Here is a 57,671-nt window from a genome sequence, read left to right as displayed (position 1 = left end):
CCGGGCCACGCTCGGCAGCCCGGTGTCGTTTCAATGGCCGGCATGCCCGCCGGGTTTGCGCACCTGCACTTCAACCGCTGTCTCAATCGGCTGCTTGAGCGACATCGACTGCCCTCCGCCATCATGCGAGCGAGGCGCGGCCGCAAGCGCTCCCTTCCATTCGTACGCCACGGTGCCTGACGGGTGCTTGAACCAGCCAGGATCGCGGTAATCACCCGCCGTCTGCTCTTTGCGCACCTTGAGCACGGTGAACATGCCGCCCATCTCCACCGAGCCGAAGGGCCCGTCACCGGTCATCATCGGCACGGTGTTGTCCGGCAAGGGCATCTGCATCTCGGCCATGTCAGCCATGCCGCGTTCGCCCATCACCATGTAGTCGGGGACCAGCTTGGCGATCTTGCGAGTCATGTCGCTGTGATCGACACCGACCAGTGTCGGCAAGTCGTGACCCATGGCATTCATGGTGTGGTGGCTCTTGTGGCAATGCAGCGCCCAGTCGCCCTCTTCATCGGCGATGAACTCCACCTGGCGCATTTGCCCTACCGCCACGTCGGTGGTCACTTCAGGCCAGCGCGCGCCAACCGGCGTCGGCCCACCATCGGTACCGGTCACCTCGAACTCGTGCCCGTGCAGGTGGATCGGATGGTTGGTCATGGTCAGGTTGCCGACACGCAGGCGCACCCGGTCGCCCTGACGCGCCACCAGCGGATCGATACCGGGGAACACGCGGCTGTTGAAGGTCCACAGATTGAAGTCGAGCATCTGCATGATCTTCGGCGTGTAGGCGCCGGGTTCGATGTCGTAGGCGTTGAGCAGGAAGCAATAGTCGCGATCCACCTCGCTGATCAGCGGGTGATGCGCTTTGGGATGGGTGACCCAGAAGCCCATCATGCCCATGGCCATTTGCACCATTTCATCGGCGTGCGGGTGGTACATGAAGGTGCCGGGACGGCGCGCGACAAATTCGTAAACGAAGGTTTTGCCCACCGGAATCGCCGGCTGGGTCAGCCCCGAAACGCCGTCCATGCCATTGGGCAGGCGCTGACCATGCCAATGAATGCTGGTGTGCTCAGGCAACTTGTTGGTGACGAAGATACGCACCCGGTCCCCCTCCACCACCTCGATGGTCGGCCCCGGCGACTGACCGTTGTAGCCCCACAGATGCGCCTTGTAACCGGGCGCCAGTTCGCGCACCACAGGTTCGGCAACAAGGTGGAACTCCTTGACGCCGTTGTTCATGCGCCAGGGCAGCGTCCAGCCATTGAGAGTCACCACCGGGTTGTACGGGCGCCCATTGCTCGGCTGCAGCGGCGGCTGGGTATCGGCACTGGCTTGCAGCACCGGCTCGGGCAAGGCAGCCAGCGACACCCGGCTGACCGCCGAACTGGCCACCGCGGCGCCGATGGCACTGGCACCGAGAAAGAAATCACGTCGTGAAACCATGTCAGCAGATCCTTGTTCAGTGGCCACCAGCGGCCGGCTCGGTACTGGCCGCTGACGCGGCGACGAGCGAGGGATTGGGGGCGCCCAGCAGGGCCATGTCGAGATCGGCGCGCGCCAGCCAGAAATCGCGTTGCGCCTGCATGGACGCATCCACCGCCTGCACCTGGCGGCGCGCATCGGCGAGCAGTTCGAAGGTGCTGATGAACATGCCGTTGTAGCGCAGCAGGTTTTCCTCAGCCATGCGCTGACGCAGCGGCAGCACCTCGACGCGATAATGACGCGCCAGTTCGAAGGCATTGCGATAGGTCTGGTAAGCCTCGCGCACTTGTGAGCGGGCGTTGATCGCCGTCTCGGCGGCGCGATTGAGCGCCTGACGATACTGCGCCTCGGCCCGTGCCACCTTGGCCCCGCTCCAATCGAACAACGGCAGCTCGACGCTGATCTCGTAACCGCGCTGGGTGGGTTCCTCGTTGGAGCGGTTGTTCAGCACGCCAAGCTCCAGCACGTTGATGAAGCGCGTGGTGCGGGTCAGGCCGAGGTTCTGTGCCAGACGCTGGGCATCCAGGCGCATGGACTGGATGTCCTGGCGCTGGCTCATGGCCAGACGCTCGACATCCGGCAGTTCGTCAGCCGCCTCCGGCAACTGCGGCAGGCGTTCAGGCAGGCGATAGGCGATCTGTTCGCCCCACAGACCGAACAGCCGGGTCAGACGCTCACGACTGGCCACCCGAGCCTGTTCGGCCCGCAACAACGCGATACCGGCCTCGGCATAGAACGTCTGCTGCTCGGCCTGCTGCAGCTTGCTGAAATTGCCCACCGCCGCCAGGCGCCGAGCCAGTTCGGCAGCGGCTTCGGCAGCCTCCAGCACTTGCCGCGCATAAACCAGGCTCTCCTCGGCGGCCACCGCCTGATACCAGGCCTTTCGCGTCTCGCTGGCAAGCTCGTATACCGCCAGGCTGGTGCGGCGCTGCAACTGCTCGAAACGCCGGCCTTCGAGGCGCGAGGTCATCGGCAAGGTAATCATGCGCGCCAGGTTCAGGTGCAGACCGCGCTCGTACTCAACCTCGCTGCCCTTTTCCAGACGGCCGTATGAGAAACCGGGATTGGGCAGGCGCCCGGCCTGCACGCGCTCGGCTTCGCCGATGCCCAACTCGTCGAACGCAGCCTGCAGACCGCGATTGTTGAGCAGCGCCAGCTGGATAGCGGCGTCCAGGCTCAGAGGCTCGGCCAGCAACTCGGCGACGCGCGCATCGATCTGGCTGCGCCCGGCCTGATCACGCGCCCAGAGCAGTTGCTTGTCCAGCTGGCGCTCGGCGCCTTGCTGCACCGGAGCAAAAGCGCCGTCCTCGCTGAAGCTGGCACAGCCGGCCAGAGCCGCCAGGACGCAGAGCAACGTCAGGGGCCTAATGATGCTCATGACCACCTCCCATCGCAGGCTCGACACCCTGCTCGGCTGGCTGCTCCCAGCCCTCCATGCTGTAGGTACGCCAGCCGCCGATACGGCCAACCTCTTCATTGGCTGCACGCCAGTCCTGCAGGGTTTCGTCGCGTTGCCCGCGATAGTCGTTCAGTGGCGACTGGTAATCCTGCGCTGGCACGGCAGCCTCGGCATCCAGTGGGTCGGACTGGACGGCCGGCAGAGCGCTGGGCAGAGCCAGGGCAACGACGCCCAGCCACCACCCGGCATTCGGATGAAACTTCATGATGTGTTCTCGCATAGGGCGGCCAGGCGGCCGCATGAGCTACAGGCGCCGGTCTACAGCGCTACCTTGGGGGCTCAGGCGAGAAAGAAACGCGGGGGACGTTCGGGCGTGTCAGCAACGCCCAGGACAAGACGCTCGGGCCAGGCCAGTGCCGGCTCGATGGTTTGCACAATGGAATGATTCAGAAATGGCTCGCTGGGAGCAGCGACACCGACGCAGAACGCGCACAGGTTACAGAAACCACTATCACCGCCGGTATCACTGGCCGTGACGGTCATGCCGTGATGCTCAGAACCAGCGTTATCGGCTGCGGCCATGCCATGGCCCATGCCGTGCTCGGCGTGCTCGCCGGGGCTCATCTGCAACGCACTGCTGCTGTGGACCTGCTGGCAAAGTTGCATGCCAAGCGCCGCCATGGCCTGTGCCGGCAAAGCCAGCATCAGCATCCAGATAAGGGCGGTCCGCAGGGACTTGCGCATAGCGGTCATCAAGCCAAGGTTACGAAGCAATGGTCGGAAATTATCCTCAAGCTGAGTACGTTGTCCAGTGCTACAGGCTGAGATAGCCAGCGTACAAGCCATAACCCGCGAGCAGCGCGGTCAACGCCACGGCCGTGAATATCAGCCATTCGTAGCGCCTGAACAGGCGTTCGCCCCGTTCGTGCTTGGCCTGGTAGAAAAGCAGCACGCCAGGGGCATACAACAGGGCAGAAAGCAGCAGGTACTTCACGCCCCCGGCGTACAACAGCCAGATGGCATAGAGAGTGGCCAGCAAACCGACCAGTAGATCCTTGCGCCGCAAGCCGACTTGCCTGTCATAGGTCTCGCCACGCCAGACCAGCAGCAGCGCGTAAACCGACGACCACAGGTAAGGCACCAGAATCATCGACGAGGCCAGATAGATCAGCGACAGATAGGTGCCCTGCGCAAACAGGATGATCACCAGGAACAGCTGGATCATCGTGTTGGTCAGCCATAGCGCATTGACCGGTACCCGATTGGCATTCTCCCGGCTCAGAAATGCGGGCATGGTGCCATCCCTGGCCGAGACGAAGAGAATCTCCGCGCACAGCAGCGCCCAGGACAGCAATGCGCCAAGCAGCGAAATCGCAAGGCCGACACTGATGAACAGCGCTCCCCAGCGCCCCACCACATGTTCCAGCACGCCGGCCATCGACGGGTTCTGCAAGGCGGCCAGTTCGGGCTGGCTCATCACGCCCAGCGACAACAAATTGACCAGCATCAGCAACGCCAGCACACCGAGAAAGCCGATCACCGTAGCCTTGCCGACATCGCTGCGCTTCTCGGCACGCGATGAATAGACACTGGCCCCCTCGATGCCGATGAACACGAACACGGTGACCAGCATCATGTTGCGCACCTGCTCCAGGACGCCGCCGAACTGCGGGTTGCTGCGCCCCCAGATGTCGCGCGTGAAAATGTCGCGGTCAAACGCCACAGCGACGATGACGATGAACAGCACGATTGGCACCAACTTGGCCACGGTGGTGATCAGGTTGATCAGCGCGGCCTCCCTGATACCGCGCAGCACCAGGGCATGCACGCACCACAGCAACACGGAAGCGCAAGCGATTGCCAAGGGCGTATTGCCCTCGCCGAAGGCCGGGAAGAAATAACCCAGCGTCGAGAACAGCAAAACGAAGTAACCGACATTGCCCAACCAGGCGCTGATCCAGTAACCCCAGGCGGAAGAGAAGCCCATGTAATCGCCAAGGCCCGCCTTGGCGTAGACGTACACGCCGCCGTCCAGCTCCGGCTTGCGGTTAGCCAGATTCTGGAATACGAAGGCCAGCGCCAGCATGCCTACAGCGGTGATCACCCAGCCGATCAGCACCGCACCGACATCGGCCCGCGCGGCAATATTCTGGGGTAGGGAAAAGATGCCACCCCCGACCATCGAACCCACGACCACTGCGGTCAGCGACCCCAGGCCCAGCTTGTGGCCATCCCTTGCCATGCACACCTCCTCAGACATACCGCCATCACTCTAGCAGCCTGACGCCATCGCACGGCCGTGAGAAGTCCGCTCGCTCCGCCTGGCCTGTATTCGACACATCACCACCGCCAACGGCTCAAGAATGGCTGCAGGTTTCACAGCCCTATACCAGAACCGCAGTTCCATCCAATTCTGCGCGTAGCTGCTCTGCAATAGTGCTCCGGCCTACCCGACGGCAACGACCGAAGGGATACGTATAACGACTACCGCCCACCGACAGGTAACCGCTATGAGCAATCCAAAAACCGAAGTTCTGACCCCGCACAACAGCCAGCTGATCTTCATCGACCAGCAACCGCAGATGGCCTTCGGCGTACAGAGCATCGACCGGCAGACCCTGAAGAACAACACCGTGGGTCTGGCCAAGGCGGCGAAGATCTTCAACGTCCCGACCATCATCACCACGGTCGAGACCGAGAGCTTCTCCGGCCACACCTACCCCGAGCTGCTTGCCGTATTCCCTGACGCGCCGCTGCTCGAGCGCACCTCGATGAACTCCTGGGATGACCAGAAGGTACGCGACGCGCTGAAGAAGAACGGCCGCAACAAGATCATCGTCTCCGGCCTGTGGACCGAGGTGTGCAACACCACCTTCGCCCTGTCCGCCATGCACGATGCAGGCTACGAGATCTACATGGTCGCCGACGCGTCCGGCGGTACTTCGCAGGCCGCACATGACTACTCCATGCAGCGCATGATCCAGGCCGGCGTGGTGCCAGTGACCTGGCAGCAGGTGCTGCTGGAATGGCAGCGCGACTGGAAGAACCGCGACACCTACGACGCCGTCATGGCCCTGGTCAAGGAACACTCCGGTGCCTACGGCATGGGCGTCGACTATTGCTACACCATGGTCCACAAGGCGCCAGAGCGTGTAGAACACGGCCCGACCCTGGCGCCAGTCGCCGCGCCCATCTGAGCAGATGACGGACGAGCGACGCTCAACCCGACCAGCGTCGCGCATCAGTGCGCGCCGCTGGGTCGACCAAACCAAGGCCTCGAACAGAGTCTCCAGCATGAGCGAGACGCAGTCGGATACCGTCACTCTGGTCGTGCGTCATCAGGTTCGACCAGGCCATGTACCACGCTACGAAGCCTGGCTACGACGCATGATCGCAACGGGTAGCCATTGCCCAGGCCATCTGGGCGTGGATGTGGTGCGCAACCGCCACCCCTGCACAGTGCAATTCACCTGTGTGTTGCGCTTCGCCAGCCTGGGCCTGCTGCAGGATTGGCTCGAATCAGAGCAGAGACGCCTGTTGATCGCTGAAGTCGAGCCGCTGTTGCGTGCTGGCGATCAGCTGGAAATTGCAGAGGGCAGCGCCTTCTGGTTCGTACCCCAGGGAACGCAGGAGCCACCGCCACTCTGGAAACAAGCCTGCGTGAGCTTTCTGGTGATCCTGCCGCTCAGCCTGCTCGTACCACTGCTTTGGCAGCCCGCGTTTCAGCTCATTCCCTGGCTCGGTGGCTATCTGCCTAGCAACGTGCTGATCACCCTGAGCATCGTCCTGCTCGTGGTGTACCTGTTCATGCCCATGGCCACGCGGCTGTTCGCTGCCTGGCTGAGCCCAACCACAAACGAGGACCGACCATGAGCCAGGATCCCTCCGACCCCAAACGTCGCCACTTTCTCGCTACCAGCAGCGTCCTCGGCGCTGCTGGCGCGTTGTGGTCCGCCTTACCCTTCGCCGCCATGGCCAACAGTTCTTCCGCCAGCTCATCCGGAGGCAACATGAGTGCCGATCTCATTCTGTATAACGGCCGTCTGCACACGGTCGACCCCGAAAAGCCAAACGCCAGTGCCGTCGCCATCAAGGACGGTCGCTTCATCGCCGTTGGCAGCGACGCCGAAGCCATGGCCCAACGCGGCGATGCCACCCAAGTCATCGACCTGCAAAAACGTACAGTCATTCCCGGGCTCAACGACTCGCACCTGCACCTGATCCGGGGCGGCCTCAACTACAACCTGGAACTGCGCTGGGAAGGCGTGCCATCGCTGGCCGAAGCCCTGCGCATGCTCAAGGCCCAGGCCGACCGCACACCAACCCCGCAGTGGGTCCGTGTGGTCGGCGGCTGGACCGAATTCCAGTTCGCCGAAAAGCGCATGCCGACCCTCGACGAGTTGAACAAGGCCGCACCGGATACGCCGGTGTTCGTACTCCACCTGTACGACCGCGCCCTGCTCAACCGCGCGGCCCTGCACGCTGTCGGTTACGACAAGAACACCCCCAACCCGCCTGGCGGCGAGATTGTCCGAGATGCCAACGGCAACCCCACGGGCATGCTGATCGCCCGCCCCAACGCGATGATCCTTTACGCCACCCTGGCCAAGGGACCGAAGCTGCCGCTGGAATATCAGGTCAACTCCACCCGCCAGTTCATGCGCGAACTCAATCGCCTCGGCGTCACCAGCGCCATCGATGCCGGCGGCGGCTACCAGAACTATCCCGAGGACTATCAGGTGATCCAGGAGCTGGCCGACAAGGATCAGCTCACCGTGCGTATCGCCTACAACCTCTTCACCCAGAAACCCAAAGAAGAGCTGGCCGACTTCAGGAACTGGACGAGTAGCGTCAAACTGCATCAAGGCGATGACTTTCTGCGTCACAACGGCGCCGGCGAGATGCTGGTGTTCTCGGCCGCCGATTTCGAAGACTTCGTCCAACCGCGCCCGGACCTGGCGCCAAGCATGGAAGACGAGCTGGAGCCGGTGGTGCGCCACCTGGTCGAACAACGCTGGCCATTCCGCCTGCACGCCACCTACGACGAATCCATCTCGCGCATGCTCGACGTGTTCGAGAAGGTCGACCGCGACATCCCCTTCAACGGCCTGCCTTGGCTGTTCGACCATGCCGAAACCATCAGCCCGCGCAATATCGAACGGGTGCGGGCACTCGGCGGCGGCATCGCCATCCAGCATCGCATGGCGTTCCAGGGCGAGTACTTCATCGATCGCTACGGCGCCGAGGCTGCCGAACAGACCCCGCCGATCCAGCGCATGCTCGCCGAGGGGGTGCCGGTCGGTGGTGGCACCGACGCAACTCGCGTGGCCAGCTACAACCCCTGGACCGCGTTGTACTGGCTGGTCAGCGGCAAGACGGTCGGCGGTACCTCGCTCCACCCACAGGGTCTGTCGCGCGATACCGCGCTGCAGCTGTTCACGCACGGCAGTGCCTGGTTCTCTTCGGAACAGGGCAAGAAGGGTCAGATCAGAGTCGGCCAGCTGGCCGACCTGGTGGCGCTCACTGCGGACTTTTTCAGCATCGACGAAGAGCAGATCAAGTGGCTGGAATCGGTTCTCACCGTGGTCGGCGGCAAGGTCGTGCACGCCAGTAGCGAATTCGACAAGCTGGCTCCGCCGACCCTGCCGGTGATGCCGGACTGGTCGCCAGTGGCCATGGTGCCTGGTCACTGGAGCCCCACAGCCGCACCGCTGGCAGCCAGCATCCACCAATGCGTCGGTCCCTGCGCCGTGCACCAGCATCAGCACGACCGGGCGCGCCGCAGCAATATGCCGGTCAGTGATCACCAGGGCTTCTGGGGTGCCTTCGGGTGTTCCTGTTTCGCGTTTTGACCCGGCCCTGCAGACGGCCAGCCCGCCTGGGCTGGCTGTTGGGCATGGTGGTTACCGGCACGAGTCAGCAAACCCTGGCCAGCACGCTTGAAGAAAGCGGACGCTGGAGCCTGCTGCTACGCAACTTCGCCCTGCACAATGACCTGCGCGACGCACCAGGGAATGCCTCCAGCTACCAACGGGAATGGGCGCAGGGCTTCATCGGCAATCTGCAGTCGGGCTTTACCGAAGGCGATATTGGTTTGGGTGTCGACGCTCATGGCTTCGTTGGAATAAAGCTCGACGGGGGTCGCGGCCATGCTGGAACGGGGCTGTTGCCCGTCGATGCTGACGGGCGCGGACAGCATTACGCCTCGGCTGGTGCCGCCATCAAGTTACGCGCAGGCAAGACGCTACTGCGCTATGGCGAGATGACCGTCGAGACGCCGGTATTCGACACCGGAGACAAACGTCTGCAGCCGGAATATGCGACCGGCGTGATGCTGGAAAGCACCCTGTCACCTGACCTGCAAGTGCAGGTTGGTCGCTTCAATCGTTTCAAGAACCAGAACGGCAGCTCGTCCCATGACGACTTCAGCGGCTACGGCGCTTCCACCCATGGCAGCGCCATTACCCTGGCAGGCGCTCGCCTGTTCGAGTCTCGCGAGGTCAGTGCAGCGTTCTATACCTCGCAACTGGAAGACACCTGGCGCCAGAGTTATCTGAACCTCAAGTTCCAGAAAGCCGGCCTGACCCTGGATGGCAATCTGTATCGTACGCGCGAACACGGCTCGTCTAATGCAGGCGACATCGACACGCTGGCCTACAGCCTACTGGCGAGCTACCGGCACGCGGGTCAGGCTTTCACCATTGCCTATCAGCGCGTCGATGGCGACACCCCCTTCGATTTCATCGGCGGGGACTCGATCTATCTGGCCAACTCGATCAAATACGCTGACTTCAATGGCGCCCAGGAACGATCCTGGCAGCTTCGTTACGACCTGGATTTCACCACGCTCGGACTACCCGGTCTGAGCCTGATGACGCGCTATGTACGCGGGCACGGAATCGACGGCACACGTGCTCCGGCCGATGGCGCCTACGCAGATAGCCGTATGCAGGGACGTGGCCGCCATTGGGAGCGTGATATCGACCTGCGCTATACCGTGCAGCAGGGGTGGGCCAAAGGCCTGCAAATGAGCCTGGCGCACGTCAGCCACCGAGGCAACGACGCCCAGCCGCAACGTGATATCGATCGCTTCTATCTCGTCGTCGAATACCCATTACAAGGCCTCCTCTGACCATGAACACCGCCAAGCAATCGCCTTGGGGCGCTCTCAATTACCCGACCTTCCGCTGGCTGTGGTTGGCCAGCATCGCGTCGAACATCGGCACCTGGATGCACGAGGTTGGTGCTGGCTGGCTGATGACCAGCCTGTCCAGCAACCCCATGCATGTCGCGCTGGTACAGGTCGCCGGCTCGGCGCCGATGTTCCTGCTGGCGCTACCAGCCGGAGCCATGGCCGATATCGTCGATAAACGTCGCTACCTGCTCGCCGTACAACTGTGGATGGCGGCCGTGGCCACTACGCTGGCAACGCTGACCCTTCTCGGGCTGACCAGCGTCTGGCTGCTGCTGGGCATGACCCTGGCCATGGGCGTCGGTACCGCCTTGATGATGCCGGCCTGGTCGGCGCTGACGCCGGAGTTGGTAGACAAGCGCGACCTTCCTTCGGCAATTGCCCTGTCCAGCCTCGGTATCAATGTCGCACGGGCACTCGGCCCGGCCATCGCCGGCGTTCTGGTCAGCTTGAGCGGTCCGTGGGCGACCTTCGCCCTCAATGCACTGTCGTTCTTCGCCGTGATGGCAGTGCTGATGACCTGGAAGCGTGAGCGCCAGCTCGCCAGCTTCCCGGCAGAACGCCTGCTGGGCGCCATCCGCGCAGGTTGGCGGTACAGCCGGGCGTCCAAGCCGCTGCAAGCGGTACTGGTGCGCGCCGCAGCATTCTTTCTCGGCGCCAGCGCCGGCATGTCGCTACTGCCCTTGATCGTACGCGGCGAGCTGCAGGGCAGCGCCAGCGACTTCGGCCTGATGCTCGGCAGCGTCGGCGTCGGGGCGGTACTCGGCGCCACTCTGTTGCCGCGCATCCGCGATCGCATCAGCAGTGATCGCCTGGTCCTGCTGGCCAGCCTGCTCTACGCCCTGGTATTGCTGGCCCTGGCCAGTCTGCGCCAGTTCGCTGCCTTGCTACCGGTGATGCTGCTCAGCGGCGCGGCGTGGATCGCCGTGCTGTCAAGCCTGCAAGTCGCCGCACAGACCTCGGTGCCGGACTGGGTACGGGCACGGGCGCTATCGGTATACATCCTGGTATTCTTCGGCAGCATGGCCGCTGGCGGTGCGCTCTGGGGCTTCGTTGCCAGTCATACCTCTATCCCGGTCGCATTGTTCGCTGCCTCGGGCTGTCTGGTACTGGGCCTGCTGCTGAATGCCAGATTCCCTTTGCCGGTCACCGAAAGTGAGGACCTGGCACCATCGCTGCACTGGCCAGCGCCAATACTGGCCGACGAAGCCGACCTCGAGCGCGGCCCGGTGATGGTCACCTTGCACTACGACATCGCCCCAGAACACGCGGCGGCTTTCCGTCAGGCGATGAGCGAGGTCGCGCGCATGCGCCGGCGTAACGGCGCATTCTCCTGGGGGCTGGTGCAGAACAGCGAGAATTCTCGTCACTGGCAGGAGTTCTTCTTCGATGAGTCCTGGCTCGAGCATCTGCGTCACCATGGGCGAGTGACTCGTGCCGAACAGCGTATCGAAGCCGCCGCCAGGCGCTACCAGACAGAGGGTGTAAGTATCCAGATAGAGCACTACCTGACGCCTGCCAAGACAGAGTCGCTGCCACAGGCCCGTGGAGACCGCGACAAAGATGAGGCCCACCGCTGACTCTGACGCGTGGCGGTTCTGCATACCCGGCTGCCTACCCGCCCTTTCACCGCATGCCCATACCAGAACAGCAGGCCTGTTCAAGACAGCCTCGACTGAACAAAAGAAGCTGCAGCCATAGCAAGGATCGCCTCCGCCAGCAGAGACCGCACCGTGAGCAAGAGCGTTGTTTTCATCCATGGAACCTGGCTGACACCCGCCATCTGGCAGCATTTTCAGGGGCGCTTCGCCGCCTGCGGCTACCACTGCTGCGCCCCTGCCTGGCCACAAGGTGAAAGCCGGGGTATCGCTGCACTGGTCACCCATTACCGCCGTTACCTGCTGGAGCAGGCAACGCCGCCGCTGCTGGTCGGCCATGATCTGGGGGCAACCTTGGTACAGCTGCTGCTCGACCAGGGGCTTGGTCAGGCAGGTATCGCTATCGCACCGCTACGCCGCGGTCTGGTGGGTCTACGCAGTACTTGGCCGTGGTTGCTGGGGGGGTTCAGTTCATGTGCGCAACGGCACATGACAGCGCGGCAATTCGCGCGCACCATGGCGCAGACACTGACGACAACCGATCAGGTCAGCGAGTATGCAAGGCATATCGTCCCGGCTCCCGCCCGACTGTTCATCGAGACGGCTCTGGGTATTGGTAATCACATCGACTTCACCAACCACCAGCGCGCACCGCTGCTGCTTATCGCCGGTGGCAAGGACCGACTGGTGCCCGCCAGGCAAATCGCTTCCCTGTATCGTCACCACCGGCGATCATCAGCCCCAACCAGTTTCAGGGCCTTCACCGGCTACAGCCACTGGCTGATCGCCGAACCTGGCTGGGAAGCGATTGCCGATTACTGCATTGAGTGGGCACAAGACCAGCTTGGACCTTTTTGATCATTCGATTTCCCGCTGCATCCGGCGACAGTTGCGGTACAGGCTTCGCCCCCTCTTGACGGCCTGGCTGCTGTACTGCGGTGCCGCTCTGGCAGATGCTGATATTTTCCAACAACTGGAGCATCGCCGCTGGGCCGAGAGCGACGATATTCCCGGACAGATCGGCGCTTTGGCCGAAACCCTTGACGGCTACCTGTGGCTGGGTACCGGCGACTCCCTTTTTCGTTTCGACGGCCTGCGCTTTCGCCGTTACCTCAGTCCTAACGGCCAGGCACTGGGAATCGTCTCCAGCCTGCTGGCAACCGACGCAGGCCTGTGGGTCGGCCTGCGCAACGGCAGCGTAACGCTGATACCTCAAGACGGAGCACTCGCTCAGTTCGACCTGCACCAAGGTGTGATCTACGCCCTGGCAAGCACACCGGATGGCTCGCTCTGGGCTGCCGCCAATGACGGGCTGATGCGATTCGATGGTTCGCGCTGGCAACGCGTCGCCAAAGAAGCCAATTTCGCTGGCGACAATGCCTACAACCTCTTCGTCGACCGTCAGGGCCTGCTCTGGGTGGCCAGCGAGCGAGGCCTGCACTACCTGCCGCCGGGTGAATCGCAGTTTATCGACACGGGTATCGAGACCGCTCAGATACGGCAAATCGCCCAGGCCGCCGATGGCAGTCTGTGGCTCGCCCAGCGTGACGTCGCAGAACTGTTGCAGGTTCGTCTGCAACAGGGTCAGACCACCGTGCGCCGAGTGCAGGTGGACGAGGAAATCAACGGCTTGCTGCCTGACCGCCTTGGCGGCCTCTGGCTGGCGAGCGCTGGCGCAGGGCTGATGTACGCCCCGCAAAGCACCCAACTGGAAAAGGCAGGCGCTCGATACGCTTTCCAGCGAATCGAGCGCTTCAGTTCCCGGGATGGGCTGAGCGCCGACTATACACTACCGCTGCTGGAAGACAGTGAAGGCAACCTCTGGGTCGGCACGCAGAATGGCCTTGATCGGTTCAGCAACAAGCGACTGACTCCCGCGCCGTTTCTGCCTGCAGCTAACAACATGGCACTGGTCGCAGGCGGCGACGGCAGTCTCTGGGTCGGCAGCAGTGACCAACCGGTGATGCGTCTGGCCGATGGCTTGCTGCACGAATTTCAGTTGCAAACACCGATCAACTCGGCAATGCGTGATTTGCGGGGCAATGTCTGGATGGCCGGCCCGGAGGGCGTCTGGCGTTCGCAAGGTACCGAACTAAGCAAAGTGGCCTCTCTGCCTGCAAACCATGAACTGGACTCAGCGGTGCGCGCAATGGCTGTAGACAGTCAGGGAGACCTGTGGCTGTCGCTGAATCGCCAGGGTCTGTTCGTCCTGCGTCAGGGCCAGTGGCAGGCACAGCCTCCGGTCAGCGACAAGCCCTCGCAACGCATGCCGGTCAGCGCGGCGCTGGCGCCTGACGGGCGCTTGTGGCTCGGTTACCGCGACAACCTGATCGTCACTCGCGATGCCAGCGGTGAACGCCGTTGGGGAGAAGCTGACGGCCTGCAGATTGGTCATGTCACCGCCATGGCTCATCTGCAAGGACATAGCTGGGTTGCCGGCCAGCACGGTATAGCCCGTTTCGATGGCCAGGGCTTTCAGATGCTGCCACTGCCGGACAACGGCTTCTTCGACAATATCTACGCGCTCATTGCCGTCCCAGCCGAACAGGGTGAAGACCTGTGGCTGCATGGCAAGGGCGGTATTTTCCAACTGCCGGCCAATGAAGTCCGTCGGGCCCTGCAAGCACCCAACCGGCACATTCGCTATCGCAGCTTCGGTAACGCCGGCGGTCTGGCCAATGATCCGTATCAGGTTCTGCCGCTCCCCACGGCCGTACGTGACGAGGCCGGACGACTGTGGTTCGTCACTCGCAACGGCGTCAATTTGCTGGATCCGCAGCGGCAGACTCAGGACAGCACACCGCCCAGAGTCAAGGTCGACCTGCTCATGGTCGACGGTGAAGCCATGCCCCTCTCTGCTCCGCCGCAGCTGGCGGCCGACAGTCATCGCCTGGTCATCGGCTACAGTGCGCTCAGCCTGTCAGCGCCGGAAGGCTTGCATTTTCTCTACCGGCTGGACGGCTTCGACGAAGCCTGGCACCCGGCCGGAACTCAGCGCGAAGCCATCTACACAGGGCTAGCGCCAGGCGACTACCGTTTTCGCGTACAGGCGGTCAACCAGAGCGGTGTTCCCAGCCAGCACGAGGCCCAATTGGCATTCAGCATCGCCCCGGAGTTCTATCGCCGTCCGCTGTTCATCGTACTCGTCAGCATCCTGTTACTGGTCCTCATGCAGCGGCTTTATCAAGGCAACATGCGCCGCGCCGCCGAACGCCTGCGCACTCGCCTGGAAGAGCGCCACGCCGAGCGTGAGCGCATCGCGCGGGAGCTACATGACACGCTGCTGCAGGGTGTGCAGGGGCTGATCCTGCAGGTTCAGGCCGTCGCAGATAACCTGCCCGCCCCTCAGCAGCCTAGTCGTGAACAACTGGAAAAGGCCCTGGATCGAGCCGAACAGATGATCGCCGAAGGCCGTGATCGGGTTCGCGACCTACGCGACGCCCAGCGCGCCGGACAGGACCTGCCTGTGGCTCTGCTTGCTCTGGACCGGCAACTGGAACACAGCGCCAGCACCTACCGCATTCAGGTGCTGGGCAACGCCACGCTCCTGCACCCGGTGGTGCAGGATGAGCTTTATCAGATCGCCCGCGAGGCGGTAGCCAACGCCTTTCGCCATGCCCAGGCACGCAACGTGCGAGTGGTGCTGAACTACTCCAGTCGCCAGTTCGAGCTACGGATCAGCGATGATGGTAGCGGCCTGGCGACCGAGAGCCTGGCCAGCATCACCGCCAGCGGTCATTGGGGCCTGCAAGGTATGCATGAGCGGGCGCACAAGATCGGCGCCCTGCTGCACATTCACAGCGAACCGGAACGGGGCTGCGACATCCGCGTGTCCTTGCCTGCCGAGCTGGCTTATCGCGATGGGCAAGGCTGGCGCCGCTGGTTGAGACGACTGAGGAAAGATAAACGATGACATCCGCCAAGCGCATACGCGTCCTGGTCATCGACGACCACCCAATACTGCGAGAAGGCATCGCCGCCGTCATTGCCAATCAGGCGGATATCGAACTGGTTGGTGAGGCCGGCGACGGCGCCGAAGCATTGGAGTGTTTTCGGCGCCTGCGCCCGGATGTGACGCTGATGGACCTGCAGATGCCCCGCGTGAATGGCATCGAGAGCATCCAGGCCATTCGCCACGAATATCCGGATGCACGTATCGCCATTCTGACGACCTATCGCGGCGATGTACGGGCCCTGCATGCCATCCAGGCGGGCGCTCAGGCGTACCTGCTGAAGAGCAGCTTGCGCAAGGAGCTTGTCGAAACCATTCGCGCGCTGGCGGCAGGCAAACGACATATTCCCCCGGAAATCGCCGTCGAACTGGCCGAGCACCTCGGCCAGGAGACTCTCACCCCGCGTGAACTGGAAGTCCTGCAAGCTGCCGCACTTGGTTACTCCAATCGCGATATCGCCCAACAACTGGGGGTCGGCGAAGACACCGTCAAAGGCCATATGCGCGTGATCATGGGCAAACTCGGCGCCAATAACCGTACTCATGCTGTCGCCATCGGCGTGCAACGCGGGATTCTCGAAGTCGGCCCCCCACTTTAGTGGGGCTACCCTCTCCCACCTTGTGAGCTGTGCGCCTTCGCTGGCGCCGAGCATCCTTTACATCCGCTCGGACAAGGAGGCTTGCAGATGGGTTCGCTCGGAGGACTTCGCGCAATTACGCTCTGCGAACATCAGAAGGGGCAGGATTCGCACACGCTCGCACAGATCGCCCGCTTGCTCGGTGAGGCAGAGACTGTTTTGCAGGAAGACGCGCAAAGCGCCTACTTCTACCTGGACCAGGCCATGGAACTGCTACGCAGGACCCATGCCTGCCAGGACTGTACGGCCCAACATAGCGGATGCGGCCTGACCCACTGGCAACGAAGACGACTGGACCAGTACATCGGCCAGAACCTGGCTGCTTCCATTCGTACCTGTGACCTGGCCAAACAGCTCAGCCTGAGCAGCAGCCATTTTTCCCACGTATTCAAACAGACCTTCGGCATCACACCATTGGCTTACGTCGCACGTAAACGCATCGCAGCCGCCAGGGAGATGATGCTGACCACCGATCAGCCTCTCACGCAGATTGCCCATGCCCACGGGTTCTGCGATCAATCGCATTTCACCCGTACCTTTCGCCGCGAGACCGGTTTGAGCCCAATGTCGTGGCGGCAACGCTGCACTCAGGGCAAGCCGCCAGCCAGAGGGCAATGATCAGCCCAGCATGGTGACATGTCGCGGATGGCTGGCCACACGTTCGATCCAGGCACGGATCGCCGGGAACTCGTCGAGGCTGAAGCCGCCTTCGTCCGCCACGTGGGTGTAGGCATACAGGGCGATATCGGCGATCGAATACTGCTCACCAACCAAGTACGGCGTGCGCTCCAGCTGCTTCTCCATCACCTTGAGCGCCTTGTAGCCGAGCTTCAGGCAACGCGCGTGTTCCTCGCGGCGCTCCTCGGGCATGCCCTGATAGAGCTGGATAAAACGCGCCACGGCCACATAAGGCTCATGGCTGTACTGCTCGAAGAACTGCCACTGCAGCACCTGGGTGCGCAGACGCGGCTCGCTGGGTAGGAACTCGCTGCCGTCGGCGAGGAAGTTGAGGATGGCGTTGGACTCCCACAGGCAGGTGCCGTCTTCCAGCTCCAGCACCGGAATCTTGCCGTTGGGGTTCTTGGCGAGGAAGGCGTCGCTCTGGGTTTCACCCTGGAGAATGTCGATCGGAATCCATTCGTAGGGTTTGCCCAGCAGATTGAGCATCAGCTTGACCTTGTAGCAGTTGCCCGAGCGGTAGTCGCCGTAGACCTTGAACATCGTATTGCCCTCCCCTTGTTTCCTTCTTTTCCCCGTAGGAGCCGGCTTGCCGGCGATCCACCTTAGCAAGAGCATCGCCAGCAAGCTGGCTCCTACGCTACAAGCCTCTACTTCGCTTGTGCCTCTTGAATCACCGCCGCCAACCGGCGCAGCCCTTCACCGAGACGCTCCGGCGCCACGTGGCTGAAGTTCAGCCGCAGGTGGCCGGGGTTGGCGTCCGGGTCGATGAAGAACGGCTCGCCCGGCATGAACGCAACGTTCTGCGCCAGCGCCGCGTCGAGCAGCGTGCGGGTGTCCAGCGGCTGCTTGAGGGTCAGCCAGAAGAACAGCCCGCCCTGCGGAATCTGCCAGTCGGCCAGGTCGCCGAAGTGCTCGACCAGTGCGCTCTGCATCGAATCGCGACGGACGCGGTAGAAGTCGCGCAGCTCGGCCAGGTGCCCACGGTACTGCTCGCTGTCCAGCCACTGCAGGGCCTGCCACTGGCCGATGCGGTTGGTGTGCAGGTCGGCCGACTGCTTGAGGCGCAGCAGGTGCGGGAACAGGTCCGGGGTGGCGATCAGGTAGCCGACGCGCAGGCCCGGCAGCAGGGTCTTGGACACGGTGCCGGTGTAGATCCAGCTGGCCTTCTTCAGGCGGGTGACGATGGGCGTGGCGCTGCCGGCATCGAACACCAGCTCGCGGTAGGGTTCGTCTTCGATCAGGGTCACGCCGAACTCGTCGAGCAACGCCGCCACGGCATCGCGCTTGGCCTCGCTGTAGCGAGTGCCGGACGGGTTCTGGAAGGTCGGGATCAGGTAGGCGAAGGCCGGCTTGTGGTTCTCCAGGCGCTGACGCAGCGCAGCCAGCTCGGGGCCGTCAGCCTCCTGCGGGACGCTGATGCAGTCGGCGCCGAACAGCTGGAAGGCCTGCAGCGCGGCCAGGTAGGTCGGTGCTTCGAGCAGCACTTCGGTGCCGCGGTCGATGAACAGCTTGGAGGCCAGATCGAGGGTCTGCTGCGAACCGCTGACGACCAGCACCTGGCTGGCTTCACAGGGCACGCCCAGCGCGCGCGCTTCGGCGGCGATGGCTTCACGCAGGGCCGGCTCGCCCTCGCTCATGCCGTACTGGCCCATGCTCGCCGGCATCTCGGCCCAGTCCACCTTGGGCAGCATCGGCTCGGCCGGCAGACCACCGGCGAACGACATCACCTCCGGCCGCTGCGCCGCAGCGAGAATTTCACGGATCAGGGAGCTTTTCAGGCGGGAGATGCGTTCGGAGAACATGGGGTGTCCTGGTCGGATTATTTAAGTCAAACTGCTTGACCGAAACTACGCCGACGCCCAGGGATACGTCAATATGCCTGACCTAAAAAATCCAGCCATTCAGCAGGCCGCCATGCAAGCCTTCTTCTTTGGCTATCAGGCCTTTACTGCCAAACCCGACGAAATGCTCGCCAAGCGCGGCCTGTCGCGGGTGCATCACCGCATCCTGTTCTTTATCGCCAAGTACCCGGGGCTGAGCATGAAGGAGCTGCTGGGCTATCTGGGCGTGAGCAAGCAGGCACTTAACACGCCGCTGCGCCAGCTGATGGAAATGCACCTGGTGCAGAGCGAAACCGCCGCCGACGACAAGCGCAAACGCCTGCTCGGCTTCACCACCGAAGGCGCCAAACTGGAACAGGCCCTGCGCCGCGAACAGGTGCGCCTGCTCCAGCGGGTGTTCGCCGAGGTTGGTGAAGAGGCCGTACAGGGTTGGCTACAGGTCAACCATGCACTGGCCAGCGGACGCAATTAAGCCTGCACTCGGCCAGGGGCTCGTGTGCAACGCACTGGCCCTTTGCAACCATCCATCGCCCATCCGGCGCAGCGATTGCACCACAGGTGTCATCTTTGTCATCATATGCGAATCATTATCACCTTAACTTAGATCTCGCGAGGTGCGCGTGTCGGTTCAGGATTCCAGCAATCAGCAATTGGTCGGCCTGCTCTACCGTGAGCATCGCGACTGGCTGTTCGGCTGGCTGCGGAAAAACCTGAATTGCACCCAGCGCGCCGAAGATCTGAGTCAGGACACCTTCGTCCGACTGCTCGGCCGCAGCGACCTGAACGCGCCGCGTGAACCCAGAGCCCTGCTCACCACCATCGCCAAAGGCCTGCTGGTCGACCAGTTTCGTCGTAGCGCTCTGGAGCGCGCCTATCTGGAAGAACTGGCACGGGCGCCTGAGACCGTGCAGCCCAGCCCGGAAGAGCAGACCCTGGCCTTGGAGCAACTGGCCGAGATCGACCGCTTGCTCGGGCAGCTGTCGAGCAAGGCTCGAGCGGCTTTCCTCTATAACCGCCTGGATGGTCTCGGCCACGCCGAGATTGCCGAACGTCTCGGCGTGTCAGCCTCACGTGTACGCCAGTACCTCGCCCAGGGCCTGCGCCAGTGCTATGTCGCGCTTTATGGGGCACCGCAGTGAGCCAGGTTTCTGCTCGCGCTCTGGACGAAGCCATTGCCTGGCAGTTGTGCCTGGATTCAGGTAACGCCAGCGAACAGCAGCGCCGCGAATTCGCCACGTGGCTGACCGCCCATCCCGAACACGACCTGGTGTGGCGCCGGTTGGGCGGTATCGATCAGCAACTTTCTGCCGCCAATGCGCCCATGGCAAGACGTGCTCTGCTGCAGAGCAGCGTCAATCGGCGGCGCAGCTTGCGTCGTATCGGCGGCACCAGCCTCAGCCTGCTGCTGGCCGCCGGGGTTGCGCTTGGCCTGCTGGCTCAACAACGTCCGCTTGGCGACTACCTGGCCGACTACCACACAGCCAGTGGCGAACAGCGCAATCTGCTGCTGGCTGATCGCAGCCAGATTCGCCTCAACAGCCGCAGCGCGCTGGACGTGGAATTCGACACAGAAGAACGCCGCCTGCGTCTGCGCAGTGGTGAAGTCCTGATTCAGACAGCCAAGGGCGATACACGCCCGTTCATCGTCGAGACTGATCAGGGCCGCATGCGCGCACTCGGCACCCGTTTCCTGGTACGCCGCGAAGGCGCGACTACCGAGCTGATCGTCCTGCAATCAGCGGTAGCCGCCAAACCGCAGGCGGCGGCTGAGGAGCGCATCGTCCACAGTGGTGAGCGAGTCCGCATGGACAGTCAACATCTGAGCGACAGCGCCCCTGCACCTATCGGGGCCGATGCCTGGAGTCGAGGCATGCTGGTAGCGGACAACCTGCCCCTGCAGCGTCTGATCGACCAGCTCGGCGAATACCGCAGTGGTTATCTGAGCCTGGACCCGAGCCTTGCGCAGCAGCGCATCAGCGGCAGCTTCCCGCTGCACGACAGCGACAAGGCGCTGGCAGCCCTGGCCCTGAGCCTGCCCGTACGCACCGAGCAAATCGGGCCCTGGTGGACCCGCGTGGTGCCAGCGGAAAAATAATTTGCGGCGCCCCTGTCACTTTTTCTTTCTGCTTCGGCAAAAGGGCATTGAGATACATTAACTCTTAGGAGAGGTTCGCAATGTCCTTCCGCCCTGCCCCGTTTCGTCACACGCTGCTGGCCCTGACAGTGGCTTTCGCCGGTCATATTGGCCTGACCCATGCCGAAGCCTACCAGTTGCCTGCCGGCCCATTGGCCCCCACGCTCAACCAGATCGCCAGCCAGGCTGGCGTGACCCTGAGCATCGACCCGGCCCTGACCGAGGGCAAGCTCTCGGCACCGGTCAACGGTGACTACGAAGCCATCGAAGCGCTCAATCAGGCACTGCGTGGTACCGGCCTGCAGTTGCAGGGAAACGGCGGAGCCTACAGCTTGGCGCCCGCAGCAGAAGCGGCGATGGCATTGCCAGACGTGACCGTAACTGCCAGTGAGCAAGCCGCCGAAACAGCCTGGGGCCCGACCCGTGGCTATCTGGCCAACCGCACAGCGACCGGCACCAAGACCGACACACCGCTGCTGGAAACCCCACGTTCGATCTCCGTCGCCACTCGCGCGCAGATGCAGGACCGCAAGGTGCAGAACCTCGATGACGCCGTACGCTACATGCCCGGCGTCACCGCCAGTAGCTTTGGCAGCGACAGCCGCGCCGACTGGATGAAGATCCGCGGCTTCGAACCGATCCAGATGCTCGACGGCCTGCCACTGCCCAAGGGCAGCTACACCATGCCCAAGCTGGAGACCTGGAACCTGGAGCGCGTCGCCGTACTCCGAGGGCCAGCCTCCTCGGTGTACGGCCAGACGCCGCCCGGCGGCCTGGTGGATGCTGTCAGCCGCCGCCCGCAGGCTGAGAGCAGCCATGAGGTGCAGGTGCAGATCGGCAACTACAACCACAAACAGATCAGCTTCGACAGCACCGGCAAGATCGATGACGATGGCGTTTTTCTCTACCGTTTCAGCGGCACCGGCCGTGATAGCGGCACCGCCATTGAGCATATCGACGACCAGCGCTTCAACCTCGCGCCGAGCCTGACCTGGAACATCGCCGACGAGACCAAGCTGACCTTCCTCGGTCAATTCAATCGCGACGATACCGGTGCCACCAGCCAGTTCCTGCCTCTGCAGGGCACCAAGATAAGTACGCCGGCTGGCAAGGTCGACTACCACAAGAACCTTGGCGACCCTGACTGGGAGTTCTACGACAAGACCTACTACGCCCTGGGCTATGCTTTTGAGCACCGCCTCAACGAAATGTGGCAATTTCGCCAAAACCTGCGCTACACCAAGAGCGATCTAGAGTTCCAGACCATCACGGCAGGTGGCATGTACTGGCCGGCGGCGCCAGACACCTCGGTGTCTCCGGACGGTACCGTACGACGTGGCGCCAACGTCGTGGATGAAGACATCAGCCAGTTCGCGGTGGATAACAACTTTCAGGCTGATTTCAAAACTGGCGCAATAGACCACATTTTGTTGCTGGGCCTCGATTATCAGCGCGTTAACACCAACTATCGCTGGCTGTATGGCGAAGCGCCGACTAGCAACATCATCACGCCGATCTACGGCCAAGACTTCAGCGGCGTGAATTATGGTGCCTCGCAGGATTACAACCAGAAACGCCGCAGCATCGGTCTTTACATCCAAGACCAGTTGGCGCTGGATGCCTGGCGCCTGACCCTCGGTGGCCGTTGGGACAAACAACGTACCAAGTCAGAGTTCTACAACTGGAATGCAGAGGACGACCGTCGTGATAGCGCATTCAGTGGCAACGCTGCCCTGAGCTACGTATTCGAATCCGGGTTCACTCCCTACATTTCCTACGCCGAGTCCTTCCAGTCAGAAGCAGGCGGTCAATTCCAGACAGGCGAAACCTTCCGCCCGAGCCGAGGCAAACAGTACGAAGCTGGTATCAAGTATCAACCGCCCGGTAGCGATCTGCTGCTCAGCGCGGCTATTTATGACCTGACGCGCCAGAACATGACAATCACGCGCAACAACGTGACCGAGGCGGTGGGCGAAGTCGAGGTACGTGGCCTGGAGCTGGAGGCTACCGGCAACGTCACCGAGAACCTCCAGCTCACGGCTTCGTACACCTATGCCAATAGCAAGATGATCGAGGTCGCCGATCCGCTGGATCAGAACCGTCCCCTGCCACTGATGCCCGAGCACCAAGCCTCCGTGTGGGCAGACTACGACTGGAGTGTGGGTCCGTTTGCCGGCTTTGGTATTGGTTTCGGCGCTCGCTTCGTTGGCTCAACAGACAGCATTAGCGTGGGCAGTATTCCTTCGGTCCCAGACAAGTCATACGGCCACAGCAGCGCTTACACCATCTACGACGCAGCCGTGCGCTACGACCTCGGCCAGCTCGATGCCAGCCTGCGTGGCGCCAGCGTGTCGCTCAACGCCAATAACCTGTTCGACAAGGAATACCTGGCCACCTGCGACGGCTTCTACTGCTACGCCGGCGACCCACGCCGGGTGACCGCAAGCCTCGACTACAAGTGGTAACAGGCTGAAAACCAAGAGCCGCCCATTGGGCGGCTCTTGTCGTTTATCGCTCCGTCAACGCGAGGCTCCCTGCAACTCGGCGGCGCCCCTGAAGAACACCAGCACCAGCGCTACTCCGGCGCCAAGCAGCGGTAGCAGCGCGACCAACATCAGTATCACGCTGGCCAGCAATACCCCGCCGACGATATTGAGCCAGGCCATCACCTTCAGCGCCGGATAGGGCAATGGCAACTTCAGCAACCTTACTCCCAGCCAGGTCGTGCAACTGCCCAGCATAACCAGCAACAGCACATAGCCAATGGTTGGCCAGTCCAGCGCGCCAAACAGCTGCTCACCGAAGAAGCTGTCCGCCAGCTCCAACAGCAGCGTCACAACCAACACGCTCCAGATCGGCGCACCAAGACGCCTGGCCGCGAAGCGTGCTTCGACGAACGTCTTGAAGCGCAGCAGCAGGTAGCAGCCGAGCAACGTCAGCACCAGGCTCAGCCAGCCGGTAAAGGTCTGCAGCCGATCTGCCTCATGCGGCTCCAACCATGCTGCGGCAAACGTCAGCGCTACCAGCAATGTATTGACCAACACGGAAACCAACGCCAGCCAACCAAGCAGACGTAACTGGCGAACGCTCCAACCCGGCAATGACGGCGGTCCGGCAGAATCGAGCAGTTCCGCCTGCGGCGCACTGTAGGGGTTGTCCGGCTGCATGGGCCTGTCGTCCTTCCATTGAAAACCGCAGGCTAACCACCCTGGCAGTGCTTGACCAGACTGTACGGTTCAACCCAGCCGTGGCTGTATCGCGACTTCATATCGGTAGCGCAATAGGCTTTGCCAGTCACCGGAGAACGACCATGTCCACCGAACTGCTGCTTGCCTTTATCGCCTTTGCCTTCGTCACCTCGGTGACGCCTGGCCCCAACAACATGATGCTGCTCGCCTCCGGGGTGAACTTCGGCGTGCGTCGCAGCATTCCGCACATGCTTGGCATCAGCCTGGGGTTCATGTTTCTTGTCGCCGCCGTGGGCCTCGGCCTTGGCCAGGTATTCCAACGCCTGCCGATATTGCACGATGTGCTGCGCTACGTCGGCGCCATGTACCTGCTCTACCTGGCCTGGAAGATCGCCCAGTCCGGCGCGCCGCAAAGCCGTGAGAATCCCGAGGCCAAGCCGTTCACCTTCATCCAGGCGGCCGCCTTTCAGTGGGTCAATCCCAAGGCGTGGATCATGGCCATCGGCGCCATTACCACCTATACACCACAGGACGGTTTTGTCAGCAACGTACTGCTGATCGCAGCGCTGTTCGCGCTGGTCAACGGCCCGAGCGTAGGCTTGTGGACCGTCGCTGGCAGCATGCTGCGCAAGTGGCTGGACAACCCACGCGCACTACGCGCATTCAACATCGGCATGGCGCTGCTGCTGGTCGCCTCGCTCTATCCCATCATCGTCGACACTGGAATGTTCTGATGCAAGACGCTGCCCCTACCCGCCTGCGCCCCCTGGCGGACACCTCCACCTCGGCTGTGGTCGCTGGCTTCATCGCCATGCTCACGGGCTATACCAGCTCCCTGGTGCTGATGTTCCAGGCCGGCCAGGCTGCCGGCCTCAGCAACGGACAGATTTCTTCGTGGATCTGGTCCCTGTCGATCGGCATGGCGTTGTGCTGCATCGTCCTTTCGCTGCGCTACCGCGCGCCGGTGATGATCGCCTGGTCCACCCCCGGCGCGGCACTGCTGATCACCAGCCTGCCGCAGGTGTCCTACGGCGAAGCGATTGGCGCCTACATCCTTGCCTCGGGGCTGATCGTGTTGATTGGCCTGACCGGCACCTTCGACCGCCTGATGCGCCGTATCCCGGCCTCCATCGCTGCTGCCCTGCTGGCCGGTGTGCTGTTCAAGATCGGCCTGGAAATCTGCGTGGCCGCCGAGCAGCAGCCGATTCTGGTGGTTGCCATGCTCCTGGCCTACCTGCTCGGCAAACGTCTGTGGCCGCGCTACGCGGTGCTCGCCGCGCTGATCGTCGGCAGCGTGCTGGCTGGCGTCTTCGGTCTGCTGGACTTCTCCGGTTTCGAGCTGCAACTGGCCACACCGCAATGGACCACACCGAGCTTCTCGCTGGCAGCAGCGATCAGCATCGGCATTCCGCTGTTCATCGTCGCCATGGCCTCGCAAAACCTGCCAGGCATGGCCGTGCTGCGCGCCAATGGTTACGACGTGCCGGCCTCACCGCTGCTGACCAGCACCGGCCTGGTATCGATCCTGATGGCGCCGTTCGGCAGCCACGGCATTCACATGGCGGCCATCAGCGCGGCGATTTGCGCCGGCCCCGAGGCACACGAAGACCCGCGCAAGCGCTATACGGCAGCGGTATGGTGCGGGGTGTTCTACGGTATCGCCGGTGTCTTCGGCGCCACCCTGGCTGCGCTGTTTGCGGCACTGCCGGCAGCCCTGATCCTGTCCATCGCGGCGCTGGCCCTGTTCGCCTCGATCATCGGCGGCCTGACCCAGGCCATGAGCGAGCCGAACGAACGTGAAGCAGCGCTGATCACCTTCCTGGTCACTGCCTCGGGCATGACCCTGGCTGGCGTCGGCTCGGCATTCTGGGGCATCGTCGCCGGCCTGCTGACCCTGGCCGTGCTGAACTGGGGCAAGCGCTAACTCCGATGCAATCCGGGCTACGAGCGGTAGGGTGCGCCGTGCGCACCACTGGATAACAGCGTGTTCAAGCGGTGCGCACGGCGTGCCCTACTGTTCAGCCACCGTTTGGTGAGCCAGTTCGGTGCCGTGCACACGGTTGACCCACAAACCGAACAGCGCCGCCGTGACGAACATGATCAGGCTGTAGATGGCGGCCGGAATGGCCATGGTCGGGTTGTTCAACAATGCCGGGCTGAGGGCCAGCGCGATAGCCAGGGTGCCGTTGTGAATGCCGATTTCCATGGCAATGGCGATGGCCTGGCGCAGATTGAGTTTGAGCAGCCGTGGCACGCAGTACCCCACCGCCATGCTCAGCAGGTTGAAGGCCAGCGCCGCCCCGCCGACTGAAGGCGCGTAATCGACGAACGTACGCCAGTCCTTGGCCACCGCCAGCAGGATGATCAGCAGCAGAAACAGCGCCGAGATGATCTTCACCGGTTTCTGCATGCGCTCGGCGAACGCCGGAAAACGGCTGCGCAACCACATGCCGATGGCCACCGGCCCCAGGACGATGACGAACACCTGCACGACTTTGGCGAACTGCAGCGGAATGGCCTGATCCGCGGACATGAAGTACGCCAGCGACAGATTGACGATCAGCGGCATGGTCAGAATCGCGACGACCGAGTTGACCGCAGTCAGCGTGATATTCAGCGCCACGTCACCGTGAGCCAGGTGGCTGTAGAGGTTGGCGGTGGTCCCACCGGGAGACGCCGCCAATAGCATCAGACCGACGGCCAGTGCCGGCGCCAACCCGAACGCCTTGGCCAGGAAGAAACACGCCAGCGGCAACAGCAACAGCTGACAGGCCAGGCCGATCAGCACCGGTTTGGGGAATTTGGCCACGCGGGCGAAGTCGGCCAGGCTCAGTGACAGGCCAAGCCCGAGCATGATGATGCCCAGCGCAGCGGGGAGGAAAAGGGTCAGCAAGGGATCGGCGGTCATTATTGTTATCGCTCCTGTTCAACCTCGCAGGATTCTGCGCAGTCAGGACCACTGCTGACAGTGGCCCTGCGTGCCAACCTTCGCGCGTCTGAGCGATCAGATCGCCGTAGCGCCGCCATCCACGGCCAGGGCCTGGCCGGTGGTGAACGCAGCATGATCGCTGCACAGATACAGTACGGCGGCGGCGATCTCCTCGACCTTACCGATGCGCCCGACCGGGTGCATGGCCGCGGCAAACTCGGCCTTGCGCGGGTCAGCCTCGTAGGCGCGGCGGAACATGTCGGTATCGATCACCGCCGGGCATACCGCATTCACACGGACCTTCTTCTTCGCATACTCCACCGCGGCGGATTTGCTCAGGCCGATCACCGCGTGCTTGGAAGCAGCATAGATGCTCATCTTCGGCGCGGCACCAAGGCCCGCCACCGATGCGGTATTGACGATGGCACCGCCGCCCTGAGCCAGCATCAGCGGAATCTGGTGCTTCATGCACAACCATACGCCCTTGACGTTGACGCCCATGATCGCGTCGAACTCGGCCTCGGTGCCGTCGGCCAGCTTGCCCTGCTCGATCTCGATGCCGGCGTTGTTGAAGGCGTAGTCCAAGCGGCCATACTGGCTCAAGGTCGCGGTCATCAGCGCCTTGACCTCGGCCTCACGCGTCACGTCGCAGGGTACGAAACAGGCATCACCGCCGGCCGCGCGAATCAGCTCGACGGTGCCCTCACCGCCCGCCACGTCGACGTCGGAAACCACCACCTTGAGACCTTCGGCAGCAAATGCCAGGGCGGTGGCGCGGCCAATGCCGGCCGCACCGCCAGTGACCACGACTACCTGGCCAGAGAACGTCATGCTCATGTCTGCTTCCTCGCAACGATTCTTGTTGAATTGGCGAGGAGTCTAGCCAGCAAGCCAAACGACGAGCAGCACTATCAGGCGCTGGAGTGACGGATCATGCAGGGCGCTGATGGCGAGCCCACCAGCGCGCTGCCGCGATCAGCGGGTAGCCCGGATGAAATCCGCGCTACCCGGCTCAGGCGCGAAGTTCGGCAACCACGGCGGCCAGCGCCTGCGCCGGGTCGGCGGCCTGGCTGATTGGGCGACCGATCACCAGATAGTCGGCGCCGGCATCCAGCGCCTGGCGCGGGGTGAGGATGCGCTTCTGATCATCGGCATTGCTGCCGGCCGGACGGATGCCCGGCGTTACCAGTTGCAGACCCGGCTGCGCCACCTTCAGCGCCTGTGCTTCCTGCGCCGAGCAGACCAGCCCGTCGAGCCCGGCCTCGGCGGCCAGACCGGCCAGGCGCAGCACCTGCTCCTGCGGCGGCACATTCAAGCCAATACCAGCCAGGTCCTGCTGCTCCATGCTGGTCAGTACCGTCACACCGATCAGCAGCGGCTTGTCGCCAGCCAGCTTGTCCAGTTCGTTGCGGCAGGCCGCCATCATGCGCAGGCCACCGGAGCAGTGCACGTTGACCATCCACACGCCCATCTCGGCAGCGGCCTTGACCGCCATCGCAGTGGTGTTGGGAATGTCGTGGAATTTCAGATCGAGGAACAGCTCGAAGCCCTTGGCCTGCAGGGCCTCGACCACTTGCGGGCCGCTGCGGGTGAACAGTTCCTTGCCAACCTTGACCCGGCACAGCGCCGGATCGAGCTGATCGGCCAGCGCCAGGGCGGCGTCACGGCTGGGAAAGTCGAGGGCGACGATGATCGGAGTTTCGCAGGCGGGCATGGGCAAGTCTCGGACAGATGAAAAACGCCGCGCATTGTAGCGCAAAGCATCCTCGCACTGGTCGCGGCTGAAACCCTGCCATCAGCAGCCCGTAGCCCGGATGTAATCCGGGGCAACCTTGCACAGCGTCCCAGGTTGTACCCGAGCTAAGGAAGACCGCGTAGCTGGCGGTGCGCACGGCGCACCCTATGCACCAATGCCGTAGCCCGGATGCAATCCGGGGCCTTGGCTTCGGCACAAAGGCATCGCGGCTGAAGCGGAATGCCGCCCAGCCGCTCCTACAGATAGCCACAGCCTCGTAGGAGCGGCTTCAGCCGCGAAAACGCTTAAGGGCAGCCAGCCGATCAGGCAATCAGACGCTCACGCAGACGGCCGAGCATGCCCATCAAACTGCCCACCTTCTCCTGCTCGCGCTCGTCACGCGGGGCCTCGGCCAGACGGCTGACCACCTGCTGCGGCTGCGCGCGCCAGATCAGCGCCTGCTCGGCGGCGGCCTTGAGCCCTTTCTCGAACAAGCCACGGCGAATCGGCTTGGGCAGATAGCGGAAGATCTGCGCCTCATTGACCAGACGCAGCAGCGCCTGTGTGTCCTGAAATGGCGTAACCACCAGGCTCAGCAAACGCGGGTGAGCCTGCGCCAGGGTCTTGAGCAGCGGTGCGGTCTCTTCGCCGGCCAGCTTGAGGTCGCTGACCAGAATATCCACGCTTTCGTTGTTCAGGTGCAGCATCGCCTCGGCCAGGTTGCGTGCACGCAGCAGCCGGTGACCGCCGGCAACACAGAACTCACCGACTACGCCAAGCGTGTCCGGATCGTCATCCAGCAGCAGCAGTGAAAGCGGCGCACTCAGGGCTTCGTGCGGGGCGCTATGCAGAGGCTGTGCCTGACGCACGGCCAGTTCAGCGGCCTGGCGCAGGGTGAAGGCCATTTCCTGCTGATCCCAGGGTTTGGTCAGGTAACGGAAGATGCCGCCATTGTTGAGTGCCTCCACGGCCGCATCCAGATCGGAATAGCCGGTCAGCAGGATACGCAGCGTATTCGGGGCAATGTCGCGCGCCTCGGCAAGTAGCTGCGCGCCACTCATCTGCGGCATGCGCTGATCACTCACCAGCACATGAACGGGCTCTTCACGCAGGCGCTGCAAGGCGCGCAACGGATCGCTCTCGGTCAGCACCTCGTAGTGACGACGAAATTGCAGCGCCAGGCTGCGCAGAATGCGTTCTTCGTCGTCGACGAACAGAATACGAACGGGTGCGGACATCAGGCGCTCCTTTTCATGGCGACAGCAGCAGGCAGTGGCAGGCTGATCAAAAAGCGCGTGCCACGCCCCGGTTCCGAGACGACGCGAATCTGGCCGCCGTGGTCCTGGATGATCTTGTAGCTGATGGACAGACCCAGGCCGGTGCCCTGGCCGACCGGTTTGGTGGTGAAGAACGGGTCGAAGATCTTCGCCAGAACATCGGCCGGCATGCCGCTGCCGTTGTCCTGCAGGGAAACGTGAACACCCTGCTCGTCCGCCCAGCTGCGGATCTGAATGCGACCTGCGCCCTCGATGGCCTGCGCCGCGTTGGTCAACAGATTGAGCAGGACCTGATTGATCTGCGACGGCGCACAGGCGATGCGGGGTAGTTCGCCAAGTTGCTGCACCACCTGAGCCTTGTCCTTGATGTGGTTGCGGGCGATCAGCAGCGCACTGCGGATGCAGTCGTTGAGGTCTACCTCTTCGCTCATGGCGCGGTCCAGGCGGGCGAAGTCCTTCAACCCGACCACCAGTTCAGCGATCTGCTCCAGGCCGTAGAGCGTATCGCCATAGAGTTGCTGCAGATCCTCGGCGAGCAGCTCCGGGGCGGCTTGCTGACGCGCCTGCTCGGCAGCCTGCAAGGCCTCGCCAAGCGTCGCCTCGTCACAGGCCGGATCGCTCAGGCACTGTCCCAGACGCGCTTGTGCAGCGGCCAGCTCGAACAGCGGATCGCTGAGTTCGCGCATCAGTTGCACGTTGTTCTTCACATAGCCCAGCGGCGTGTTCAACTCGTGAGCGACGCCCGCCACCATCTGCCCCAGAGACGCCATCTTCTCCGACTGCAGCAGCTGCGCCTGCGACTCTTTGAGATCCACCAGCGCCTGGCGCAGCACGCGATTGCGCTGAGCGACACGCGCCTCCATGGCCTTGAGCAGATCGAGCACCGTACCCAGACCGCAGTAGCGGCCCCCGTCATCGACGATGATGAAGTCCTCGGTAATCGGGTACTGCAGCTGCGCCGTGACCTGCTTGGCCGCGTCCTCGAGGCTGGCGCCGAGCCTGACCACCAGCGGCGCAGGATTCATCACCTCGCCAACCGGATGACGGCCACGCAGGTCACGCCCGAAGCGTTGCATGAAGATGTCCTGCAAGGTGGCGCGGCTGACCAGTCCCAATGGCAAGCCCTGATCATCGATCACCGGCAGGGAAAGAAAGGCACGATGCTCGGCCGCCAGAAACAGGTCGGCCACTTCGTTGATACTCATCGATGCAGCGAGTGGTTCGACCGCTCGCATAAGCGATTGCAGCGCTCTGGCTTGGGTCACGAACAGCCTCCCCCTGCTATCTGAAAGTCGCCATTCAAACAGCGGCAAGTTGCCATCTTGTGACAGACCTCACGATCAGCGCGCGCCAGCCTGGTGCAGCTAAGCTGCATATGCACTCTTTCAATCCAACGGCAGCACTGACACCTCGCGGCACGCCACCAATACTGCCCATGCGGGCCGCTGGCATGAGCACTGCACGGCCAGCACATCGTTCTTTGCAACCGGGTCGCACTCATGCCCTACCACACCACCATCGGCAGCCAGGTCTACCATTTCGCCGACCTCAAGACGTTGCTGGCCAAGGCCAGCCCGGCGCGCTCGGGCGATTACCTGGCGGGCCTGGCCGCAGCCACCTATGAAGAACGCATGGCGGCCAAGCTGGCCCTGGCGGACGTACCGCTGAAACGCTTTCTCGAAGAGGCGCTGATTCCCTACGAGCAGGACGAAGTCACCCGGCTGATCATCGACCGCCATGATGCGACCGCCTTCGCGGCGATCAGCCACCTCACGGTAGGCGACCTGCGTGACTGGCTGCTGCTGGAACGCACCGACAGCGAGCGTCTGGCGGCGGTGGCCACCGGGCTGACGCCGGAGATGGTCGCCGCCGTTAGCAAGCTGATGCGCAATCAGGACCTGATCCTGGTAGCGCGCAAGTGCCAGGTGGTCACACGGTTTCGCAACACCATCGGCTTGCCGGGTCATCTGGCCGTGCGTCTGCAACCCAATCACCCCACCGACGACGTGCGCGGCATCGCCGCCAGCATGCTCGACGGTCTGCTCTACGGCTCCGGCGACGCCACGGTTGGCATCAATCCCGCCAGCGACTCGCTGCCAACGCTGATGCGCCTGTGGCAGATGATGGACGAAGTGCGCCAGCACTTCGAAATTCCCATGCAAAGCTGCGTGCTGACCCACGTCACCACGCAGATCCAGGCCATCGAGGCTGGCGCGCCGATCGACCTGGTGTTCCAGTCCATCGCCGGCACCGAGGCCACCAACGCCGGCTTCGGTGTATCGCTTTCGATCCTGCGTGAAGCGCACGAGGCCGCGCTGTCTCTGGGTCGCGGCACCCTGGGCGACAACGTCATGTACTTCGAAACCGGCCAGGGCAGCGCACTCTCGGCCGGCGGCCACCACGGCGTCGATCAGCAGACCTGCGAAGCCCGCGCCTATGCCGTGGCCCGCGAGTTCCGCCCGCTGCTGGTCAATACCGTGGTCGGTTTCATCGGTCCGGAATACCTCTACGACGGCAAGCAGATCATCCGCGCCGGTCTCGAGGATCACTTCTGCGCCAAGCTGCTTGGCGTGCCGATGGGCTGCGACGTGTGCTACACCAACCACGCCGAAGCCGATCAGGATGACATGGACAGCCTGCTCACCCTGCTCGGTGCAGCGGGTATCAACTTCATCATGGGCATTCCCGGCGCCGACGACATCATGCTCAACTACCAGAGCACCTCGTTCCATGATGCGCTCTACCTGCGCAGCGTGCTGGGCCTAAAACGCGCCCCGGAATTCGATGCCTGGCTGGCGCGCATGGCCATTACCGAACCGGGCGGCCGCCTGCGCGAAATCGGTCGCGGCCACCACCTGCTCAAGCAACTGCCGCATATCTCGGGAGCCGCGTGATGGCCGATGATCTGATTCAGCACAATCCCTGGGACGAACTGCGCGCGCATACCTCGGCGCGTATCGCCCTCGGTCGCGTCGGCTGCAGCCTGCCGACCAGCGAGGTCCTGAAGTTTGGTCTGGCGCATGCCCAGGCGCGTGACGCGGTGCATCGCCCGCTGGACTTCGGCGAGCTCAAGCATCAGTTGCACAGCGCCGGCTTTCGTACCCTGAAGGTGCGCAGCAACGCCGAGGACCGACAGACCTACCTGTTGCGTCCGGATCATGGCCGTCACCTGCATGCTGACTGTCACCTGCAACTGCAGCATGAATTACCAGCACCGGAACTGGCCGTCGTTCTGGCCGACGGCTTGTCGGCGATCGCCGTACAGCGCCATGCCCTGCCCTTGCTCATGGCGTTTCGCGAACGTTTCGAGACCGACTGGGCCAATACTCCGGTGGTACTCGCCGAACAAGGTCGGGTTGCCGTCGGCGACGGTATCGGTGAAGTCCTGCGCGCACGCCTGGTCATCGTCATGATCGGTGAACGCCCGGGGCTGACTTCGCCGGACAGCCTCGGCCTGTACCTGACCTACGCACCGCGCGTTGGCTGCGCGGACAGCGCACGCAACTGCATCTCCAACGTGCGCCCCGAGGGCCTGCCCTACGAGCTGGCCGCACACAAGCTCGACTACCTGGCACGCCAGGCATTGCGTCTGCAGTTGAGCGGCGTAAAGCTCAAAGACGACAGTAACCTGCAACCCATACAGGAACTGCCCGCCTGACAACCTGCTCGTGAGCGCGTATGGTGAAGGACCGTCCTGCGAGAGGAATCACTCATGCCCTGGTACGCCTGGCTCATCTTGGTTCTCGCCATAGGCTCCATTCTCGGTAGCCTGCTCATGCTCCGCGACACCGCGAAGAAGCTGCCGCTGACCGAGGAGCAGCTCAAGCGCATTCACGAACGCAACGCCGAACAGGACGCCAAGGACAGCCGCGAGCGCTGAGCGAGCATCACCTTCCCCCTGAAACGAACCAAGACCGCCTGTTAGACTGCGCCTCTGCCCAAGAGGAGGCGCCATGCCCCTGCACCTGCGTATGCTGTTTCCGGCCTTTACCCTGGCGACGGGCTTCGCACTGGGTTTCATCCAGCCAACGGGACTGTTGCTGGGCAGCGCCTTCGCCGCGTTACTGCTGGTCTGCGATCGCTATCTGCCGAACTGGCTGTGGTTGATGTTGACGCTGCTGGGAGGCATTGCCCTTGCTGCGCACCTGTTACCAGGCTTCAACCCCTGGCAGCTGTGGAAGCCGCGCCGGCTGAGCGTCGATGCCGCGCCCTATGCGCTACGCCTGTCGTGGGACAAGCTGCTGCTGGGTACGACCCTGCTGGCCTGGTGGCTGGCACAGGCGCCGAGGCCGGCCATCTCGCACAGGCGCGCCGGGCTGACCTGTGTGGTCACGCTGTTGAGCGTTCCCCTGATGGCGATTGCGCTGGGCCTGGTCGCCTGGCAACCGAAATGGCCGGAAGGTCTGCTGTTATGGCTGGCCGTAAACCTGGGTGTTGCGGTGATGGCCGAGGAGCTGTTGTTTCGCGGCGTATTGCAGCCAGCCCTGATCAAGCGCTTGGGTGTGTGGCCTGGAGTGCTGCTGACTGCCAGTCTGTTCGGTGCCGCCCACTTGCCCTTCAGCGCACTGTTCGCCCTGCTGGCAACCGTCGCAGGTCTGGGCTACGGCCTGGTGTTTTTATACAGCGGTCGTCTGAGCCTGGCGATCGCCTTGCACGCCGCCGTCAATCTCCTGCACGTACTGCTGCTGAGCTACCCGCTACGTCTGACATGACGGCGATACGATAAGGCGAGAAGATTCGCTCCAGTTCACCCTTGCCCCGCAGCCGTTCGAGAAGCTCGGCAAAACGCTCCGCGGTGATAGGAGCCCCCGAGCGGATCATAGCGTGATGCCGGTAGACCTGATCGATGCGCTCTGAAATCAGCAGATTACGGGCATGCTCGCGGTTGCGCTTGATAAAGTCATAGAGGTTCGAGCGAGTGACCAGCGCAATGTCGGCGCGCCCCCGCAGGACCATCAACAGGTTGCTGTCGTGAGAATGGCCGAGGTTGGCATTGAAGGTTCGGGTAAGAAACTCTGGATCACTGTTGAAGTCGGCAAACCCGTAGTGATAGCCGCGATACAGCGCCAGGCGCTTGCCGCGCAGTTGTTCGAAATAGGCCTGGCTGCGCAGTGCTTCGTCCCGCGCGACGAACAGCTCGGCATCCTCCAGCCCCATATCGACCGCCTCGGCATCGATGCCTTGCCAGCCCCACTGAGGATTCTCGAAGATCGCCATATCGATGCGCCCGCGCTGAAGATCGCTGAAACGGCGCACGATGGCCGTGGGCAACATGGTGAAGTGGTAATCGCCCTGCTCCCGATTGAGAGCCTCGAGCAGTTGCGGCAGCAGCCCGCTCTGCTCCTGCAGACTGGATTTGACCACATAGGGAGGGAAATACGCGCCGCCGACCTTGACGATCTCAGCAGCGGAGAGCGGGCCGACGAACAGTAGCGAAACGGCACACAGCCATCCCTGAATCCAGCGCCACGAATGCCGCATGTCGACTCCCCAAAAATTCCTTCTTCTAGTGTGCTGCCAGCCTAACGCAGTCTCTCCTGACCGACCAGATGGTTTTTCAGTCGACCGCAACTTTGCTGCCTATTGTCAGACGATAGCGTCGAAGTAGCGTGGATAATTCGCCGTTGGCTTGCAGCTTTTCCAGTAGATCAGCCACCTGGGCTGGGCTCAGCGCCCCATCGGGGCGCAGCAGAACCTGGTGGTGGTAAAGCTGATCGAAGCGCTCGGAAACCAGCAGTTCGGGCAGCAGTTCCGGATGGCGATCGAGGAATATCTGCAGATATGACCAGGTCACCACGGCCACATCGACACGCCGCGCCCGCAGCATTCGCAGGTTGCTGTTGTGGGAATAGGTCATCAGCGCATCGAAGTTGCGCCCCAGGTATTCCGGGTCCGCATTGAACTCCGCGAAGCCGTAGTGATAGCCGCTATACAGCGCCAGTCGCTTGCCCTTGAGGTCATCGAAATACGCCTGTCCCCTCCCCGGTTCAGCGGCAGCGACATAGACCTCGGCGTCGTCGATATCGAGATCCAGGGTCAGATGCGGCGTGTTCTGCCAGCCCCAACGACTGGATTCGAAGAAGATCAGGTCGAAGCGCCCACTCTGCAGATCCCGGTAACGACGCGTGGCCGAGGTCGGCACCAAGACGAATCGGTACTGTTGCTGGAGCGCATTCAGCGCGCGTAACAGGTCAGGCACCAGCCCCTGCGGATGCGGCTTATCAGGTTTGTCCAGATAGGGAGGGAAGTGATAGCCACCGACACGCACCTCCTGCGCCGCAACGGCCAACGGCACATTGAGCAGGGTGATGCATGACACCAGGCAAAGAAGTAGCGCGCGCAAACTCGACCTCTCGTCACGGAATGCAATGCGGCAAGCGCCTCAAGATCGCTCCTGATTAGTAACGAGCTTCAACCGGGCTAATCGAGCACCGTTGGAATAGCCCTGTAGCCCGGATGAAATCCGGGTCGGTTTGCTATGTTGCTCAATCTTTCCCGGATTTCATCCGGGCTACCCGCTTGGCTGAGCATCGTTGCTAATCAGAAGACCGCTTGGTCGTTAACGCCAGTCAGTTGAACCTCAACGTCCCGAATGTTCAGGAGCCGAGCCCTGCGGCAAACGCGAGCGACACGGACTTCAAGAACCTGCCCCTGAACGGGCTACCACGAAATTGCGGTTTGAGCGCTCTGCCTGGTTGGCGTTTAGAGTAGTGGTCTGTTTCTATCCTAGTTCAATATGCTCAGGGTTCCTTGCAAACCAGTGACAGTGCCTCTTCGGCCAACTGATCCAGGGTCATCGGCCCATGCGAACGAAACCAGGTATTGGTCCAGCTTAGAGCGCCGGTCAGGAAACGCCGCTGGATGAACGGGTCACCATTGAAGTAGCCAGCATCACGCGCCTCGCCCAGCACTGTCAGCCAGATCTGCTCGTAGGTATCACGCAGAGCCAGCACTTGCGCCTGCCCAGCGTCTGACAATGAGCGCCATTCGTAAACCAGCACCGCCATCGCTTCGCCGGTGCCACCCATGATCGACTGCAGTTCACAACGGATCAACGCCAGCAAACGCTCGCGAGTGCCTTGCGCTTCGGCCAACGCCGCACGCATCAAAGCGGTGTTATAGATGATGGTCTCTTCCATCACCGAGCGCAGAATCTCGTCCTTGCTCTTGAAGTGATGGAAGATGCTGCCCGACTGGATACCAATGGCCGACGCCAGATCACGTACCGTGGTGCGCTCATAACCCTTGCTGCGGAACAGGTGGGCCGCCATCTGCAGCAGCTTGCCGCGGGCACTGTCCGGATCGGTCACCTGGCCAGTGTCGACCAGCTCCTGCATCACGGCCTGAGCCTTGTGTTCTTCCACGCTGACTTCTCCCCTCATTGCCCTGCTCGGCAGTTGTTCTGATCAATTCTTGATGCAGCCGGCAAGTGCTTGTCTTACTTGATGAAATGTATGCGCCCGCCACCGACCAAGCAAGCGCTTGGCCGTACTTTTGGCCAGTTTGCCCTCCCTTCCCGCTTTTCAACCAAGCGCTTGCTTGGTAATGTCGAGCCATCTTTTCAATGTGTCACGGGCCACTCCAATGTCTAAAACCGTACGCATCGGCTGCGCCTCCGCATTCTGGGGCGACACCTCCACCGCTGCCGCGCAACTGGTGCGCGGGGCCGAACTGGATTACCTGGTATTTGACTACCTGGCCGAGATCACCATGTCGATCATGGCCGGTGCCCGTATGAAGAAGCCTGACGATGGCTACGCCCGTGACTTTGTCGAAGTGCTCACGCCTCTGCTCAGTGAGTTGGCGACCAAGCAGATCCGCGTCATCAGCAACGCCGGCGGGGTCAACCCGATGGCCTGCGCCGCTGCTCTCAGCGCTGTCTGCGAGCAAGCCGGAGTGAAGCTGAAAATCGCCGTGCTGCACGGCGATAACCTGCAGCCCAAGCTCGGCGAGCTGGTCAAGGCTGGCACCCGCGAAATGTTCAGCGGCGCCGCATTGCCGCCCTTCTGCGTCTCGGTCAACGCCTACCTGGGTGCTCCCGGCATCGTCGCCGCGCTGGCACAGGGCGCCGACATCGTCATCACCGGCCGCGTGGTCGACAGCGCCGTGGTCAGCGCCGCCCTGGTGCACGAATTCGGCTGGGCCTGGGACGACTACGACAAACTGGCCCAGGCCGCCCTGGCCGGGCACATCATCGAATGCGGCGCGCAGTGCACCGGCGGCAACTTCACCGACTGGCGCGATGTGCCGGACTACGAGCACATCGGCTTTCCCATCGTCATCGTTGAGGACGATGGCCGCTTCGTCGTGACCAAGCCGGAGTGTTCCGGCGGCCTGGTCACGCCTTTTACCGTCGGCGAGCAGATGCTCTACGAGATTGGCGACCCGCGCGCCTATCTGCTGCCAGACGTGATCTGCGACTTCACCCAGGTCGAGCTGAGCCAGGTCGGCGACAACCGCGTGCAACTCCAGGGCGCACGCGGCCTGCCGCCGACCGACCAGTATAAGGTCAGCGCTACACACCCGGACGGTTTCCGCTGCACCGCCAGTTTCCTGCTAGCCGGCATCGATGCCGTGGCCAAGGCCGAACGCGTCGCCCAGGCGATCATCAACAAGACCGAAGAGCTGTTCGCCGAACGTGGCTGGGGGCCTTACCAGGAAGTCAGCATCGAGCTGCTCGGTAGCGAGGCCACCTACGGCGCCCATGCGCAGCACAAGTACAGCCGCGAGGTGGTGGTGAAAGTCGCCGCTCGTCACGCCAAGAAGGAAGCGCTGGTGCTCTTCTCCCGTGAGATCGCTCAGGCCGCCACCGGTATGGCACCGGGTCTGACGGGTATCGTCGGTGGCCGCCCCACTGTCTACCCGGTGATCCGCCTGTTCAGCTTCCTGGTGGACAAGAGTGCCTGCGCCCTGAGCGTCGAGATCGGTGGCGAACGCCAAGCGGTCGCCCTGCCGCAGGTCGATACCTTCGACCCGAATCAGCTCCGCGCTCCAGCCGCCCTGCCGGTGCCGATGGGCGAAGCCGAGGCTGCCGTGCCGCTGATCCACCTGGCCGTGGCCCGTTCTGGCGACAAGGGTAACCACAGCAACATCGGCGTCATGGCGAGAAAACCCGAATACCTGGCCTGGATCGCCGCTGCGCTGACCCCCGAAGCCGTGGCCAACTGGATGGCGCATACCCTGGACGCCGAGCAGGGCCGGGTCAGCCGCTGGTACCTGCCGGGCAGCCACAGCCTCAACTTCCTGCTGGAGAACGCGCTGGGCGGTGGCGGCGTCGCCAGCCTGCGCATCGACCCGCAGGGCAAGGCTTTCGCCCAGCAGCTGCTGGAGTTTCCGGTGCCGGTGCCAAGAGCGCTGGCCGACAGCCTGTAGGAGCGGGCTTGCCCGCGATCATCGACAACGCAAAAGCATCGCCAGCAAGCTGGCTCCTACATAAACCGATGCAGGTGCAACAAGGAAAACAACAATGGCATACGACTCGGTATTCAAACCCGGCCTGTTCGCAGGCCAGACCATTCTCGTCACCGGCGGCGGCAGCGGCATCGGCCGCTGCGTGGCCCACGAGCTGGCCCATCTCGGCGCCCATCTGGTGCTGGTCGGGCGCAAGCAGGACAAGCTGGAAACGACCTGCGGCGAGATCATCGAAGATGGCGGCAGCGCCAGTTGGCAAGTCTGCGACATCCGCGACGAGGATGCGGTGAAGGCCATGGTCAGCACGGTAGTCGCGGAGCACGGGCGTATCCATCAGTTGGTGAACAATGCCGGCGGCCAATTCCCCGCGCCGCTGATCGGCATCAACCAGAAAGGCCTCGAGACCGTGGTGCGCACCAACCTGGTGGGCGGTTTCCTGGTGGCCAAGGAAGTCTTCCTGCAGAGCATGAGCAAGCATGGCGGCGCCATCGTCAACATGCTCGCCGACATGTGGGGCGGCATGCCCGGTATGGGCCATTCGGGCGCAGCACGGGCCGGTATGGACAACTTCACCAAGACCGCCGCCTACGAGTGGGGTCATGCCGGTGTGCGGGTCAATGCCGTGGCGCCCGGCTGGATCGCCTCCAGCGGCATGGACACCTACCCCGAGTCGATGAAAAACATGATCCGCAACCTCAAGGATCACGTGCCGCTGCAGCGCATCGGCAGCGAGTCCGAGGTGGCTGCGGCCATCGTCTTTCTGCTCAGCCCCGGCGCCAACTTCATCAGCGGCAACACCATCCGCATCGACGGCGCCGCCAGCCAGGGCACCCGTGCCTGGACGCTAGGCAAGGCGAAAAACAGCGAGCCCTACAACGGTTTCCATCGGGCCTATGTACCCGACGTACTGAAAGATCAGGAGTAAGGCGATGCCCGTGATCCAATCGGAAATCGACGTGCATGGCGAGGCCTTCGCGCAGAACCGCGAGGCCATGCTGAGCGCCATCGCCAGCTTCCGCGAGGTCGAGCAGAAGGTGCTGGACAAGGCGTTCGAGGCCAAGGCCAAGTTCGACAAGCGCGGCCAGTTGCTGCCACGCGAACGCCTCAACCTGCTGCTCGATGCCGGCGCGCCCTTTCTCGAACTGGCTTCGCTGGCCGGCTACAAGCTGCACGACGACAAGGACGGCAGCCAGGCCGGCGGCGGTCTGATCGCCGGCATCGGCTATATCGCTGGGGTGCGCTGCCTGGTGATCGCCAACAACAGCGCGATCAAGGGCGGCACCATCTCCCCCACCGGTCTGAAGAAATCCCTGCGCCTGCAGCAGATCGCGGTCGAGAACAAGCTGCCGGTGGTGACCCTGGCCGAAAGCGGCGGCGCCAACCTCAACTACGCCGCCGACATCTTCGTCGAAGGCGCGCGCGGTTTCGCCAACCAGGCACGCATGTCCGCCATGGGCCTGCCGCAGATCACCGTGGTGCACGGCTCCAGCACCGCCGGCGGGGCTTATCAGCCGGGCCTGTCGGATTACGTGGTGGTGGTGCGTGGCAAGGCCAAGATGTTCCTGGCCGGCCCGCCTCTGCTCAAGGCCGCCACCGGCGAGATCGCCAGCGACGAACAACTCGGCGGCGCCGAAATGCACGCTCAGGTCGCCGGCACCGCCGAGTACCTGGCCGAGAACGACGCCGACGGTGTACGCCTGGCGCGCGAGATTCTCGCCATGCTGCCGTGGAACCAACAACTGCCCGCGCGTGAGAAACGCACCTGGCGCGAGCCGCTGCATCCAGCCGAAGAATTGCTCGGCCTGGTACCCGCCGATGCCAAGAAGCCCTACGACGTGCGCGAGGTCATCGCACGCATCGCCGACGGTTCGGAATTTCTCGACTTCAAGCACGAGTTCGACAGCCAGACCGTCTGCGGCCAGCTGCGAATCGAAGGCCAGGCCTGCGGCTTCATCGGCAACAACGGCCCGATCACCCCGCAGGGTGCGGCCAAGGCGGCGCAGTTCATCCAGCTGTGCGAGCAGAGCAACACGCCGATCCTGTTCTTTCACAACACCACCGGCTTCATGGTCGGCACCGAGTCCGAGCGCAGCGGCGTGATCAAGCACGGCTCGAAGATGATCCAGGCGGTGGCCAACGCCAGCGTACCCAAGCTGACCATCGTCGTTGGCGGCTCCTACGGTGCCGGCAACTACGCCATGTGCGGGCGCGGCCTCGACCCACGCTTCATCTTCGCCTGGCCCAACAGCCGCACCGCGGTGATGGGCGGCGCCCAGGCCGGCAAGGTGCTGCGCATCGTCACCGAGGAAAAACACGCCAAGGAGGGCAAGGAAGCGGACCCGAAGATGCTCGATATGCTGGAAAGCGTGACCGCGCAGAAGCTCGACAGCCAGTCCACGGCGCTGTACGGCACCGCCAGCCTGTGGGACGACGGCCTGATCGACCCGCGTGATACGCGCAAGCTGCTCGGCTTTTTGCTGGATATTTGCGCAGAAGCCAATCTGCGGCCGTTGAAATCAAACCGTTTCGGCGTTGCCCGTTTCTGACCCCACACAAAGATTCGGTGCGCACGGCGCACCCTACGGAGAACAACAACAATGATCTTCACCCAGGAACACGAAGAACTCCGCCGCACCGTCCGTAACTTCGTCGACAAGGAAATCAATCCGCACGTCGAAGAGTGGGAGAAGGCAGGCCGCTTCCCCATCCACGATATTTTCCGCAAGGCCGGCGAACTGGGCCTGCTGGGCATCTCCAAACCTGAACAGTTCGGCGGCATGGGCCTGGATTACAGCTACTCGATCGTGGCCGCCGAAGAGTTCGGCACCATCCATTGCGGCGGCATCCCGATGTCCATTGGCGTGCAGACCGACATGTGCACCCCTGCCCTGGCCCGCTTCGGCTCCGACGCGTTGCGCGACGAGTTCCTGCGCCCGGCCATCAGCGGCGAGATGGTCGGCTGCATCGGCGTCTCCGAGGTCGGCGCCGGCTCCGACGTGGCGGGGCTGAAGACCACTGCACGCAAGGACGGCGACGACTACGTGATCAACGGCAGCAAGATGTGGATCACCAACTCGCCGTCGGCGGACTTCATCTGCCTGCTGGCCAATACCAGCGATGACAAGCCGCACGTCAACAAATCGCTGATCGTGGTGCCGATGAAGACCCCGGGCATCAGCGTCAGTCCGCACCTGGACAAACTCGGCATGCGCAGCTCGGAGACCGCCCAGGTGTTCTTCGACAACGTGCGCGTGCCGCAGCGCTATCGCATCGGCCACGAGGGCGCCGGCTTCATGATGCAGATGCTGCAGTTCCAGGAGGAACGCCTGTTCGGCGCGGCCAACATGATCAAGGGTCTGGAGCACTGCGTCGACACCACCATCGACTACTGCAAGCAGCGCCACACCTTCGGCCAACCGCTGATCGACAACCAGGTCATCCACTTCCGCATGGCCGAGCTGCAAACCGAGATCGAAGCCCTGCGCGCGCTGGTTTACCAGGCCACCGAGCAATACGTGAAGGGCCGCGACGTGACCAAGCTGGCGTCGATGGCCAAGCTCAAGGCAGGCCGCCTGGGGCGTGAGGTGTCCGACGCCTGCCTGCAGTACTGGGGCGGAATGGGCTTCATGTGGGACAACCCGGTGTCGCGCGCCTACCGCGACGTGCGCCTGGTCAGCATCGGCGGCGGTGCCGACGAGATCATGCTCGGCATCATCTGCAAGCTGATGGGCATCCTACCCGGGAAGAAAAAATAGCCCGGTGTGATTCTGCGACAGCGCCCATGCCCTTCGACGCAGAGCGTGGAAACGATCAACGCACCGTAGGAGCGGCTTCAGCCGAGAACCTTCGAAATCAAAGGTGTATCCATGAGCGACCTGCCCCACTGCGAAACCCTGCGGCTGAACCTCGACGCAGGCGTGCTGCACATCACCCTGAATCGTCCGGACAGCCGCAACGCCATGAGCCTGGCCATGGTCGGCGAGCTGCGTGCGACCCTGGAGGCCGTGCGCCATGAGCCAGACGTGCGCGCTCTTGTCCTGCGCGGCGCCGGTGGCCACTTCTGCGCCGGCGGCGATATCAAGGATATGGCCGGAGCACGCGCCAAGGGCGGCGACGCCTACCGCGAGCAGAACCGCGCCTTCGGTGCACTGCTGGAAGAGGCCCAGGCTGCACCACAAGTAATGGTAGCGGTGCTGGAAGGCGCCGTGCTCGGCGGCGGCTTCGGCCTGGTCTGCGTATCCGATGTGGCCATCGCCGCCAGCAGCGCCAGATTCGGCCTACCGGAAACCACGCTGGGCATCCTCCCGGCGCAGATCGCCCCCTTCGTCGTGCACCGCATCGGCCTGACCCAGGCGCGCCGCCTGGCCCTGACTGCAGCCCGCGTAGGCGGTACCGAGGCCCTGCGCCTGGGCTTGGTGCATTACTGCGAGCACGATGAGACCGCCCTGCAGCAGCGTCTGGACGAAACCCTGGAACAGATTCGCCAATGCGCGCCCCAGGCCAATGCCCAGACCAAGGCCCTGCTGCTGGCCAGCGAACACGAAGCCCTAGGCCCACTACTCGACCGCGCCGCCGAACAGTTCTCCGCCGCTGTGACCGGCGCCGAGGGGGTCGAGGGCACCATGGCCTTCGTGCAGAAACGCAAGCCGAAGTGGGCGCTGTAGTAGCTCCCCTCTCCCCAAGGGGATAGGGAACAAATAGACCGTAGCCCGGATGCAATCCGGGGATCGCCCCACAGGAGCACAAAGATGCCCGCATTCAACAAGATCCTCATCGCCAACCGCGGCGAGATCGCCTGCCGGGTGATGCGTACCGCTCTCGAACTTGGCTACCGCACCGTGGCGGTGTACTCCGAAGCCGATGCCGACGCCCGCCATGTACAGATCGCCGACGAAGCCGTGTGCATCGGCCCGGCCCAGGTCAGCCAGTCCTACCTGCGTATCGACGCCATTATCGAAGCCGCGCGCAAGACCGGCGCCGACGCCATCCACCCGGGCTATGGCTTCCTCTCCGAGAATGCCGACTTCGCCCGCGCTTGTGAGGCAGCCGGCATCGTTTTTATCGGCCCGAGTATCGAGGCCATCCACCTGATGGGCAGCAAGCGCCTGTCCAAGATCGCCATGTGTGACGCCGGCGTGCCCTGCATTCCCGGCTACGAAGGCGCGGCGCAGGATGACGACACCCTGGCTAGCGAGGCCGAGCGCATCGGCTACCCGCTGATGATCAAGGCCAGCGCCGGTGGCGGCGGTCGCGGCATGCGCTTGGTACAGGAATCCGCCGAACTACTGGGTCAGCTCCGCACCGCCCGTTCCGAGGCGCAGAACGCCTTCGGCTCCAGCGAGCTGATCCTCGAACGGGCGGTGATCCGCCCGCGCCATGTGGAGATTCAGGTCTTTGGCGACCAGCACGGCAATATCGTCTATCTCGGCGAGCGCGACTGCTCGGTGCAACGTCGCCACCAGAAGGTGGTCGAGGAAGCCCCCTGCCCGGTCATGATGCCGGAGCTACGCAAGGCCATGGGTGAAGCGGCGGTCAAGGCTGCAGCCTCGGTGAGTTACGTCGGCGCCGGCACCGTGGAATTCCTCCTCGATACCTCCGGCGAATTCTTCTTCCTGGAAATGAACACCCGTCTGCAGGTCGAGCACCCGGTTACCGAGCTGATCACCGGGCAGGATCTGGTGGCCTGGCAAATTCGCGTCGCCGAGGGCCAAACTCTGCCGCTCAAGCAGGAGGATATTCACCTCACTGGCCATGCCATGGAAGTACGCCTGTACGCCGAGGATTCGGCCGCCGGTTTCCTGCCGCAAACCGGCCAGGTGCTGCGCTGGGAACCTGAGCTGCTGGCCGGCGTGCGTATCGACCACGGCCTGGTCGAGGGCCAGGCTGTCACGCCCTTCTACGACCCGATGCTGGCCAAGGTCATCGCCTACGGCGCAACCCGCGACGAAGCGCGGCGCAAGCTGGTGCGGGCCGTCGAGCAGTGCGTACTGCTGGGTGTGAACGGCAACCGGCGCTTCCTCGCCAACCTGCTCAAGCACCCGCAGTTCGCCGCCGGCAACGCCAGCACCGCCTTTATCGCCGAACACTTCGCTGATGACCCAAGCCTGCAGCCACACACGGCCAGCCTGGCCGAACTGGCCATCGCCGCTGCCCTGCTCTATCAGGTCTCGGCCGACGCCCGTGCGCACCAGCCAGGCCTGTCCGGCTGGCGCAGCGCCGGCAGCGCACCCTGGCGCTTTGTCCTCAAGCAGGGCGAACACAAGCACGCCGTGGAGCTGGATGTGCTCGCCAGCGGCCCGCAAGCGCACCTTTGCGTGCGTCGGGGCGAGGAGCAACTACCTGTGCGCCTGCTGGCCAGCGACGGTCGCTGGCTGACTCTGGAGCTGGACGGCGTGCGCCGCCGCCAGGCCTATCACATCGAAGGTGAGCGCCTGTGGCTGTACGGTGAACACGGCAATCTGGAGCTGCAGGATGTTACCCACGAGCCGGCCGGCGGGCAGAACGCCGCCAGCAGCGGCGCGGTGAAGGCGCCGATGGATGGCGCCATCGTCGACGTACTGATCGCCGAGGGCGTCAGCGTGAGCAAGGGGCAACTGCTGGTGGTGCTGGAAGCGATGAAGATGGAGCACCCGCTCAAGGCCGGCGTCGACGGCATCGTCCGCCGCGTTGGCGTGAGCCAGGGCGATCAGGTGAAGAATCGCCAGTTGCTGGTGGAGATCGAAGCTGCTTCGTAGGTGTCGCGGGGCCGCCTAGGCCGTGCGCACCAAAAAATCCGGCGGTGCGCACGGCGCACCCTACGCACATCAAAAACAACAAAAGGAACGTCCATGTCACTTTCCGGCAAAACCCTGTTCATCACCGGTGCCAGCCGCGGCATTGGCCGCGAGATCGCTCTCAAGGCTGCCGCCGAAGGTGCCAATATCGTTATCGCGGCCAAGAGCGCCGAGCCGCACCCGAAACTGCAAGGCACCATCCACAGCGTCGCCGCCGAGGTCGAGGCCGCTGGCGGCAAGGCACTGGCCCTGCAACTGGATGTGCGTGACGAACAAACCGTGGCCGCCGCCATGGCCGAGGCTGCCGAGCATTTCGGCGGCATCGACGCGCTGATCAACAACGCCGGTGCGATCAAGCTGGTGGGCGTGGAGAAACTCGAACCCAAACGCTTTGACCTGATGTACCAGATCAACACCCGCGCAGTGATGGTCTGTAGCCAGGCGGCGCTGCCCTATCTGAAGAAGAGCTCGAACGGGCACATTCTCAACCTTTCACCCCCACTCAACCTCGATACCAAGTGGTTCGCCCAGCACGGCCCCTACACCGTGACCAAGTACGGCATGAGCATGCTCACCCTGGGCATGCATGAGGAATTCAAGAAATACGGCATCAGCGTCAATTCGCTTTGGCCGAAAACCATGATCGCCACCGCCGCCATCGAGTTCGAGCTGGGCAGCCGCGACGCGTTCAAGCGTGCACGCACCCCGGCCATCATGGCCGACGCGGCCCACGTAATTCTGAGCAGCGAAGGTCGCAGCATCAGCGGGCGCCTGCTGATCGACGAGGACATCCTGCGTGAACAGGGCGTCAGCGACTTCGAACAGTACCGCTTCGATCCCGCGGGCGGCAGCCTGGTGCCAGACCTGTTCGTCGATTGAAGCCTCGGAAGCTGCCCGGATGCAATCCGGGCTACAGGTACCCCGATCCGTAGGGTGCGCCACGCGCACCGAGACAACCGTGGGATTCGCGCCTTGCCCGGTGCGCACGGCACATCCTGCGAGCGGTAATGCTATTTGCCGATCTGCCCGCCGCTGAGCGCACCAGAGCCATGGCTGGAGCGAACCACGCTGACTAGAGTCAGGACTCGCCTCCAACTCATAACAGCCAAAGTGCGAGCCCCCATGAGCCAAGCCGATCTGATTTCACCCTTCCGCTTTCTGGCCCACCTGCCACAGCATCTGCCACGTGTGCCACGCATGCTGCGCGGCCTGTACTACGCCGGTATCCGCAACCGCGAGAAGAACCTGTCGCTGGCTTGGGCCCTGCAGCGCGCCGCCGAATGCCACCCCGAACGTCCGGCGCTGATGGATGAAAACCGTCAACTCAACTACCGCGCGTTCAATGCCTGGGCCAATCGCCTGGCCTGGGCGTTCAAGGCCGAGGGCGTCGGCCACGGCGACGTAGTCGCGGTAATGCTGGAGAACCGTCTGGAACTGCTGGCGATCCTTGCCGCATTGAGCAAGCTCGGCGCGGCCGGCGCGCTGATCAATACCACCCAGCGAGGCAAGGTGCTGGCACACAGCTTCAATCTGGTCAAACCCGGCTTTCTGGTGATCGGCGACGAACTGCGAGGCGCCTTCGACGAGATCGCCGAACAGTTGCACAACCATCATGCCCGTCGTTACTGGATCGCCGATCAGGATTGCCTGCGTGATCCCGGCCAGGCGCCGGGCGGCTGGCTCAACCTCATGCAGACCGCCAGCGGCCAGGCCGAGGACAACCCGCCGGACAGCCAGCATGTACGCATGAAGGACGCCTGCTTCCTGATCTACACCTCCGGCACCACCGGCCTGCCCAAGGCCTCGATCATGAGCCATGGCAAGTGGATCAAGGCTTACGGTGGCTTCGGCCACTCCGGCCTGACCCTGAACGAGCACGACGTGCTCTACCTCACCCTGCCCTGCTACCACAACAACGCCGTCACCGTATGCTGGAGCGCGGCCCTGGCCGGCGGCGCCGCCATTGCCCTGCGCCGCAAGTTCTCCGCCAGCGCCTTCTGGAACGACGTGCAGCGCTACAACGCCACGTGCTTCGGCTACATCGGCGAACTGTGCCGCTACCTGCTCAATCAGCCGCACACTGACAGCGAAGAGAACAACAACCTGCGCTGCATGATCGGCAACGGTCTGCGCCCGTCGATCTGGGCCGAGTTCAAGCAGCGCTTCGGCATCGAACAAATCACCGAGTTCTATGCCTCCAGCGAAGGCAACATCGGCTTCACCAACGTCTTCAACTTCGACAACACTGTCGGCTATACACCTGCGACCTACGCCATCGTTCGCTACGACCTGGAGAGCGACCGTCCCGTGCGCAGCCGCAGCGGCTTTCTGCAAAAGGCCGACAAGGGCGAAGCGGGTCTGCTGATCAGCGAAATCAGCGCCAAGTGGCCGTTCGATGGTTACACCGACCCGGCCAAGAGCGAGGCGGCTATCCTGCGTGATGTATTCAAGAAAGGCGACGCCTGGTTCAATACCGGCGATCTGATGCGCGACATCGGCTGCAAACACGCGCAGTTCGTCGACCGCCTCGGCGACACCTTCCGCTGGAAGGGCGAGAACGTTTCAACCACCGAGGTGGAAAACGTGCTGGGTGCCTTCCCCGGCGTCGAGGATGCGGTGGTCTACGGCGTGGAGATACCCGGCACCAATGGCCGCTGCGGCATGGCCGCGCTGCGCCTGAGTCAGAGCTACGAGCTGGACGGTACCGCCCTGGCAATCCATCTCGACGCAGAACTGCCGGCCTATGCCGCGCCGCTGTTCGTGCGCCTGCTCGGCGAGGTCGAGACCACCGGCACCTTCAAGTACAAGAAGACGGACCTGAAGCAAACCGGCTATGACCCGAACCAAGTCGATGGCCCGCTCTACGTGCGCCTGCCTGGTTCGCAAGGTTTCCAGCGCTTGGATGGCGAACTGCATGCTGCCATCACAGAGCAACACTACCGTTTCTAGCAGTCTTCAACCGCGCGCGTGCGCCGCCCCTGCTACTGCTTGAACTCGAACTGCAACTCGGCCCCTTCGATGGAGTCCCAGTAGTCATCCACCCGCTCGTTACTGATCAGTCGACCGCTGATCTGAAATGGGCTCTGGACCTCGGGTTTCTCGCCAAACAGCGCCGGCAGCACGGGCGCGAGTTCCTCACGCGTCTCGCTCTCCAGCGCCTGTTCGAACAGCTCGTGCGGCACGCTCAGATCCAGCGCCGGCCTGGACTCGGGCTCTGCCGGTTTGGCGGGTGGAGTCTTAGCGGCTATTGGCGCCTTGGCGGGGGCTGCGGGCTTGCTTGCGACCACCTTGGCAGGCGGCGCGGGTTCCATAGGCTGGGGCTCGGCGGTATCGGCAACGGCCGCAGGTGCAGGCTCTGCAACCGCCGCCGCTGCCGGGGCTGACTGCTGCGCAACGGGCTCCGGCGTACGCTCACAGGCGCTCAACCCAGCCAGACACAGCAACAGAAAAATGAACTTACGCATCATGGGACAAGGGTAACTCGATCAATAACGCGCCCATGCTCCTCCGCATGGGCGCGCCTGACAAGCTGACTTACATGACTTTTACTTCGGCGCCTCACTCAGTCGGGGGCTCGGCGAGCAGATGCGCGAGCTCGGCGTCGATATCCAGCTGCGGATAATCGACCTCGAGCTGCTCCAGTAGCTGCTGCGCCTCTTCCTGTTTGCCGGCCTTGCGCAGCGCCAACAAACGTAACAACGCCTCGCGCGGCTCACTCTGCATGACCAGCTCGGCAAGAGGCTCGACTGCAGCGGGTGCGGGCATCATATCGGCCAATGCCGCAGGTGCGGCCTGACGTGCCCTGACCTCACTCTTCATGCGCTCTCGCGGCTCGGCCATGCGGGCCACCGACTCATTTTCCTCGGCGCGCTTGGCCGCCATCGGCGCCGGGGCTGGCGGGCTCATCATCACGCTGGGCGGTACGCTGTCGAAGGTCCCCGGGGCCTGCTCAAACGTGCGCCAGGTCAGGCTGACGCCAATGCCGACGCACGCCAGCCCGGCCACCGCCACCGACCAGCGCTGACGGCCGCTACCGAATAGCCACTGATGGAGCCGCTGCGCCCAACCGGCGTCACGACCGGTTGCTTCAGCCTGCCTCGTTTCACGGGCGGCGATGCTTGCCGCCTTCAGGATATGCGCATCCAGCTCAGCCGAGGGCTCGCCGCTGCCATGGGCACGGAAATGCGCCAGCAGTGCCTGCTCGTGGTCCAGAGGTTCTCGTTCATGGGTCATGCGGACAACTCCTCGGTGGCCAGCAGCCGGCGCAGTTTCTGCAGGGCATAGCGCAGACGACTTTTGACCGTCTCCGCCGGCGTGCGGGTCAACTCGGCAATCTCGTTCAGTTCCAGGTCGCCATGGGCGCGCAGCAGGAACACTTCGCGCTGATCTTCCGGCAGATCGGCCAGCGCCGCCTGCAGCCGTTCACTGTCGCGGCTCAGGCTCCATTGCTGCTCGGGGCCAGGCTGGGGGTCGGCCTGGGCATGCTGGCCCTCATCGTATTCGTCATGCCCGGCCTGATGGCTACCCGTCTTGCGCCAATGATCGATCAGGCGGTTGCGGGCGATCTGGTAGAGCCAGGTCTTGAACAGCACCGCCTCGCGCTGCTCGCTCTGACTGCGGATCAGGCTCATCCAGGTTTCCTGGAACACTTCTTCGGCCAGGGTGTTATCGCCACACAACCCGAGCAGAAAGCGGAACAGGCCCAGCCGGTGGCGCTGATACAACGCATTGAAGGCCGCAGCATCGCCGCGGCGGTAACGCCGCAGCAGCGCGGCGTCGTCATCCGTGAGAGGTGCGTTCACTGCTGAACTCTTACTGGTGTGGAGCCGGAAGTTTGCAGGCTCTGAGCAATTTCGGCCAGCTGGATAAACTCGCCACGCAAGCCGAAACGGTCCTCGCCCTTGGCCGAGCGCGCCAATTCGATGCTCTGCGCCAGGTCGAAGTCGACCGTATAGCGCCCATCCTTGAGCCGCTGGGCAAAGGCGGCAACTGCTGCGGCGAAACGCAGATCCTCGCTGGCGGCCGTAATCGGCTTGGCCTCGGCACGCGCGACGGGACGCTCCAGCAGTCGACTGCTCACCTCTCCTGGCGCCTTGTAGCGAATCCGCAACCAGGCCAGTTCGCCGCTCTTGCTGGCGGGCTGGGCAGCGGTCTGATAGCGCAGTGGTTCCAACCAGCCTTTGCCACCGGCCGGGACGATTTCGTACAGCGCGGTGACGGTATGCCCGGCGCCGATATCACCGGCATCGACCTTGTCGTTGCTGAAGTCTTCGCGTTTGAGCGCACGATTCTCGTAGCCCAGCAGGCGGTACTCGCTGACTTCACTCGGATTGAATTCCAATTGCAGCTTCACATCGCTGGCCACCGTAGCCAGGGTCGAACCGAGTTGATCAACCAGCACCTTGCGCGCCTCGCGCAGGTTGTCGATATAGGCGTAATTGCCGTTGCCGGCATCTGCCAACTGCTCCATCAGGCGCTCGTTGTAATTGCCCATCCCGAAACCCAGCGTGGTCAGCGAGACGCCGCTCTTGCGCTTGTCGGCCGCCAATTGCTTGAGGCTCTCGAAGTCGCTGATGCCGACATTGAAGTCACCATCGGTGGCCAGCAGGATGCGGTTGATACCGCCGTCGATCATATGCTTTTGCGCCTGCTGGTAGGCCAACTGGATACCCGACTCGCCGGCCGTCGAACCACCGGCACTGAGCTGATCGATGGCCACGCGGATCTTCGCCTTGTCGCTGCCTGGCGTGGAATCCAGCACCACCCGGCTATCACCGGCATAGGTGACCAGCGAGACGCGATCCTGCGGGCGCAGCTGTTCGACCAGTAGCTTCAGCGTACTCTGCACCATTGGCAGGCCCTCGCGGCGATGCATCGAGCCGGACACGTCGACCAGGAACACCAGGTTGGCCGGCGGCAGCTCATCCACACTGCGATCAGAGGCCTTGATGGCGATGCGCAGCAGGCGCGTCTCAGCGTTCCACGGCGTCACCGCCAGCTCGGTGCTGACGCCGAATGGCACATCCCCCTGCGGCAACGGGTAGGCGTAGGGGAAATAGTTGACCAGCTCCTCCAGGCGTACTGCGTCCTTCGGTGGCAGCTGCCCGCCATTGAGGAAGCGGCGCACGTTGGCGTAGCTGCCGGTATCGACATCGATACTGAAAGTGGAAACCGGCGTATCGGCGACGGCGAACACCGGGTTATCGGCGTAAGCCTGGTACTGCTCGCGCGACTCGTCGCGGTAACCCGGTGGTAAAGCATCGGCAATTGGGGCCGGAGCATAAGCCAAGGTCGCCATACGCTTCTGGCTGGCCTCTGCCGGCATCACGGCAGCTGCCGGTGTAGCCAGGCGTTCGCGCAAAAGTGGCGCAGTGGGCTCCGAACGGGCCTGGACTTCCGGTTCCGGGCCAGAGGCGCTGCAGGCGGCGAGCAGCAGCAAGGTTGCTACGGAAAAGCCGGCAGCGAACGGACGAACGAGCAATGCGGAATAAGCGGACATGGTGCACCTCCTGAGCAATGGCACGAGACCTTCGCTCAGGTAGACGCAGCCCTTTGCTCGTTCGGGTTAAAGCATCAGGCGATTTTTTCGCCTTCCCATGAGCCGCCCACTTCCTGGCACAGCTGCGTGGCGAGCATGCCGAGCGTCATCAGTGCCCGCTCCGCTTCGCGATTCCATGGGATGCCGCAGTTGAGCCGCACGCAGTGGTTGAACTGCTCGGTGTTACTGAAGATCAGTCCCGGCGCAATCGAGATGCCCTGCTGCAGCGCCCGCACATGCAGATCCTTGGTGTTGACGCGTGCCGGCAGGCTGACCCAGAGGATGAAGCCACCCTTGGGCCGGGTCATCTGCGTACCGGCCGGAAAGTACTGCTGCACCGCCAACTGGAAAGCACTGAGATTCTTGCGGTACTCCTGACGGATATGCCGCAGATGTCGGTCATACCCGCCATTCTCCAGATAGGCGGCTACCGCCATCTGCGTCACGCTGCAGGCCGAATGCGTGGAGAAGGTCTGCAGACGCTGGATCTCGTCCTGATACTTACCCGCGACGATCCAACCAATACGCACCCCAGGCGACAATGTCTTGGAAAAGCTCGAGCAATAAATCACCCGACTTTCACGGTCGTGCGACTTCAGCGCCTTGGTCGGCCCCTGCTCGAACATCAGCTCGCCGTAGATATCGTCCTCGACGATCTGGAAATCGTAATCGCCTGCCAGGCGCAGCAATTGACGCTGACGCTCCTCGGGGATGGTGCCACCGAGCGGGTTGGACAAGCGTGCGGTTAGCACCAGCGCCTTGATCGGCCACTGATTCGCAGCCAACTGCAGGGCTTCCAGGCTGATGCCGGTGGTGGGGTCGCAAGGAATCTCGATGACCTTGAGGTCCAGCAGATCGGCCAATTGCAGCAGGCCGTAATAGGTCGGCGATTCCACCGCAATCAGATCACCCGGTTTGGTCAGCACGCGCAGACTCATCTGCAGCGCATCGACACAACCGTGAGTGATCACCACTTCGGACGGGTCCACCACCACGCCCGCATCGCGCATGCGGATCGCCACCTGTCGACGCAGTGGTTCGAAACCGGGGCTGAACATGTAGCTGAACGCGCGCGGGCTGTGAAAACGAGTGACCTTGGCCAGTTGCTGGTGCAGCGCGCGCACCGGCAGGTAATCGACATGCGGCACTGCCGCGCCCAGCGGGAACACTCCCTCGCGCCGTGATTCGGTAAGCACCTGATTGATGATGCTGGCACGAGTGACCAGACCAGGCCGCTCGACCTTGGCGATATCCGGCGTCGGTGCGGTCAACGCTGGCGTCTGATGCACATAGAATCCGGACTGCGGGCGAGCGCGGATCAGCCCCTGATCCTCGAGATTGGCGTAAGCCTGCAACACCGTGGCGTGGCTGACATTGAGCTGGGCGCTCATCTTGCGCACCGAAGGCACGCGCTCTCCCGGCTGGTAGACACCACGACGAATATCTTCGGCCAACTGCTGGGCGATACGCTGATAGAGCAACAGATTGGTCATGGGGTCATCCTCCGAGGTACTGGAGCATAACAGTAAACTATTCTTACACAATTGTACCGGCACAGATCGCAACAGCCTGCGCCATACAGCACTTCGCCGAAATCTGTATCTGTGACGCATGAAAGAAAAACCCCGGACATGCCGTAATGTTGTTCACATAAGAAGTGGTCGGACGCGATTAGTCCCCTCGCCCCTTTGGGGAGAGGGTTAGGGAGAGGGGAAACTGGCAGTTTCGCGGCATTTTCAGCCCTCTCCCCCAGCCCCTCTCCCATGAATGGGAGAGGGGAGCCAACGTCTGTAACCTTAAATGAACAGCATTACGGGCATGCCGGGGTTTCGGGAAGCAGATCGAATCAGCGCTCGGCGCCGAGCTGCCCTCGCTCATCAGAGAAGACGATCTCCACGCGGCGGTTCTGAGCACGCCCTCGCACCGAGGCATTCTCAGCCACAGGGAAATCGACGCCATAGCCGGCGACCTGGATACGCTTGGCGTCGATGCCGAGGTCGACAAGCAGATCCGCCACCGCTTGCGCACGCGCGCGTGAAAGCTCCAGATTCTCCGCCGCATCGCCGGTATTGTCGGTGTAACCCTCGATGCGCACCCGGCGTTGTGGGTTGATCTGCAGGAACTGCACGAGCTTGAGCACCGTGCGATTGGCCGCAGGCTGAAGTTCTGCGCGACCAGCATCGAACAGCATGTCGCCCAGTGTCATCACCAGGCCACGCTCGGTTTCGCTGGTGGCGAGGCTGACCATCTGCTCCTCCAGCCAGCCGTTGTGCTGCTGCACACTGAGCAGCTTGGCTTCACGCAGGGTCAGTTGCAGGCGCTGACGTTCCAGCTCGAGCTTGGCTACGCGCTCCTGGTTGAGGCTGATATCGCTGTGCTGCCTGGCGATCTCGGCGTAGCGCTGACTGAGGTAGGCGTAATGACGCACATCCTCCCCACTGCCCCAGTAGCTGGACAGCCGCTCAGCACGGGCCAGTGACTCGCCCGCGCGAATGACGTCCTTGGGTGCGGTGCTCAGCACACCCGGATCTTCCTTGACCGACTGGAAGCTGAGACGTGCGGCCTCAAGAGCCTGCTCATTCGCCGGCTGATTGGCAGCGCAGCCGGTGAGCAACGTGCCGAGTAGCATCAGGCCACCCAGATAACCGGAAACCTTCATCACATGGCTCCCAATTGCTGGCGCAGTCGATTGATGCGTTGATTGACTTCCAGCAGTTGCTCACGCCCCTTGGCATTGACGTGTTCGGCCTCAGCCAGACGCGCATCCAGCTCGGCCTGCTCGGCAAGCAGGCGCGCCTCTTTGTTCTCGCCGTCCTGCAGTGCAGCCTGAGCTTGAACGAACTTCTCTTCTGCCTGGCGCAACGATGGCGATTGCTCGCCGACTACGCCCAGCGCCTGGGCTTGAGTCAGTGCCTGCTCGGTCAGGCGCAATTGCTCGATAGGCGCAGGGTCGCTGGCACAGGCAGCCAGACCTAGCGCCATGAGCAAGGTAAGGGTTCGATTGATCACGAAAATTTCCTACTGAGTAACGTCGCCAACCGGGTCGGGCTGCATCTGCTGTGCCTTCCACAACTCCAGGTTGCGTTGCAGGAACTGCTCAGGCAGTCCGGCAGCGACCAATTCTGTCATTTTCCGCGCCAGCTGTCCGCGCAACCACGGCTCGTTACAGGCCGAGTTGTGCGACAGGGTCAGATACAACCCTTCACTGGAGATCGGCGGATCCAATACCTCGAGGTCATCGTCCATGCCCAAGGTTTCGGCGAGTGCCAGGCCCGGGTAACGCTCATAGAGCACATAGTCGGTGCGGCCGAGCAACAGTTTCTGAAAAGCCTGAGTCAGGCTGGAAACGCCTTCCAGAGTCAGGTTTTCCTTGGCAAAGCTATCGAACTGCTGGCCAAAGCTGTTACCCACCAGGGTATCGCCCTTGTAGTCCTGCAGGTCGATCCAACTGCCATAGGGGAAAGCTTCTCCCTTGCGCACCCAGACCACGCTGGGCGTGAAGAAAAAGGCGGGATGCACGTAGTCCATGTTTTCCAGGCGCGGCAACGTGATGAAGGCTCCAGCGAGCAGATCGACACGACCGGTACGCACTTCGTCCTGCGCCCTTGACCAGGGACCGGTGTAGATCACGTCGACCACAACGCCCAGCTCCTTGGCCAGGTGCTTGAGCAAGTCGGCGTTGGCCCCGATCAGTTGCTGCGGATTCTGCGGATCACGCCATAAATATGGTGGATACTCCGGATTGCCGGTCGCCACCAGACGCTCGCACTTGCCGGCAGCCAGACCGGTGATCGGGATCAGGACCAAGGCGCACCATAGCAACAGCGACTTAAACGGGTAACGCTTAGGCATCGGTTACTCTCGGCTCATGCGTGGATCGGCAGGATGATGAAGCATCCCGGAAACCTTCTACGTTCATGCTAGCTTAATGGCGCCGCCATAATAATTCGCGATAAGGACGCGCCATGAAAAAACTGCTGTTCTTGCTGCTGGTGCTGCTCGTGGGTAGCGCAGCGATCCTGTACTTCTTTCCCGCAACCCAACTGGCAGGACTGCGCCTGATCGAGCAGCAGCGGGCGGGTCTCAGCCATGAACAACTGCGTGTCGGCGATCTTAACATCCATTACTACCGGGGAGGACCGGCCACAGCCGAAACACTGGTGCTGATCCATGGCTTTGCCGCGGACAAGGACAACTGGCTGCGGTTCTCGCGCTACCTGACCAATGACTACCAAGTGATCGCGCTGGACCTGCCAGGTTTCGGCGACAGTGATCATCCAGCCGGCAGCTATGACGTCGGCACCCAGGCCGAACGCCTGGCTAACATTCTAGAGGTATTGGGGATCGAGAAAGCCCATGTACTGGGCAACTCGATGGGCGGACATATTGCCGCACTCTACGCTGCACGCTATCCGCAGCATGTCAGCTCACTGGCGCTGTTCGACAACGCAGGGGTCGACGCGCCCCACAAGAGCGAACTGTTCCAGTTGCTGGAGAGCGGTGCCGGCAACCCACTGGTCGTACGCAGCCCGCAGGACTTCCAGCGCCTGCTGCAATTCGTCTTCGTCGAGCCGCCCTATCTGCCGGAGTCGCTCAAACACTACATGGCCGAACAGAGCATGGCCAACGCGGCGCATTACGATCAGGTATTCCGGCAGCTGGTCGAGCGTTACATTCCGCTCGAAACGGAACTGCCCAAGATCAAGGCGCCGACCTTGCTGCTGTGGGGCAAGCAGGATCGCGTACTGGATGTTTCCAGCATCGAGGTCATGCAACCACTGCTGCATGAGTCCAGCGTGGCGATCATGGACAACGTCGGCCACGCCCCCATGCTCGAACGCCCCGAGGAGAGCGCCCTGCTCTATCGCCGCTTCCTTGACAGCCTGAAGTAGTCGCTTGAACC

52 protein-coding genes are annotated in these 57,671 nt (G+C 63.0%); 28 read left to right on the top strand and 24 right to left on the bottom strand.

From position 1 onward, the window contains the following. Positions 1 to 30: 30 nt before the first annotated feature. The 5 genes from ACJRW5_RS07905 to arcD form a co-directional block, all read right to left on the bottom strand. Positions 31 to 1,443, bottom strand: a complete 1,413-nt coding sequence (locus tag ACJRW5_RS07905; protein ID WP_484569984.1) for a multicopper oxidase family protein — start codon at positions 1,441 to 1,443, stop codon at positions 31 to 33. 16 nt (positions 1,444 to 1,459) lie between these two features. Further along, positions 1,460 to 2,860 (bottom strand): TolC family protein, encoded by a 1,401-nt coding sequence (locus ACJRW5_RS07900; protein ID WP_484569983.1) that lies wholly within the window; start codon positions 2,858 to 2,860, stop codon positions 1,460 to 1,462. Continuing rightward, on the bottom strand, positions 2,847 to 3,146 hold the full coding sequence (locus ACJRW5_RS07895; protein WP_484569982.1) for a hypothetical protein: 300 nt from the start codon (positions 3,144 to 3,146) through the stop codon (positions 2,847 to 2,849). The genes ACJRW5_RS07900 and ACJRW5_RS07895 overlap by 14 nt, the downstream gene beginning before the upstream one ends. A 74-nt stretch (positions 3,147 to 3,220) precedes the next feature. After that, a complete protein-coding gene (locus ACJRW5_RS07890) occupies positions 3,221 to 3,625 on the bottom strand; it encodes a hypothetical protein (RefSeq protein ID WP_484569981.1) in 405 nt (134 codons plus the stop codon). Positions 3,626 to 3,695: 70 nt separating this feature from the next. Further along, positions 3,696 to 5,123, bottom strand: a complete 1,428-nt coding sequence (arcD, locus tag ACJRW5_RS07885) for an arginine-ornithine antiporter (protein WP_484569980.1) — start codon at positions 5,121 to 5,123, stop codon at positions 3,696 to 3,698. Positions 5,124 to 5,391: 268 nt separating this feature from the next. Here arcD and ACJRW5_RS07880 point away from each other — a divergent pair, with 268 nt between their 5' ends. From ACJRW5_RS07880 to ACJRW5_RS07840, 9 genes are all read left to right on the top strand, one after another. Further along, entirely contained in the window at positions 5,392 to 6,078 is a 687-nt protein-coding gene (locus tag ACJRW5_RS07880; RefSeq protein WP_484569979.1) for a hydrolase, read from the top strand. 97 nt (positions 6,079 to 6,175) lie between these two features. Continuing rightward, positions 6,176 to 6,754 carry an antibiotic biosynthesis monooxygenase gene (locus ACJRW5_RS07875; protein ID WP_484569978.1) on the top strand — a complete coding sequence of 193 codons (579 nt, stop codon included), beginning with the start codon at positions 6,176 to 6,178 and terminating at the stop codon, positions 6,752 to 6,754. A 137-nt stretch (positions 6,755 to 6,891) separates the two neighbouring features. Next, entirely contained in the window at positions 6,892 to 8,733 is a 1,842-nt protein-coding gene (locus tag ACJRW5_RS07870; protein ID WP_484570260.1) for an amidohydrolase, read from the top strand. A 44-nt stretch (positions 8,734 to 8,777) separates the two neighbouring features. Next, the gene (locus ACJRW5_RS07865) at positions 8,778 to 10,013 is read left to right on the top strand and encodes an OprD family porin (RefSeq protein ID WP_484569977.1); all 1,236 of its coding nucleotides are present in this window, start codon (positions 8,778 to 8,780) and stop codon (positions 10,011 to 10,013) included. Positions 10,014 to 10,015: 2 nt separating this feature from the next. Further along, positions 10,016 to 11,653, top strand: a complete 1,638-nt coding sequence (locus ACJRW5_RS07860) for an MFS transporter (RefSeq protein ID WP_484569976.1) — start codon at positions 10,016 to 10,018, stop codon at positions 11,651 to 11,653. Between the two features lie 153 nt (positions 11,654 to 11,806). Continuing rightward, the gene (locus tag ACJRW5_RS07855) at positions 11,807 to 12,529 is read left to right on the top strand and encodes an alpha/beta hydrolase (RefSeq protein WP_484569975.1); all 723 of its coding nucleotides are present in this window, start codon (positions 11,807 to 11,809) and stop codon (positions 12,527 to 12,529) included. Positions 12,530 to 12,584: 55 nt separating this feature from the next. Then, positions 12,585 to 15,584 carry a sensor histidine kinase gene (locus ACJRW5_RS07850; RefSeq protein WP_484569974.1) on the top strand — a complete coding sequence of 1,000 codons (3,000 nt, stop codon included), beginning with the start codon at positions 12,585 to 12,587 and terminating at the stop codon, positions 15,582 to 15,584. Next, the gene (locus ACJRW5_RS07845) at positions 15,581 to 16,222 is read left to right on the top strand and encodes a response regulator (protein WP_484569973.1); all 642 of its coding nucleotides are present in this window, start codon (positions 15,581 to 15,583) and stop codon (positions 16,220 to 16,222) included. The genes ACJRW5_RS07850 and ACJRW5_RS07845 overlap by 4 nt, the downstream gene beginning before the upstream one ends. Positions 16,223 to 16,309: 87 nt before the next feature. Then, positions 16,310 to 16,879 (top strand): AraC family transcriptional regulator, encoded by a 570-nt coding sequence (locus tag ACJRW5_RS07840; RefSeq protein WP_484570259.1) that lies wholly within the window; start codon positions 16,310 to 16,312, stop codon positions 16,877 to 16,879. Here the strand turns inward: ACJRW5_RS07840 and ACJRW5_RS07835 are convergent, their stop codons facing one another. After that, positions 16,880 to 17,482 carry a glutathione S-transferase family protein gene (locus ACJRW5_RS07835; protein WP_484569972.1) on the bottom strand — a complete coding sequence of 201 codons (603 nt, stop codon included), beginning with the start codon at positions 17,480 to 17,482 and terminating at the stop codon, positions 16,880 to 16,882. 107 nt (positions 17,483 to 17,589) lie between these two features. Next, a complete protein-coding gene (locus ACJRW5_RS07830) occupies positions 17,590 to 18,744 on the bottom strand; it encodes an aminotransferase-like domain-containing protein (protein ID WP_484569971.1) in 1,155 nt (384 codons plus the stop codon). 73 nt (positions 18,745 to 18,817) lie between these two features. On the opposite strand from ACJRW5_RS07830, the gene ACJRW5_RS07825 reads away from it, so the two are divergent. The 4 genes from ACJRW5_RS07825 (at position 18,818) to ACJRW5_RS07810 (ending at position 23,382) form a co-directional block, all read left to right on the top strand. Next, positions 18,818 to 19,255: a MarR family winged helix-turn-helix transcriptional regulator gene (locus ACJRW5_RS07825; protein ID WP_484569970.1), complete on the top strand. Its 438-nt coding sequence runs from the start codon at positions 18,818 to 18,820 to the stop codon at positions 19,253 to 19,255. A gap of 142 nt (positions 19,256 to 19,397) precedes the next feature. Then, positions 19,398 to 19,922 (top strand): RNA polymerase sigma factor, encoded by a 525-nt coding sequence (locus ACJRW5_RS07820; RefSeq protein WP_484569969.1) that lies wholly within the window; start codon positions 19,398 to 19,400, stop codon positions 19,920 to 19,922. Then, positions 19,919 to 20,878, top strand: coding sequence for a FecR domain-containing protein (locus tag ACJRW5_RS07815; protein WP_484569968.1), 960 nt, complete (start codon positions 19,919 to 19,921; stop codon positions 20,876 to 20,878). The genes ACJRW5_RS07820 and ACJRW5_RS07815 overlap by 4 nt, the downstream gene beginning before the upstream one ends. Positions 20,879 to 20,958: 80 nt before the next feature. Continuing rightward, positions 20,959 to 23,382: a TonB-dependent siderophore receptor gene (locus tag ACJRW5_RS07810; protein ID WP_484569967.1), complete on the top strand. Its 2,424-nt coding sequence runs from the start codon at positions 20,959 to 20,961 to the stop codon at positions 23,380 to 23,382. Positions 23,383 to 23,436: 54 nt separating this feature from the next. Here the strand turns inward: ACJRW5_RS07810 and ACJRW5_RS07805 are convergent, their stop codons facing one another. Next, the gene (locus ACJRW5_RS07805) at positions 23,437 to 24,084 is read right to left on the bottom strand and encodes a hypothetical protein (RefSeq protein WP_484569966.1); all 648 of its coding nucleotides are present in this window, start codon (positions 24,082 to 24,084) and stop codon (positions 23,437 to 23,439) included. A gap of 143 nt (positions 24,085 to 24,227) precedes the next feature. Between ACJRW5_RS07805 and ACJRW5_RS07800 the strand changes: the two genes are divergently transcribed. Both ACJRW5_RS07800 and ACJRW5_RS07795 read left to right on the top strand, forming a co-directional pair. Further along, positions 24,228 to 24,839 carry a LysE family translocator gene (locus tag ACJRW5_RS07800; RefSeq protein WP_484569965.1) on the top strand — a complete coding sequence of 204 codons (612 nt, stop codon included), beginning with the start codon at positions 24,228 to 24,230 and terminating at the stop codon, positions 24,837 to 24,839. Beyond that, the gene (locus tag ACJRW5_RS07795) at positions 24,839 to 26,029 is read left to right on the top strand and encodes a benzoate/H(+) symporter BenE family transporter (RefSeq protein WP_484569964.1); all 1,191 of its coding nucleotides are present in this window, start codon (positions 24,839 to 24,841) and stop codon (positions 26,027 to 26,029) included. Before ACJRW5_RS07800 ends, ACJRW5_RS07795 begins: the two co-directional genes overlap by 1 nt. Before the next feature lie 87 nt (positions 26,030 to 26,116). Here the strand turns inward: ACJRW5_RS07795 and ACJRW5_RS07790 are convergent, their stop codons facing one another. The 5 genes from ACJRW5_RS07790 to ACJRW5_RS07770 form a co-directional block, all read right to left on the bottom strand. After that, a complete protein-coding gene (locus ACJRW5_RS07790; protein ID WP_484569963.1) occupies positions 26,117 to 27,013 on the bottom strand; it encodes a bile acid:sodium symporter family protein in 897 nt (298 codons plus the stop codon). A 96-nt stretch (positions 27,014 to 27,109) separates the two neighbouring features. After that, positions 27,110 to 27,871, bottom strand: a complete 762-nt coding sequence (locus ACJRW5_RS07785) for an SDR family oxidoreductase (RefSeq protein WP_484569962.1) — start codon at positions 27,869 to 27,871, stop codon at positions 27,110 to 27,112. Positions 27,872 to 28,046: 175 nt separating this feature from the next. Further along, on the bottom strand, positions 28,047 to 28,748 hold the full coding sequence (gene pyrF / locus ACJRW5_RS07780) for an orotidine-5'-phosphate decarboxylase (protein ID WP_484569961.1): 702 nt from the start codon (positions 28,746 to 28,748) through the stop codon (positions 28,047 to 28,049). 344 nt (positions 28,749 to 29,092) lie between these two features. Continuing rightward, positions 29,093 to 30,010, bottom strand: coding sequence for a response regulator (locus ACJRW5_RS07775; RefSeq protein ID WP_484570258.1), 918 nt, complete (start codon positions 30,008 to 30,010; stop codon positions 29,093 to 29,095). Beyond that, complete coding sequence (locus ACJRW5_RS07770) at positions 30,007 to 31,311, bottom strand: sensor histidine kinase (RefSeq protein WP_484569960.1); 1,305 nt, start codon at positions 31,309 to 31,311, stop codon at positions 30,007 to 30,009. Before ACJRW5_RS07770 ends, ACJRW5_RS07775 begins: the two co-directional genes overlap by 4 nt. A gap of 234 nt (positions 31,312 to 31,545) precedes the next feature. On the opposite strand from ACJRW5_RS07770, the gene ACJRW5_RS07765 reads away from it, so the two are divergent. From ACJRW5_RS07765 to ACJRW5_RS07750, 4 genes are all read left to right on the top strand, one after another. Continuing rightward, positions 31,546 to 32,940, top strand: a complete 1,395-nt coding sequence (locus tag ACJRW5_RS07765; protein ID WP_484569959.1) for an ethanolamine ammonia-lyase subunit EutB — start codon at positions 31,546 to 31,548, stop codon at positions 32,938 to 32,940. After that, positions 32,940 to 33,704, top strand: a complete 765-nt coding sequence (eutC, locus tag ACJRW5_RS07760; protein WP_484569958.1) for an ethanolamine ammonia-lyase subunit EutC — start codon at positions 32,940 to 32,942, stop codon at positions 33,702 to 33,704. Before ACJRW5_RS07765 ends, eutC begins: the two co-directional genes overlap by 1 nt. A gap of 54 nt (positions 33,705 to 33,758) precedes the next feature. Further along, entirely contained in the window at positions 33,759 to 33,926 is a 168-nt protein-coding gene (locus ACJRW5_RS07755; protein ID WP_484569957.1) for a DUF2897 family protein, read from the top strand. A gap of 73 nt (positions 33,927 to 33,999) precedes the next feature. Beyond that, positions 34,000 to 34,758, top strand: coding sequence for a lysostaphin resistance A-like protein (locus tag ACJRW5_RS07750; protein ID WP_484569956.1), 759 nt, complete (start codon positions 34,000 to 34,002; stop codon positions 34,756 to 34,758). On the opposite strand, the gene ACJRW5_RS07745 is transcribed toward ACJRW5_RS07750, so the two are convergent. From ACJRW5_RS07745 to ACJRW5_RS07735, 3 genes are all read right to left on the bottom strand, one after another. Continuing rightward, a complete protein-coding gene (locus ACJRW5_RS07745; protein ID WP_484569955.1) occupies positions 34,709 to 35,527 on the bottom strand; it encodes a substrate-binding periplasmic protein in 819 nt (272 codons plus the stop codon). The two genes, ACJRW5_RS07750 and ACJRW5_RS07745, sit on opposite strands and share 50 nt — an antisense overlap. 76 nt (positions 35,528 to 35,603) lie before the next feature. Beyond that, on the bottom strand, positions 35,604 to 36,389 hold the full coding sequence (locus ACJRW5_RS07740) for a substrate-binding periplasmic protein (protein ID WP_484569954.1): 786 nt from the start codon (positions 36,387 to 36,389) through the stop codon (positions 35,604 to 35,606). Between the two features lie 397 nt (positions 36,390 to 36,786). Beyond that, entirely contained in the window at positions 36,787 to 37,410 is a 624-nt protein-coding gene (locus ACJRW5_RS07735; RefSeq protein ID WP_484570257.1) for a TetR/AcrR family transcriptional regulator, read from the bottom strand. A 220-nt stretch (positions 37,411 to 37,630) separates the two neighbouring features. On the opposite strand from ACJRW5_RS07735, the gene ACJRW5_RS07730 reads away from it, so the two are divergent. From ACJRW5_RS07730 to ACJRW5_RS07695, 8 genes are all read left to right on the top strand, one after another. Next, positions 37,631 to 39,418 carry an acyclic terpene utilization AtuA family protein gene (locus ACJRW5_RS07730; RefSeq protein ID WP_484569953.1) on the top strand — a complete coding sequence of 596 codons (1,788 nt, stop codon included), beginning with the start codon at positions 37,631 to 37,633 and terminating at the stop codon, positions 39,416 to 39,418. A gap of 94 nt (positions 39,419 to 39,512) precedes the next feature. Then, positions 39,513 to 40,382: an SDR family oxidoreductase gene (locus ACJRW5_RS07725; protein ID WP_484569952.1), complete on the top strand. Its 870-nt coding sequence runs from the start codon at positions 39,513 to 39,515 to the stop codon at positions 40,380 to 40,382. 4 nt (positions 40,383 to 40,386) lie between these two features. After that, the gene (gene atuC, locus ACJRW5_RS07720; protein ID WP_484569951.1) at positions 40,387 to 42,003 is read left to right on the top strand and encodes a geranyl-CoA carboxylase subunit beta; all 1,617 of its coding nucleotides are present in this window, start codon (positions 40,387 to 40,389) and stop codon (positions 42,001 to 42,003) included. A 51-nt stretch (positions 42,004 to 42,054) separates the two neighbouring features. Further along, positions 42,055 to 43,212, top strand: a complete 1,158-nt coding sequence (gene atuD, locus ACJRW5_RS07715) for a citronellyl-CoA dehydrogenase (protein ID WP_484569950.1) — start codon at positions 42,055 to 42,057, stop codon at positions 43,210 to 43,212. 111 nt (positions 43,213 to 43,323) lie between these two features. Further along, positions 43,324 to 44,121 (top strand): enoyl-CoA hydratase/isomerase family protein, encoded by a 798-nt coding sequence (locus tag ACJRW5_RS07710; protein ID WP_484569949.1) that lies wholly within the window; start codon positions 43,324 to 43,326, stop codon positions 44,119 to 44,121. A gap of 84 nt (positions 44,122 to 44,205) precedes the next feature. Further along, positions 44,206 to 46,191 carry an acetyl/propionyl/methylcrotonyl-CoA carboxylase subunit alpha gene (locus ACJRW5_RS07705; protein ID WP_484569948.1) on the top strand — a complete coding sequence of 662 codons (1,986 nt, stop codon included), beginning with the start codon at positions 44,206 to 44,208 and terminating at the stop codon, positions 46,189 to 46,191. Between the two features lie 93 nt (positions 46,192 to 46,284). Continuing rightward, entirely contained in the window at positions 46,285 to 47,109 is an 825-nt protein-coding gene (locus tag ACJRW5_RS07700) for an SDR family oxidoreductase (RefSeq protein ID WP_484569947.1), read from the top strand. Between the two features lie 243 nt (positions 47,110 to 47,352). Further along, positions 47,353 to 49,179: a long-chain-acyl-CoA synthetase gene (locus ACJRW5_RS07695; RefSeq protein WP_484569946.1), complete on the top strand. Its 1,827-nt coding sequence runs from the start codon at positions 47,353 to 47,355 to the stop codon at positions 49,177 to 49,179. Between the two features lie 32 nt (positions 49,180 to 49,211). Here ACJRW5_RS07695 and ACJRW5_RS07690 read toward each other — a convergent pair whose 3' ends face one another. The 8 genes from ACJRW5_RS07690 to ACJRW5_RS07655 form a co-directional block, all read right to left on the bottom strand. Beyond that, the gene (locus ACJRW5_RS07690) at positions 49,212 to 49,694 is read right to left on the bottom strand and encodes a hypothetical protein (protein WP_484569945.1); all 483 of its coding nucleotides are present in this window, start codon (positions 49,692 to 49,694) and stop codon (positions 49,212 to 49,214) included. A 94-nt stretch (positions 49,695 to 49,788) separates the two neighbouring features. Beyond that, entirely contained in the window at positions 49,789 to 50,463 is a 675-nt protein-coding gene (locus tag ACJRW5_RS07685; RefSeq protein ID WP_484569944.1) for a hypothetical protein, read from the bottom strand. Beyond that, positions 50,460 to 51,032 carry an RNA polymerase sigma factor gene (locus ACJRW5_RS07680; protein WP_484569943.1) on the bottom strand — a complete coding sequence of 191 codons (573 nt, stop codon included), beginning with the start codon at positions 51,030 to 51,032 and terminating at the stop codon, positions 50,460 to 50,462. Before ACJRW5_RS07680 ends, ACJRW5_RS07685 begins: the two co-directional genes overlap by 4 nt. After that, positions 51,029 to 52,729 (bottom strand): vWA domain-containing protein, encoded by a 1,701-nt coding sequence (locus tag ACJRW5_RS07675; RefSeq protein WP_484569942.1) that lies wholly within the window; start codon positions 52,727 to 52,729, stop codon positions 51,029 to 51,031. The genes ACJRW5_RS07680 and ACJRW5_RS07675 overlap by 4 nt, the downstream gene beginning before the upstream one ends. Positions 52,730 to 52,803: 74 nt before the next feature. Next, entirely contained in the window at positions 52,804 to 54,261 is a 1,458-nt protein-coding gene (locus tag ACJRW5_RS07670) for an aminotransferase-like domain-containing protein (protein WP_484569941.1), read from the bottom strand. Positions 54,262 to 54,614: 353 nt separating this feature from the next. Next, complete coding sequence (locus ACJRW5_RS07665) at positions 54,615 to 55,427, bottom strand: OmpA family protein (protein WP_484569940.1); 813 nt, start codon at positions 55,425 to 55,427, stop codon at positions 54,615 to 54,617. Beyond that, positions 55,427 to 55,777: a DUF4398 domain-containing protein gene (locus tag ACJRW5_RS07660; RefSeq protein ID WP_484569939.1), complete on the bottom strand. Its 351-nt coding sequence runs from the start codon at positions 55,775 to 55,777 to the stop codon at positions 55,427 to 55,429. Before ACJRW5_RS07660 ends, ACJRW5_RS07665 begins: the two co-directional genes overlap by 1 nt. 9 nt (positions 55,778 to 55,786) lie before the next feature. Beyond that, complete coding sequence (locus ACJRW5_RS07655; RefSeq protein ID WP_484569938.1) at positions 55,787 to 56,620, bottom strand: substrate-binding periplasmic protein; 834 nt, start codon at positions 56,618 to 56,620, stop codon at positions 55,787 to 55,789. 113 nt (positions 56,621 to 56,733) lie between these two features. Here ACJRW5_RS07655 and ACJRW5_RS07650 point away from each other — a divergent pair, with 113 nt between their 5' ends. Continuing rightward, complete coding sequence (locus tag ACJRW5_RS07650; protein ID WP_484569937.1) at positions 56,734 to 57,660, top strand: alpha/beta fold hydrolase; 927 nt, start codon at positions 56,734 to 56,736, stop codon at positions 57,658 to 57,660. The last annotated feature ends 11 nt before the right edge of the window (positions 57,661 to 57,671 follow it).

Source organism: Pseudomonas pichavaramensis (assembly GCF_050473265.1).
Lineage (GTDB): Bacteria > Pseudomonadota > Gammaproteobacteria > Pseudomonadales > Pseudomonadaceae > Aquipseudomonas.
Note: the sequence above shows the minus strand (reverse complement) of the source record. Positions and strands in the feature narration are given on the sequence as shown.

Coding starts and splice junctions, on each gene's coding strand:
- ACJRW5_RS07905 (WP_484569984.1), bottom strand. CDS start 1,443: ATGGTTTCACGACGTGATTTCTTTCTCGGTGCCAGTGCCATCGGCGCC.
- ACJRW5_RS07900 (WP_484569983.1), bottom strand. CDS start 2,860: ATGAGCATCATTAGGCCCCTGACGTTGCTCTGCGTCCTGGCGGCTCTG.
- ACJRW5_RS07895 (WP_484569982.1), bottom strand. CDS start 3,146: ATGAAGTTTCATCCGAATGCCGGGTGGTGGCTGGGCGTCGTTGCCCTG.
- ACJRW5_RS07890 (WP_484569981.1), bottom strand. CDS start 3,625: ATGCGCAAGTCCCTGCGGACCGCCCTTATCTGGATGCTGATGCTGGCT.
- arcD (WP_484569980.1), bottom strand. CDS start 5,123: ATGGCAAGGGATGGCCACAAGCTGGGCCTGGGGTCGCTGACCGCAGTG.
- ACJRW5_RS07880 (WP_484569979.1), top strand. CDS start 5,392: ATGAGCAATCCAAAAACCGAAGTTCTGACCCCGCACAACAGCCAGCTG.
- ACJRW5_RS07875 (WP_484569978.1), top strand. CDS start 6,176: ATGAGCGAGACGCAGTCGGATACCGTCACTCTGGTCGTGCGTCATCAG.
- ACJRW5_RS07870 (WP_484570260.1), top strand. CDS start 6,892: ATGAGTGCCGATCTCATTCTGTATAACGGCCGTCTGCACACGGTCGAC.
- ACJRW5_RS07865 (WP_484569977.1), top strand. CDS start 8,778: ATGGTGGTTACCGGCACGAGTCAGCAAACCCTGGCCAGCACGCTTGAA.
- ACJRW5_RS07860 (WP_484569976.1), top strand. CDS start 10,016: ATGAACACCGCCAAGCAATCGCCTTGGGGCGCTCTCAATTACCCGACC.
- ACJRW5_RS07845 (WP_484569973.1), top strand. CDS start 15,581: ATGACATCCGCCAAGCGCATACGCGTCCTGGTCATCGACGACCACCCA.
- ACJRW5_RS07840 (WP_484570259.1), top strand. CDS start 16,310: ATGGGTTCGCTCGGAGGACTTCGCGCAATTACGCTCTGCGAACATCAG.
- ACJRW5_RS07835 (WP_484569972.1), bottom strand. CDS start 17,482: ATGTTCAAGGTCTACGGCGACTACCGCTCGGGCAACTGCTACAAGGTC.
- ACJRW5_RS07830 (WP_484569971.1), bottom strand. CDS start 18,744: ATGTTCTCCGAACGCATCTCCCGCCTGAAAAGCTCCCTGATCCGTGAA.
- ACJRW5_RS07825 (WP_484569970.1), top strand. CDS start 18,818: ATGCCTGACCTAAAAAATCCAGCCATTCAGCAGGCCGCCATGCAAGCC.
- ACJRW5_RS07810 (WP_484569967.1), top strand. CDS start 20,959: ATGTCCTTCCGCCCTGCCCCGTTTCGTCACACGCTGCTGGCCCTGACA.
- ACJRW5_RS07805 (WP_484569966.1), bottom strand. CDS start 24,084: ATGCAGCCGGACAACCCCTACAGTGCGCCGCAGGCGGAACTGCTCGAT.
- ACJRW5_RS07800 (WP_484569965.1), top strand. CDS start 24,228: ATGTCCACCGAACTGCTGCTTGCCTTTATCGCCTTTGCCTTCGTCACC.
- ACJRW5_RS07795 (WP_484569964.1), top strand. CDS start 24,839: ATGCAAGACGCTGCCCCTACCCGCCTGCGCCCCCTGGCGGACACCTCC.
- ACJRW5_RS07790 (WP_484569963.1), bottom strand. CDS start 27,013: ATGACCGCCGATCCCTTGCTGACCCTTTTCCTCCCCGCTGCGCTGGGC.
- ACJRW5_RS07785 (WP_484569962.1), bottom strand. CDS start 27,871: ATGAGCATGACGTTCTCTGGCCAGGTAGTCGTGGTCACTGGCGGTGCG.
- pyrF (WP_484569961.1), bottom strand. CDS start 28,748: ATGCCCGCCTGCGAAACTCCGATCATCGTCGCCCTCGACTTTCCCAGC.
- ACJRW5_RS07765 (WP_484569959.1), top strand. CDS start 31,546: ATGCCCTACCACACCACCATCGGCAGCCAGGTCTACCATTTCGCCGAC.
- eutC (WP_484569958.1), top strand. CDS start 32,940: ATGGCCGATGATCTGATTCAGCACAATCCCTGGGACGAACTGCGCGCG.
- ACJRW5_RS07755 (WP_484569957.1), top strand. CDS start 33,759: ATGCCCTGGTACGCCTGGCTCATCTTGGTTCTCGCCATAGGCTCCATT.
- ACJRW5_RS07750 (WP_484569956.1), top strand. CDS start 34,000: ATGCCCCTGCACCTGCGTATGCTGTTTCCGGCCTTTACCCTGGCGACG.
- ACJRW5_RS07745 (WP_484569955.1), bottom strand. CDS start 35,527: ATGCGGCATTCGTGGCGCTGGATTCAGGGATGGCTGTGTGCCGTTTCG.
- ACJRW5_RS07730 (WP_484569953.1), top strand. CDS start 37,631: ATGTCTAAAACCGTACGCATCGGCTGCGCCTCCGCATTCTGGGGCGAC.
- ACJRW5_RS07725 (WP_484569952.1), top strand. CDS start 39,513: ATGGCATACGACTCGGTATTCAAACCCGGCCTGTTCGCAGGCCAGACC.
- atuC (WP_484569951.1), top strand. CDS start 40,387: ATGCCCGTGATCCAATCGGAAATCGACGTGCATGGCGAGGCCTTCGCG.
- atuD (WP_484569950.1), top strand. CDS start 42,055: ATGATCTTCACCCAGGAACACGAAGAACTCCGCCGCACCGTCCGTAAC.
- ACJRW5_RS07710 (WP_484569949.1), top strand. CDS start 43,324: ATGAGCGACCTGCCCCACTGCGAAACCCTGCGGCTGAACCTCGACGCA.
- ACJRW5_RS07705 (WP_484569948.1), top strand. CDS start 44,206: ATGCCCGCATTCAACAAGATCCTCATCGCCAACCGCGGCGAGATCGCC.
- ACJRW5_RS07700 (WP_484569947.1), top strand. CDS start 46,285: ATGTCACTTTCCGGCAAAACCCTGTTCATCACCGGTGCCAGCCGCGGC.
- ACJRW5_RS07695 (WP_484569946.1), top strand. CDS start 47,353: ATGAGCCAAGCCGATCTGATTTCACCCTTCCGCTTTCTGGCCCACCTG.
- ACJRW5_RS07690 (WP_484569945.1), bottom strand. CDS start 49,694: ATGCGTAAGTTCATTTTTCTGTTGCTGTGTCTGGCTGGGTTGAGCGCC.
- ACJRW5_RS07685 (WP_484569944.1), bottom strand. CDS start 50,463: ATGACCCATGAACGAGAACCTCTGGACCACGAGCAGGCACTGCTGGCG.
- ACJRW5_RS07675 (WP_484569942.1), bottom strand. CDS start 52,729: ATGTCCGCTTATTCCGCATTGCTCGTTCGTCCGTTCGCTGCCGGCTTT.
- ACJRW5_RS07670 (WP_484569941.1), bottom strand. CDS start 54,261: ATGACCAATCTGTTGCTCTATCAGCGTATCGCCCAGCAGTTGGCCGAA.
- ACJRW5_RS07665 (WP_484569940.1), bottom strand. CDS start 55,427: ATGAAGGTTTCCGGTTATCTGGGTGGCCTGATGCTACTCGGCACGTTG.
- ACJRW5_RS07655 (WP_484569938.1), bottom strand. CDS start 56,620: ATGCCTAAGCGTTACCCGTTTAAGTCGCTGTTGCTATGGTGCGCCTTG.
- ACJRW5_RS07650 (WP_484569937.1), top strand. CDS start 56,734: ATGAAAAAACTGCTGTTCTTGCTGCTGGTGCTGCTCGTGGGTAGCGCA.